We start from the raw sequence: 56,004 nt of genomic DNA on the forward strand, positions 1-56,004 counted from the left end.
TCTAAAATTTCCACACCTTTGTACTCACACAGCTTCCTTAGAATCACTCCTATATCCGCTTTTATTTTTCCATATATCACCTGTCTACGATATTTTGGTGCAAATACTATATGATATTTGCACCGCCATTTACTATTGTGCTAAACTCTTAGTATCATCCATTGGATGCGCCTCCTTTGTTTAGAGTTATGCGGTCGGCAAACCTGCATTTATTCTAACAAAAGAGGCTGTTTTTTTCGACGTATAGCTATAAGCTTTTTGGAACCACATGCATAGCATGTGGTATTCGCTTACGCAAAAAAACCACAAAGGACAATCTAAAAAAGATTGTCCTTTGCGTATTCGCTATTTTCCGTTGTTTACCGGCTACTGTTGGCGACCTTTCTGATCACATCATAGTACTCGTCTTTCGCTTCAATAAATCCAGTCAGCCCGCTGCGCTTCATAATCGCCCCCATTTCGCCCTGTGCCGTCATCGTCATCAGAGCCTGCTGTATCTGCCGGATAATTTCCGGTTCCAGGCCGGGACGTGCGGCAATGGCATCCTTGGGGATAGGTTCTGTCTTGGTGAGAATGCGCAGATTGTCCACCGGCCGGCCGGCAAGTCTGGCGGCATCAACCGCTTCCGAATAGGTCCCGCCGGCATCAACCGTTCCGTCCAGGACGGCTTCGATAACCCGGTTGTGGCTGCCAAGGAACACCGATTCACTAAAGAAGTGCTCCGGATCCTTCCCGGCCTGCAGCAGCATCGCCCGGGGATAAATATAGCCGGAAGCCGATTGCTTGTCTACAAAAGCAAACCGTTTATTGCGCAGGTGTTCCAGCGACTGAATATCACTGTCTTTGCGGGCAACAATGTATCCGACGTAGGATGCGTTGTTATTGACCACCGTGGTAACCAAGGGCGTCACATTGCCTTTCGATTTGGCTGAAACATAGGCAAAGGGAGAAAACCAGCCTAAATCGATGGTATTATGCAACAAAGACCGCCCCAGCGAATCGTAGTCGGAAACAATAATGACGCGAACCTGGAGACCCAGTTTCCGTCCCACCGCTTCCAGCAGCGGCGTATAGTTTTCTTTAATATTTTTGGGGTTAGTAAAAGGATTAAAGCCGAACACCAATTCATTCGCTTTTTTAAAATGAACAGCCACTTCCTGAATTTTATCCACCGTAGCCGTCATCTGCTTGGCATGAAGCAGAATTTCTTCCATACTTTTTTCCTGCTGGGCGATGCTCTGCAGCGCTTCCTGCGTGCCGCCAGCGATTTCCACAGTGGCCGAGCCGATACTTTCTACAGCAGTGGCCATTTGACCGGTGGTTCTTTGCTGATCGGTAGAAAGCTGGCACAGCTTGGCTACCGTTTCCTCAATCTGCTGAACCCGTTCCACCACTACCTGCATCCCTTCGGCCGAAGCTTTGGCCATCTGCCCGATTCCTTCAATTTTCGTCTTACCGCTTTGCATACTGGCTGTCGCGGCCTGCGTCTTGGCGGTAATATCTTTTACCGTTTCCTCAATTTCCCGGCTTACCGCTTCACTTTCCCCGGATAATTTCCGGACCTCTTCGGCGACTACCGCAAAGCCGCGCCCGGCTTCGCCGGCTCTGGCCGCCTCAATGGCCGCATTCAAAGCCAATAAATTGGTCTGGCTGGCAATGCCCTGAATTTTACCGACAAATTCACCGATTTTTTGTGATGCTGCAATTAATTCATCCATGGCCACTACCGAATCCTGCACCACCTCTGCCACCTCCAGCATACTATTGCTGGATTTGACAATTTCCCGCTGATTATGTACCGTCAAGCTACAGGATTCTTGACATTGCTCCAATGCCGCCTGAGAGGCATTGGCAACTACAGCCGAATTGGCGGCGATTTCCTCTACCCCCGCTGAAGTTTCCTCGGCACTGCTGGCGGTGGTTTCACTTTCCCGGGCAATGTCATGGGACATGTTCGTCATCTTTTTTAGGGCTGTGCTGCTTTGGCTGACGACCCAGGCCAATTGTTGAGAAATAAAAGACAATGATTCCGCAATTCCATACATATCAATCGTTTCATCCGGAGGCACAACAGCCTCCTTGCGTTCTGGCGTTACAGGAATTTCTCTGGCTTTTTCAGGCGAAAACTGAGACAAGATGACCCCCGACACGGTTGCCAGACAAATGACAACGCCAACAGACCAAAAAAAACCCGCTTGTTGCGCTATAACGGCAGCCAACATTCCCGTAACAATTAAAACCGTAACAAAACAGCCGATCAATTTCGTCTGCAATGCAACCTCTCCTCTACTCCTGGTATACTTTATACATGCTTTTGCATGCGATGGCTGAAAGACTTCTGTCGCCCGGCTTCGCCTCTGTCCGGTTACCGCACTCTCACTCCTTCCCCGTCGTTTGCTGCAGCCCCCATCTCCACATGTATAACAGACTTATTTATATAGACAAAACCCCCTTGTACTCGTTGCCACGAACACAAGGGGATTCTCTAGTTATCCATCCTGTTTATTTATGCAATTGTACCTATGTATTTTTATGTCGAATCGCGAACCGCTATTCTGTTTTTACATTTGCAACCATCTACAGTTTACAGAATTTTTTATTTTTTGTCAATAAAGCGATTTGTGTGAAATATTAGAAAAACCCTTATTTGCCGCCGGAAAATCCCTTTTCCCCGGCCAGCCATACCAGCTTATACCCTGCCAGTCCTTCCCGTTAATTTCCGTAACTCATCTAGTTTTGCTTTAATCAAATTCAGCAACGGCCCTTCCTTGCCCAGACCGCTGTAGTGTAGCAAAGTTTGCTCCAGACCATTGTCCCTCAAATAGATTTGCAATTGTTCCGCTTCTTCATCCTGCTCCGCATCATACAGCAAAGCAGCCGCAATTCCCATACTTACATACTCGGCCGGCAGATTTCTGGCTAGCAGTTGCCTGGCCGGAGCGACAAGGCGCTCATTCATGCCCAGCTTGCGAAGGGGTGAGCGAGCCACTCTTGCTATCTGGTCAGCTAATAAGGGATTGGCAAACCGCCGCAGCAGCGTTTGAATATACGTTTGTAACTCTACCGGGGAAAATCCGTGTTTCACCTGTAACAGGCAAGCGGTCTCCGTCAACGCCCGGTTTACAACGGTTAGAATTTCCGGCTGCGCCAACGCCTGCTGGATGGTTGCGCAACGGTACAAATAACCCATATACGCTGTTATGGCATGGGCGGCATTGACTAAAAACAGCTTTCTTTCAATGTATGGCTCCAGCTCCCGCACATAGCTGACATTCTGCAGCGGTTTTATACCGTCAATCAACTGACTTTCATTAACGGTCATTTCATAAAACCGTTCCACATAAGCTGTCGTTATCTCTCCTTGCTGCCTGTTTATCGCCTGCCGGTCAATGGCTACATTAGGAAAGCCGCTTACGACTTCAGCCGCCTGTTGTTCCGCCGGGGTAAGCTGCCGGTAAACCGCCGCTTTTAAAACCGAACTGGCGTTAACCGCGTTTTCACAGGCCATAATATGCAAGGGCTTTTGATTTTTCTTCATTCTTTCCCGCAAGCCCTTGGCAATGACACCGGCAATATGGTCCAGCATGGTCACAAATACTGCCGTGGTAATCAAATCAGCCTCGACAATGGCCTCAATAACCGCCTGTTCCTCACCGGCATCAAGAGCCGAAACACCGGCAATAACTTCCCTGCCGTCCTGTTCGTCAATGAATACTACTTCATAGCTTTTTTTCTCACGCAAAGCCTGCACCAAGGTTTTGTTAACATCAACAAAAGTAACCGCATAGCCCGAATGGTGCAGCAGGCTGCCGATAAAGCCGCGTCCAATATTGCCTGCACCGAAATGCACCGCTCTCATCAAAGCATCCATCTCCCTGCCGCTATTCTAAATTGGCATGAAACTGCCACAAAGTTTTAAGCTCAATTTGTTCTTTTTCCACAATCATTTTGGCAATGGTATCGCCCAAAAGCAGCAGCGTTTGTTCAAACAAACTCGACATAGGCTGCTGGGACTGGATTTCATCAGCTAAATACAGCTTGGTCTGGACGGGAATTCTCACCATTAAATCGGTAATCGGTGCCAATGAACTTTGTGGATTAGATCCCAGGTGAACGACTTTGCCACCGATTTGTTTTGCCTTACGGGCAATAGCCACCGGAACCAGTGATTCACCGCTGCCTGATGCCACCACCAGCATATCCTTATCGGTCATCGCCGGTTCAGTAATCTGACCGACAATGTAAGTAGCAATACCCAAATGAGCCAGCCGCTTGGCAAAGGCCTCTACCGCCAGCTTCACCCGGCCGACACCAATGAAAAAGACCTTCTCCGACTCTAGCAGCAGCTCAATAAATTGCTTCACATCGTCTTCCTTCACTTTTCCCAGTGCCGTTTCGCATTCCTCCAGAATCGTTTGATACGTCTCCCGGTAACTCATAGTCACCCATCCTTTCACGAAAAATTCCTCGCCGCCAGCCCCTGGGTAATTTTGTCCTTCATTTGACGGTAGTTTTCAGCCAGCGTCCGTTCCCGGCTGAATAAGCTGGTGCTTCCGGCCACCAGGCAGTCGGCCCCGGCAGCAACCACCGCCGGAATAGCCTCCAGCGAAACCCGTCCATCCACCATAATTCTCGTCGTCCGGCCGCTGCGCCGGATATATTGCCGGCATTCCTCAATCTTGCGCAGGGCGTAGGGCACCATAGCTTCGCCCTGGTTTCCGGCATAGCCCGGACTAATCAGCATCAGCAATACATAATCACAGTGTTCAAGCACATAATCCAGCACCGACAAGGGAGTCGCCGGATTCAGGGCAATTCCTGCCTGGCAGCCGGCTGCCTTAATCATTTGCAGCAGCCGTTCCACATGAAAAGCCGCCTCATAATGGAACGTAATACTTTGCACTCCGATAGCCAGCAATTCCTTAATAAAAAACTCATTATCGGTGGCCATAACATGTACATCAAAATCCATTCGGCACCGTTTACGCAGTTGTGCCACTGTAGCCAGCCCCAACGGCATGCTGGGACTGAAGTGGCCGTCAATTAAATCGACATGCAGCGAACGAATGCCGAGCGCTTCCATTTGCTGTACTTCCTCAGCCACATTGCACAGGTCCGTACAAATCAGCGAAGGAGAAATTTCTACCAATTCCTGCTTTATCATTTCTGCCTCTCCCACATGCTCTCCTCACTTTCTCAGACTTCATTAAGTTTTAATAAAGTTTCATATATTTCAGCAGCCTGCTCGGTCTGTACCAAACGGTTGACCGTAGCCATGTCTTGAATAGTTAGAGCGATTCGGGACAGAATCGCCAGATGATCGTCGCCGGCACCGGCTATGCCGATGACTAAATAGGCCTTATCTCCGTTATAGTCAATTCCTTCTTTATACTGCAGCACAACAATCCCGGACCGGAGAATTTCCTGTTTAGCTCCATGAGTTCCGTGAGGAATGGCAACGCCATTGCCGATATACGTATTACAAACTGTTTCCCGTTCCAGCATGCCCTGTATATAGGATTTGCGCACATAACCCCTATCTACCAGCATGTTCCCTGCCGCTATAATCGCTGCTTCCTTTGATGTGGTTGCCAGGTTGATTGCAATATTTTCCGGCAATAAAATAGTTTGTTCCATATCCATTTCCCCCAGACTTATGATATAAAGTTAAACAGAATGCGGCTGATGCTTTCTACCGCTATTTCCTTATTCCCGTCACAAACCTCATATAAGAATGTTTTATCAACGATCAAGGCTTTACTGATCTGGCTGACCATTTCTACGATCCGGTCATCATCTTCCTGTGGCAGAACAACAATAAAGGCTGTGCGGATCTTCGCCGGCGGATCGTTAGTCAAATCGTCAACCGGAACAGCCAGTCTGGCAATCCCCACCCGCAGGCAATCACCGGCCCGGCAGTGCAATAAGACCAGGCCTTTCTCATCAATGACCGTACTGCCATACTCCTCTCGCTTAAGCAGATTTCTTAAAATTGTTGCCTGCAGGGCCTCGGCATCAACAATGGTCCTCGCGATGTGGCCAATCAATTCTTGTTTTGTTTTCACAACAAGCTGGTCCTGATAGTAAAAATGCTCCAGCAGCCGATGAATGAGCGCCAGATAATATCCCGTATCCTTGCCGCCACTCTCGGGCTGCTTGGTTTGAACTGCCTTATCGGTAACTCTTTTCGTAATGGAAACAATGTTTTTCCGTTCTTCAATTTCATTGATTTTCCGGTTCAACCGCAGCTTGTCTTCCTCCCTGAGCAGCGGATTGACCACGACTACGGGAAGGATAAAGGTTTCGATCTTCACGGAAGAAATAATTAAATCAATCCCCTGTTCCGACAGTTCAATTTCATTGATCGCATGACTGGATATGGTCGCCACAATATTCACCGGCTTGACTTCCTGTTTGATTTTTTCCACCAGTATCTTGGAAGTGCCAATGCCGCTCATGCAGATCACGATAGCCCGGATTGATTTTGCATTGTTTTCCAGGGCAACCAGCGATGCGGCAAAATGAATGGTAATATAGCCTACTTCCTCGTCGCTGACCGGCTTACCGATAACCTCTTCCAAAAAGGCAATGTGTTTTTTTACTACGTCAAAAATGTGACGGTAATCGGACTTAATCGGTTCCAGGAAATTGTTTGTCACCTTCACTTCCATACTGGCCCGGATCATTAGCAGCTTAAGATGGTCAAGCAGCCGCTTCAACAAATCTTTGTCATAGTCAAGCTTGACCTGCAGTTCCTGTTGAATATTGTTGATAATCTTGTAGGCAAGCTCCGCCAACTGGCTGTCAGGCTGTGACTGTTCTACTGCCAGGCCCTGCCGCCGGCGCGCCGCCACAAAATGAATCAGGATATTGTACACGTCGCAGTCCTGCAGCGTCAGATTGTAATATTTTTCAATAACCCGCAGCAGTTTTATGATATAATCGTATTGGGCAAAGCTTTTAACCGTCTGTACGCTTTCCCGGTCCAGGACAAGTTTTTTCTCCTGTCTTTGGACCATCAGGCCCAATAGCAAAATTAGCTTAAAGTAGGATTCGTCCACAAGTGATTCTTTGATATTCTTATCATAGTTATCTACTATTTTCTTGATATTTTCGAGCAGGTGGCCATCCATCAATCCGGCCAGCTTGATTTTGGTATAGCGCGACAGTTCCTTCTTAAAGAAATCAGGACCCATAAACTCAATATAGCTGTAATGAATATTCCTCGTATCAATATGGCTGATCAGCAAATTAACGATGGCATCCCGAAAAGCTTTCTCAGCGCCTGTCACAAAGAGACCGTTGCCACGACAGCGGACAAGAACCAGCCCTTGCTGGGAAAACCATGGCTCTATTTCCTCCAGGTCCCGGCCAACCGTACCGAGTGATATTTTTAAAGCCGATGAAAAGTAATACGATTTCGCCGGTTCCTGCAGGCCTAGCAGTTCACAAATCAGGACGATCTTACGTTCAACAGCCGGTAAACCGCTGCTGTCATTCTTATTGACCAGTTTTTTCAGCTTCGTTCGTTCTTCGTCAGGGAGAATTAACCGGATTCCCTCGCCGCGTCTGGTGTCAACTTGGATACGGTGATTATGAAAATACCCTTCCAGACTCTTGATATGCCGGGCAACCGTCCGGACACTGATATCCAATCTGTCCGAAATATAACTATACGTGATGTATTCATATTCACTGAGTAATAATTCTAAAATAGCCATTACTTGCTTATCCATAACACCATTCCTTCCGCGTTAAACCGGAAACCCTCTAGTTGTTGTTATCTGAACAGCGGCCTTTATGGTAGCGGGAAACTATACATCAAAAACCGCTGTTCAGTAGCCAGGCAATGCAACCAACGGGACTCCACTCCCGAGTCGTTGTATTTGCCTTTTTTTATTTTAATGAGAAAGCCGTTTTACCAGGTCATCATATTGCGGTGCCGCAACGTAGTTTTTGATTGTAATAAATTCCACATGTGCGGCGGCCCGTCTTGCTCGTTCCAAAAGGCTTTCATGGCAAATCACCAAATCGGCGTCCTGTGGAATTTTTTCTACCGATGTGTTTATTACTTTTACATCCACACCGGACTTTTTCAGCTTTTCCTGCAATACGGAAGCGCCCATGGCACTTGATCCCATGCCGGCGTCACAGGCAAATACAATTAAGTTGATATCTTTCGCCACAGTCTGAGCCACCGCAACAGGGGTTGCCGTCTTTTTTCCTTTAAGCTGCTGCATAAGGTCCTTGGAGGACGCGAAGTCTTCTTCCGTTACTTCCTGCGTATCCAGTTTCAACAAGAAGGAAGATACTACAAATGATACGGCCGTGCCGACCGCCACACCGGCTAATGTTGCCAGATAACCGCCTTTGGGGGTCATTGCCAGGAAGGAAATAATACTTCCCGGTGAAGGGAAGGCAACCAACCCGGCGCCAAAAGCCTGGAAAGTCAGAATACCGCTCATGCCGCCCAGAATCATGGCCACAATCATTTTGGGCTTCATTAGAACGTAAGGGAAATATAATTCGTGAATACCGCCAAAGAAGTGGATGATGATAGCCGTAGGCGCTGATTCCTTACTGACCCCTTTGCCAAACATCCAGTAGGCCAATAATAAACCCAAGCCGGGCCCGGGGCTGGAGGCGACCATAAAGAAGATAGATTTGCCCTGCTCCAAGGCAGCCTGCACACCAAGCGGTGCATAAATTCCCTGGTCAATGGCGTTATTGAGGAATAAGACCTTGGCCGGTTCATTAAAGATCGACAGCAAAGGCAGCAAATTAGCCTGTACCAGTGCTTCAATTCCCACCCTGACAACCTCATTCACCGCTAAAATAGCCGGCCCGATAGTCTTATAGGCGGCAACCGCCAGAATCATGCCTAAAATACCGATGGAGAAATTGTTTACAATCATTTCAAAACCGGCCGGAATTTTGCCTTCCATTTTTTCGTCGAACTTTTTGATGACATACCCACCTAACGGGCCCAGGATCATCGCACCGATAAACATGGGTATACTGGAACCGACGATAACCCCCATGGTGGCAATCGTTCCCATGACACCGCCCCGGGTGCCGGCTATCGCCTTACCGCCGGTATAGCCAATGAGCATCGGCAGCAGGTACACAATCATCGGTCCTACCAGTTTGGCAATGTCGGCATTGGGAGCCCAGCCTGTTGGAATAAACAGCGCCGTAATCAGCCCCCAGGCAATAAAGGCCCCAATGTTAGGCAACACCATGCCTGTGAGAAATCCGCCAAATGCCTGAATGTTAGCTCTTGTGATCATTCATTTTCTAGCCCCTTCCTATTTTATGTATTTGTACACTTGCCATGTACAGCCTTATTATAGGGTGAGTTTACAGAGTTTTCAATCAAAAGAAACCACTATAATGTCAGGAAGGGCAAGTGTCAAAATTGAAAATTTAAATCCCTCTTTATATAACAAATGCTCCGGGCTTTAGGCTCCGGAGCATTTGTTATATAAGATTTATACTTTTATGATACTGCTTTAATTTAAACAAGGACTATTACCGTTTCCATTCCGCCCTAATTCTCCCCCGCATTTCAATCATTACATCAATCACCTTTTGCGCAAGTTCCTCTGTATAGCGATAAGCAGGAATAAACATACTGATACCAATCGTAGTATGATGAATACCGGCTAAGGCGATGGCAATACAATAACAGTCACAATTCGGTTTACGGTGAATATAGTACCCTTTCTTTTGAATTCCAAGCAATTTACTTTGCAGCAGGTCAAGTTCCACGCCGCTTTGTTCTGCTACTTCCTGCCACAAGGCTTCCGGCAAATTGGCCAATACGGCCATACCCATAGCCGACGTTTCATAGGCTTCCGTAGTACCCACAATGGAAGATAACCGCAACGGATGCTTGGACTCCACTTCATCAATATAAAGCAATTTTTTATCGCTGGGTATTGCCAGATAGATGGTTTCATCAAATTTAGCGGCCAGTTGCTCCAAATAAGGATGCAATATAGCTTGTACAGATAAATGGGATTCAAAAACCTTGCCTAACTCGAAAAGTTTCCCTCCCAGAGAATATTTATTGCCGTTTTTACTAACTACATTCCAAGCTTCCAATGTCGCTAAAAAACCATGGAGGGTAGGAAGTTTTAGTTCCAGGGCCGTACTAATATCGGTGAGTGTACAGGTATTGTTATGCTGAGCAATATACTCCAATATCAGCATCGCTCTGTCAATGGATTGAATGGTTTTCATACAACCTCCGCCATGATACCATTTTTATATCTGGCATTATACATGGCTTCTTGACAAAAAGCAATAGTTGGGATTATCATTAATTCACCATAGATAAATAAGCTTCGATAATATCAAAGCTTATTTTTTATATTCAAGGAGGTCAAAACATATGAAAGTTGTTGCATTTAACGGAAGTCCTAAAAAAGAAGGAAATACTTATACCGCGTTGCGCCTGGTAGCGCAGGAACTAGAGAAAGCAGGCATTGATGTGGACATTGTGCATGTCGGTAACTCAACTATACACGGCTGTATTGCCTGTAACGGCTGTGCCAGAAACCTAAATGAAAAATGTGTTATCGCTACCGATTCCGTAAACGAATGGATTCAAAAAATGAAACAGGCCGATGGCATTCTTCTCGGTTCTCCCGTCTATTTTTCCGGTATTGCCGGCACGATGAAATCCTTTCTGGACCGTGCTTTCTATGTCACCTCGGTAAACGGCGGTATGCTCCGTCACAAGGTGGGTGCCAGTGTTGTCGCCGTCAGACGTTCCGGCGGCCTTCCCACCTACCAGCAGCTTAACAATTTCATTAATTATGCCGAAATGCTGGTACCCACCTCGAACTATTGGAATGTCATTCACGGAACAGCACCTGGCGAGGCCAATCAGGATGAAGAAGGAAAACAGATTATGCGGGTATTGGGTAAAAATATGGCCTGGCTGCTAAAACTGGCTGAATCCGGGAAAGCAAATTTGCCTGAGCCGGCAGCCGAAGAAAAAGTATTTATGAACTTTATTCACTAGGGTTTATTTGTAAATTAACGGAATGACTCATGGCGAGTGATTTTTGCGCCAAGCAAGGCAATATTTTGCAGGAATAGTGGCCCCTATTTCAAAAAATGTTAACGAAGTATGGCACAAAAAACACCATCAGGAGACGTTTCGGATATTTTACAAACAAGCCCTAATCACTACATAAACCCAAAGCCCGGACTAAGTCCGGGCTTTATTGACGGCAAGGCTGAGGGTTGCCTGCCTGAAGCTATGTAGTTGTCAATGGGGAGATTAAAATTTCACATGTAAAGCGGCGCGGTAGTAGTGGTAGCTGCTGTTAGTGCTGGTTACTTTATCATCAATTTTATAGTAGTTCAATTCACCGCCAAAAGTTGGGCTGAAGGCATAATTATAGTCAAGTCCTAATCCTTTAAAATCATGACCGTTACCATTTCTAGTCAACGGATCGGGTCCAAAGAAGGCTGGCACAATAGAATTAGCACCTACATCATAATATTTCAGGGCTACATTTTGTTGGCCTTCTTTTTTCAATGCCTGATCACCATACAGAACCTTGGCATACCATGCATTATCACCGCCGGTTACGACAGTGCTTACCGGATCAGCGCTATTGGTAACGTATTCAGCAGCAACTGATAGTTTAGGATTTACCAGATAGCCCGCATTTACAGCCACCCATTTTTTCAGATCCAAATCGCTGGAGTAATTCTTCAATTGAGCATAGGTTATACCCCCGTTGAAGTTCTTATCAGCGTAATTAATGCCCAAGGAAGTAACGTCTATATTTTTATAGTTTTCATAATACGCTCCGGCTGCACTTATATCCACTTTCTTACTGTTTAAAAAAGTCACGCCACTGGCCAAACGGCCATAATTGGATGTAACAGTAACCTTTTTGTTAAGTTTTACTGCCGACTTAACACCGTCAAAACTATAGGCACCACTGTCCATTAACAAATCATTGGCATCGAGCTTTAATGCCTGACGACCAACAGTAAGGTCAGATATACCAAGCTTAGTAGTCAGAAAAGCACGGTCAATGCGGAAAGTAGAACTATCTTGATCATTATCCGGTTTGCCAAACGTCGTCCATGTGTTATTGCTAAAGTTCGAACCGTTCGGTGCATTGTTAACCAAGCGTACACCAAAAGAGGTTTTGCTGTCTACCTTCGCTTCGCCATTTAATCTTAACCGATATTCACCTTTAACATCACTCGCACCATCTTCAGTCTTTTTCGCCGTATAGCGGGTATCAAAAGTCCCGTTCATTTTGAAATTCGGTTGATTTTTTTCCAAAGTCGTTACGCGAACGCCGAGGTTTTGCAGTTCACCGGAAAACTCAGACTCCAGCTTGGTCAGTTCGCTTTTTAAACCGGCATCAGCTTTCTCTTCGTTGGACATGGCTTTGGCTACCAGACTGGCCATTTCATAACGGGTGATGGGTTTGTCGCCACGGAAATCACCGTCGCCGTATCCGTCAATCAGACCGGCTTTTACCAGTTTATTAACCGATTGATAGGCCCAGTGGTTGGTAGGAATGCTGCTAAACGGATTGTTTTCCGCAGCAAACACCGTTCCAGCCGTAGTGGTTACAAACATAAGTGCTAAGGCAACAGCTAACTTCTTTTTCATTCTCTTCGCTCCTTGAGAGTTTTTTCTTTTCCTGATACTCTAAAAACCGATTGAGTTTCCACGTTTCCTCGCGGTTTTCTTTGAGCCCTCCTTGTCCACCATGCTAAGTCGATCGAGAGATTCTGTTGCCCTCTGTTCCCGCATGATATTTGAGGTTGGAACGCCAGGAAATTCATTCCGGCTTCATAGTATCATACCAAAAAGCGGCAATCCAGCGAGTTAACTGTTTCTTAATAAACACTTAAAGTTGTCCAGTATTTGTTAAATATTATTAATACAACTAACCTTATTTCCCCACAAAAAAGACCGCACAACAAAAATTTGCGGCAGTCTTTCTTTATATCACTTATTCTGTTTCGGGTATATCCACTTCCCTGGCTTCTTTTACTCCGGGCAGGCAGGCAATTTTCATATGCCCTTTACTACCTATATTTTTTCTCCTATAATATCCCTTTATTTTCACCAATTTGTCGAATCCATTTGGCTCTTAGGAGTTTTTTTAGAACCAGTACGACAAACTATGACAAGAACGGTAGGTTATACTATTTTTCCCGCTATGGGGCAATCTTGTATACAGTTTTTTGCTCTTTACTTTACCAAAAAAGATGCTATATTTAGATAGGGGATTGATTTTCCCCGATTTTAGCTGTTAACCGGCCATAACCGGAGTTTAGCTAAGTGAAAGGAGCTATATCTAGCAAATGAAACAACCTATTTACAAATATCTTTATTTCCAAGTTCTATTCGCTATTGGAGTCGGGGTTCTTTTAGGACATTTCTATCCATCGCTGGCCGTACAAATGAAACCGTTTGGTGATGGCTTCATTAAATTAATCAAGATGATCATTACGCCGATTATTTTTTGTACCGTTGTGGTCGGCATCGCCGGTATGGGTTCTATGAAAAAGGTCGGCCGTGTCGGCGGCAAAGCCCTGCTGTATTTCGAACTGGTCTCCAGCGTAGCTTTGGTTATCGGCCTGATTATTGTCAATGTCGTTCAGCCCGGCGTCGGCATGAATGCCGATATCAGTTCGCTGGATGCCAATGCAGTCTCCTCCTATACGAAAGAGGCCGCAACGCACACAACGGTGGATTTCCTGATGAATATTATCCCCAATACCGTTGTTGACGCTTTTGCCAAGGGCGACATCCTGCAAGTATTGCTGTTTGCCATGTTATTCGGTTTCGGTCTGTCGGCCATGGGTGATAAAGGCAACCGCCTGCTGGGACTTATTGATGAAGTTTCCCATGTGCTGTTTGCCATCGTTAATCTGATTATGAAAGTTGCCCCGCTGGGAGCTTTTGGCGCTATGTCTTTCACCATCGGGAAATACGGACTGGCCTCGCTGCTGCCGCTGGCTAAACTAATGGGCAGCTTTTATCTGACCTGTTTACTGTTTATTTTTATCGTACTTGGCCTGATCGCCCGCTTTACCGGTTTTAATATTTTCCAGTTTATCAATTATATCAAGGAAGAACTGTTGATTGTCCTGGGCACATCTTCTTCCGAAAGCGCTTTACCGGGGATCATGCGTAAACTGGAAAATCTGGGCTGCTCCAAATCGGTGGTCGGCCTGGTTATCCCGACCGGTTATTCCTTTAACCTGGACGGCACTTCCATTTATTTGACCATGGCGGCTATCTTTGTGGCCCAAGCCACGAACACCGACCTTAACCTAACTCATCAATTGACCATTCTGGCCGTTCTCCTGCTAACCTCCAAGGGAGCTTCCGGCGTAACCGGCAGCGGTTTTGTTACACTGGCGGCTACCTTATCGGCCATTCCCGCCATCCCTGTCGCCGGCCTGGCCTTGATTCTGGGTATCGACCGGTTTATGTCCGAGGCCAGGGCCTTAACCAATTTGATTGGCAATGGTGTCGCTACCGTAGTGGTATCCAAATGGGAAAATGAACTGGACAAGGAAAAACTCCAGCGCGTATTAAAGGAATCATAAACTTATCGTGCATAACAAAGAGCTGTCTCACGGTATTTACCGTTGGACAGCCCTTTTCACTTATAGAATTATTCCTTTTTCCGCTTTAGAATCTAATTTGCGCCGCATGCTGCTTGGCCCACTCGTCAGCGGCAAGCAGGTCTTCCAGGCTGTACTGATAAATTACTGCATGGGCCTGCATGGTCCGCTCAATCACGGCGGCAATATCCAAGAAGCCGATTTCACCGGCCAGGAAGCGCTCTACCGCTACCTCATTGGCACCGTTTAATACGGCACACATCGTACCGCCTGTTTCGATAGCCTGGTAGGCCAGCTTTAGGCAACGAAAGGTTTCCATGTCCGGTTTTTCAAAGGTAAGGTTATTTCTAACCGTAAAATCCACTTTCGGATAGGGATTGACTACCCGCTCCGGATAAGTGAGAGCATATTGAATGGCCACACGCATATCATGCTCGCCAAGCTGCGCAATAATCGAATGATCTTCATATTCCACCGCTGAGTGAACAATGCTCTGCGGATGCACCAGCACCTCAATCTGGGAAAGCTCCACATCAAACAGCCATTTGGCCTCAATCACTTCCAGCCCCTTGTTCATCAAGGTAGCTGAATCAATACTGATCTTTTTACCCATACTCCAGTTTGGATGTTTTAAGGCATCCGCGGCAGTTACATGTTTTAACTCATTTTGGGTTCTGCCCCGGAACGGCCCCCCCGAAGCCGTCAATAGCAGCCGGCTGATCGGATTGCCGCTGTTACCCTGGAGACACTGAAATATGGCGGAATGCTCGCTGTCGACCGGATACATATTAACCTGATACTGTTTGACTGCATTGATCATTAATTCGCCGGCCGATACCAGAGTTTCCTTATTAGCCAAGGCGATGTCCTTGCCGGCCTGGATCGCCGCAAAGGTCGGCTTTAATCCCACATTGCCCACTACCGAAGTCACTACGGTGTCGATTTCCGTCATCGTCGCCACTTGCACAAGTCCTTCCAAACCGGCGAGCACTGTTACCTTTCTGCCGCTTAGCCTCATACTGAGTTCTTCCGCTTTTCGCTCATTCATAACGGCAACTAGAACAGGTTCAAACTCCACCACCTGCTTTTCCAGCAAATCTATATTTTCATGGGCCGTCAAACCCCAGACTTTCAGCCCCGGAACATGTCTTACCACATCCAGGGTCTGTGTCCCAATCGAGCCTGTCGATCCTAATATTGCTATGTTTTTTGCCAAAAAAGGCCACCTCATTCTTATTAGTATATTTCCTGATGATTAAATTCGGCCGACTCGACCCAATCCTGTACACGGTTTAACATTTCAATGATATTATCCATTAACTCCACATGCTTTTGTTCCTCTTCCCTTAGCTTTTGGCAAAGCGTCTTTTCCTCCGGATTTGCCGCCTTTTGACCCAGTTCCTGATACAGAGTTACGCTCTCTTTTTCCTTATCCAGCGCCGCCCGGTACAGATCAATAGACTCCGCTTTAAGCCTTGGGATAGTACACTCCTGATCAACCAGCTCAAACGTTTTGTCAGCAAAGACATTCGGCACGTCAGACAGCGCCGGCTGCTCCGGCACGGTCCCCCACTCCCCGCTTTGGGCTGCCTTGATAATATTATAATGGCGCCGTTCTTCCGCCGCCAGCCCCTCCAACACGGCTTTTAAGTCAGGATGTGAAGTCTTGGCGGCCAGTTCCTTATAATAGGCCTCCCCATCCAGTTCCATGGTCAAGGCAAAATCAAACAGGTTCATCTGTCAAACCTCCCCGCTTTGTTAGCTTCCATATATAGAAATATCAGTCACGAAAAGAACCCAGCTATTTTTTCATATATTCTCTACAGACCAAGGAAAATCCTTCCTGGGCCGATGCTGCCTCGCTTCCCGGCATTTACTGTAATCCGTGAAAAACCTCCTCCTTACTACACAACATATAGTTTGTCAATATATTGACAAACACAATATATGGTAATATGATGTATAAGAGACCAAATGCAGAGGAGGAAGGGCGGGTAGCGGCATACCGCGCCCCGATTGACGATGATTACAACTATAGTAAAACGTGACGGACGGGAAGTTCCCTTCAATCTGGAAAAAATCAGTACAGCTATTAACAAAGCCCTGCAGGCAGCAGGCAACGGTGACGAAAGACTGGCGATGACCTTAGCTGGGCAAGTTGCCCAGGAGGCATCACAGGTTAAAACGAATTCTCCTTCGGTGGAAGAAATTCAGGACATTGTTGAAAAAGTCCTGATCGACGCCGACCTGTCAAAAGCAGCCAAAGCGTATATTCTCTACCGGGCGGAACGGACCAGGGCCCGGGAAATGAACACTCGCCTGATGAAAACCTACGAGGAAATCACCCATAGCGATTCCCGGGAAAGCAACCTAAAACGGGATAATGCCAATATTGACGGCGACACGGCCATGGGTTCCATGCTGAAGTATGGCTCCGAAGGCGCTAAAATCTATAATGAAATGTATATGCTCAAACCGGAGCATGCCAAGGCTCACCGCGATGGTGATATTCATATTCACGATTTTGAGTTTTATACACTAACCACCACCTGTTGTCAAATTGATATCCAAAAATTATTTAAAGACGGCTTCTCCACCGGTCACGGCTACCTGCGTGAACCAAACGATATTGCCAGCTATTCGGCACTGGCCTGTATCGCCATCCAGTCCAACCAAAACGACCAGCATGGTGGACAAAGCATTCCCAATTTTGACTATGGTCTGTCCGATGGCGTCCGTAAAACCTTTGCCCGGAAATACCTGGATAGTCTAATCCAGATTCTTTCCTTCTCTGCCGGGAACAAACAGGAAGTTAAGGACCTGGTGGCCGCGGCCGCCAATGATATTGGCGAACGCCTTCACCTGACACCGGAAATTTCCAACACCAACGGCTATCTGACGGAAGAAGCGGCGCTCCTTTCCCGTACCATTGATGCCGCTCTGCTGCAAAAGGCCCAGGCCTTTGCTTTTGAGCAAGCCCTGGCCGAAACCGACCGGGCGACCTATCAAGCGATGGAAGCGCTTATTCACAACTTAAATACCATGCACAGCCGCGCCGGAGCGCAGGTTCCGTTCAGCTCGATCAATTACGGCACCGATACTTCACCGGAAGGACGGCTGGTCATCAAAAATGTTATGCTGGCGACCGAAGCTGGCCTGGGCTATGGAGAAACTCCGATTTTCCCAATCCAAATATTTAAAATCAAAGAGGGCGTTAACTATCACCCCACCGATCCTAACTACGACCTGTTCAAACTGGCCTGCCGGGTCAGCGCCAAACGGCTCTTCCCCAACTTCTCGTTTATTGATGCTCCGTTTAATTTCCAATATTACAAAGAAGGACAACCTGAAACCGAAATCGCCTATATGGGCTGCCGAACCCGCGTCATCGGCAATGTGAACGATCCCACCCGCGAGATCGTCTACAGCCGGGGCAACCTTAGCTTTACTTCCATCAATTTGCCGCGCCTTGGTATTGAAAGCAACACCATACCGGAATTTTATACCCGTCTGGATCATTTGATTGATTTATGCATTGATCAACTATTGGACCGGTTTGAAATACAGTGCCGCAAAAAAGTCCGTAATTTCCCCTTCCTGATGGGGGATGGCGTTTGGCTTGATTCGGAAAAGCTGGGTCCCGATGACGAAATACGGGAAGTGCTAAAGCATGGTACCTTGACGGTTGGTTTTATCGGATTGGCCGAATGCCTTAAAGCCCTAACGGGAAAACATCATGGCGAATCGGAAGAAATGCAACGGCTCGGCCTGGAAATCATCGCTCATATGCGCCGCCGCATGGACGATGCAGCGGCCAAATACCGGTTGAACTTCTCCTTAATCGCCACACCGGCGGAAGGTCTGTCAGGAAGATTTATTGAAATCGACCGTAAACGTTTCGGCAGCCTGCCAGGCATCACCGAGCGCGAATATTACACCAACTCCTTCCATATTCCCGTGTACTATCCGCTCAGCGCCTTTGAAAAAATCGGTCTGGAAGCCCCCTATCACAAGCTTACCAACGGCGGCCACATTACCTACATCGAGCTGGATGGCGACCCTTCCGATAACCTTGACGCCTTTGAATCGGTTATCCGCTGCATGAAGGAACAAGGTGTAGGCTACGGTTCGATCAACCATCCGGTCGATCGTGACCCCGTATGCGGCTATAAAGGAATCATCGGCGAAACCTGCCCCAAATGCGGCCGCAGTGAGACCGGCTCTGTACCGTTTGAACGGATTCGCCGCATCACCGGCTACCTTGTGGGTACGCTTGACCGGTTCAACAACGCCAAGCGGGCCGAAGTCAGAGATAGATACAAGCACTTTAATGTCAATAAAAATCACTGATTGAAAGACTCCAGCCCAATCCCTCCGGGGATTGGGCTGGAGTTTGCTTTTTCTCAACGCAGGGACGGTTCTTCCGATTTGAAAATTCATTGTGATTGCACAAATTAATTAGTGTGTGCAATTATACTATCATAGTGTGTAATCTCTCCTACTGCAGTTTACTGCCATCCGGGCGGTTTAGCTATGGTCTCTTTAGTTCTTAGTAAGAACATCTTAGGACTCTACTTTGCAGCCTCGCGGGCAAATAATTAATACTTCCCACAAGCCATGTTCTGGCATGAATTTTGCTTAAATTTATTATTGCCATATAAGTGTGATATTTTTAATAGAAAGGGATGGTTGCTAACACCGTGGTATACCTGTAAGCCAAGATTATATTCGAGGGAGGATTTGTCGTGAGAAAGTGGACAATTTTACTGTTAACTTTCGTAGTTTCCGTCTTTATTGCATTTCCGGTGGCTGCTCAAAATAGCAGCACCTCGCCGAGGGTGATCGCCTATCTGGCAGCCTGGACAAACTGGTCGGCCCAAAGTTTTGACGCTAACAAGCTGACCCATATTAATCTGTCCTTTGCCAGAATCGAAAATGGAAAAATCGCCAACACAGTCATTGACGGCAAGGCTGTGGGAGATGCTCACTATGCTGAACTACATAAAATGAAAGAAAAAAATCCCAATCTTAAAGTACTGATTGCCGTTGGCGGCTGGGGCGGCGATGGCTTCTCCGATGCGGCGGCGACACCGGAGGCCCGGGAAATCTTTGCCCAAAGTGCGGCAGATTATATCCAGCAGTATAACATCGACGGTATTGATATGGACTGGGAATATCCTGTTAACGGCGCCTGGGGAACTATTAAAAGCAGGCCGGAAGATAAACAAAACTTCACTTTGTTAATGCAGGCTCTTCGTGATAAACTGGACCTGCTGGGAACCAAAACCGGCAAACATTATCTTTTATCCTACGCCGCTAACATCAGCCCCTGGTATCTTGATAATACCGAACCGGCTAAGCTGGCAAGCATCGTAGATTATGTGAATCTGATGACCTATGATCTCCATGGCGGCTGGGAGGCACAAACAGGGCATCATACACCTCTGCTCAACAGCATTTATGATAAAAGCGGTATTGGCGGAAGTATGGACGGCGTACTGCGGTACTTACACAGCGGCTTTACTTCGGATAAGATCAATCTGGGAGTGGCCTTCTATGGACGTTTCTGGCCAGGCGTTGACAACAAGAATCATGGCCTATATCAAAAAGCCTCTCAACAAGGAGCCGGCGATATAAAATACTGTGACTTAGTAGAAAAATACAATGCCGCCAATGGTTTTATCCGTTATTGGGACGCCAGCGCGCAGGCACCTTATCTGTTTAACGCCAATAAAGGAATCTTTGTAACCTACGATGATCCCCAATCAATTAAAGCCAAGGCTGACTTCGTCAAAAAATATGAACTCGGCGGCATCTTTACCTGGGAACTCAGCAGTGATAAAGACGGCGTCCTTTTAACAAGCATGTATAGCGTCACAAAATAATAACGTGGAAAACTCCTGCCCATTCCTCGGGAATGGGCAGGAGTTTCTTTTAATCATTGTCGGATTTTCCAGCAGTCCGCAGCGCGCCTTAGCTTCGCCGGGCGAAACCGACAAATTTGAATTTATCCGGCCGGTGCCTTGATTCGGTGTACTGAAACAAAGTCATATCTTCCAAATAGGTATAGTTTTTCACTACCACGACCATGTTATAGTTTTCAAAATCCAGATATTTTTTATCCTCTTGCGTAGCTTGCTGCACAGTGACTTCTTTCTGGGCAAAGCCGATTTTGAGGCCCAACTTGGTTTCCAGATGCTCATAAATGGAATCCTCACAAATGGCCTGCGTCAGTTCAGGCACATAGCGGGCATCAAGAAAATCCTTATCCAGAATAATCTTTTTCCCGCCGATCTGCCGGACCCGGACCGTCTTCCAGACTTCAGCCTGCTCCGGCAATTTCAGTTGTTCCCTGGTAAACTCATCAGCCGGGATTTTTTCCAGTTCTTTTACCAGCGTGAGACATGGTTCCGTCATTTTTTGCGCCAGCTCTTTAAAACTGGTCAGACCCGATACGGGGAAACTGAGTTTATTGATGTCCAGGACAAAAGAACCCTTCCCCTGGATTCTTTGTATATACCCGTTCTGCTCCAGCAAATGAAGCGCTTTGCGGATAGTGTCCCGCGAAACGCCATATTCGCTAATCATTTCGGTTTCCGATGGCAGCTTGCTGCCGGCAGCCATTTCGCCATCTTCGATTTTTGCCAGTATTTCATGATAAATACTGATATATTTACTATCCATACATTAATCACCACGAATATTGTAACATCGTGCCAATTATTTCACAAGATGATAGACTATGGACTCGTAGGGCCGCAAAACTACACTTTTACAATCCCTGGCGGCATCGCCGTAATTGGCTATCAATATGTTGCTCTTGTACTGACTGATCTTTATATCCTCAGGCAAAGTGAACACCGTTTCCCGGCCATAGAAATTATTGATAACCAGCAGTTTTTCATTCTTATATTCCCGCAGATAAGCAAATATCTGATCATGCTCTGCGAGGATAGGCTTATATTCCCCATAGGCAATAATATCGTATTCTTTTCTTAATTTGATCAACTGCCGGTAGTAGTGAAAGACCGATCCCTTTGCCTGTAAATCATTTTTCACATTGATTTCGGTATAGTTTTGATTGACATTAATCCACGGTGTGTTGCTGGTAAAGCCGGCCTGGGCGCTATCATCCCATTGCATGGGCGTGCGCGAATTATCCCTTGATTTTGCCTGCAGCACGCGGAGGATATCCTGCTCCTGCCAGCCCTCTTGCTTAAGCAGGGCATAGCGGTTGACGGACTCCACATCCCGGTACATTTCAATAGCGTCAAAATAAGGATTGGTCATGCCAATTTCCTCGCCCTGAAAAATATACGGCGTACCCCGCATGAAATGAATAGTGGTAGCCAGCATCTTGGCCGACTCTTTGCGATACAGCCGGTCATCGCCAAACCGGGATACGATACGGGGCTGATCATGATTGCACCAGAACAGGGCATTCCAGCCGTTTTCCTCCTGCATGGTAACCTGCCACAGATTTAGGATTTGTTTTAATTGCTTAAAATCAAAATCCATGAGCGCCCACTTTTCCCCGTCTTTGTAATCAACCTTCAGATGGTGGAAACTAAAAACCATGGATAGCTCTTTTTCTTCGGGATTGGAGTAGCGGATACAATTATCCAGTGAGGTGGAGGACATTTCTCCCACCGTTATGACATCTTCATACCGGCCAAAGGTCTCCCGGTTTAACTCCTTCAAATATTCATGTATCTGCTGTCCGTCGGCATAAAAACGTCTGCCGTCACCCTCGTTGTCATCCTGGTACACATCGGGTTTGGAAATCAAATTAATCACATCGAGCCGGAAGCCTTTGACGCCCTTTGCCAGCCAAAAACGAACAATTTCATAAATTTCTTGTCTGACCGCTTCATTCTTCCAGTTCAAATCGGCCTGGGTTATGTCAAACAGATGGAGATAATAGGCATTGTGCTCTTTTACATATTGCCAGGCTGAACCGCCAAATTTAGATTGCCAGTTCGTCGGCTCGTTTCCCTCCTTCGGCTCCAGGAAGATATAGTAATTCTTATAACGTTCATCTCCGGCCAGGGCCTGTTTAAACCAGCAGTGTTCGGTAGAAGTGTGGTTAAACACCATATCCAGCATAATTTCAATATCCAGCTTCTTCGCCGTGCGGACCAATTCTTCAAAGTCAGCCATGGTGCCAAAGGTCTTATCAATAGCGCAGTAATCGGCCACATCATAGCCGTTGTCTTTTTGCGGCGATACATAAAAGGGATTTAGCCAGATATAGTCCACGCCTAATTGCTTCAGATAATCCAGTTTCGCCGTTACGCCCGGCAAATCACCGATACCGTCGCCGTTCGAATCCTTGAAGGATTTGGGATAAATTTGGTACACAATACTTTTTTTAAAATCTTTCATATTGCCATAACTCCTCTCACCTCAGCAAGTGTTACAACAGGAGGGTTATTAAGAACCCTCCCGTGTTAGCTAACTGATAAGCCGCCTCTTAATTCCGGCTACTTTACCGCTATTCCATCAGTATTCTGCAGTTTTGCCGAATACCGGGTTTTTCCCAGGGCAACTGTCAAAAGGAACGGTACAACCACTGCGACTACCATGGCCAGAGAAAAAATGAACATAAACTGGGGTTTGATTGATAGTATGCCTGGCAAGCCGCCAACCCCGATGGAATTGGCCATAACACCGGAGCCCACGGAAATCACGGCGGCAAAAGCCGAACCGGTCATGGCGCAGAGGAACGGAAAGATATATTTTAAATTGATACCGAACATGGCTGGCTCGGTTACGCCCAGATAGCACGACACGGCCGCCGGAATAGATACCTGCTTTTCCTCTTCATTATGTCTGTTCAAATAGATCATTCCCACAACAGCCGAACCTTGAGCAATATTGGACAGGGCGATCATGGGCCATAAATTGGTTCCGCCAAACTGGGCCATGAGTTGCAAGTCAATGGCGTTGGTCATATGATGCAGTCCGGTAATGACCAGCGGCGCATAGGTAAAACCAAAAATCGCGGCAAACAGCCAGCCAAAGGAAGACGTGAGTCCGGCGTATACTACGCTGGAGATGGCTTTGCCAATGGCCCAGCCAATCGGTCCTAACACGGTATGAGCCACCAGAACGGTAGGTACGAGTGCCAGAAAGGGAACCACGATCATCGATACATATTCGGGCACTACCCGCCGGACATTCTTTTCCAGTATGGCTAATAAAAAGCCTGCTAAAATAGCCGGGATGACCTGGGCCTGATAACCGATCATTTGTACCTTGGCAAAACCAAAATTCCAAAAGGGAATTTTATCAGCCGGAGTACCGACGACGGCATAGGCATTCAATAGCTGGGGAGATACCAAAGTAAGACCTAAGATAATGCCAAGTATTTGTGTTGTCCCCATCTTTTTCGAAATAGACCAGGTAATACCGACAGGCAAAAACATAAAAATAGCTTCCCCGATCAGCCATAAGAAGGAATGAACACCCGCCCAAAACTGGGATTGCTCCACAATGGTTTTGGTTCCGTCCTCCAGCAGCTTTATATCGCCAATGACATTGCGAAAGCCCAGGATCAAACCGCCTACTACCAGGGCCGGGATAAGCGGCGAAAAAATCTCCGCCAAATTGGCCAGCAGACGCTGCATCACATTCATATTATGTTTGGCTGCACTTTTTGCCGCTTCTTTGCTAACACCATCGACACCGGCAACTTTTACAAATTCATTATAAAAAGACAAGACATCATTTCCTATAATTACTTGAAACTGTCCGGCCTGAGTAAAGGTTCCCTTTACGGAGGCCAGTTTGCCAATCTTATCTACGTCCGCCTGCTGCGGATCTTGCAGGACAAATCGCAGCCGTGTCGCACAATGAGTCACTGCCGCGATATTTTCTTTCCCGCCGATTAGTTCCAGCAATTGTTTTGCGTCGGAATTTTTACTCACTCCAATTCCCCCTATGTAGTTTTTTCCTAAAGCCTACTCTACCCACCCTGTTCAGCCTGCAAGCTTTGCTGATTAAAACTTGTACGTATAAGTTTCTTGTTTTTATTGTAACTTGTACGTATAAGTAAGTCAACGCTTTTTATTAAGAATTTAGCCACTAGTCAGAAAATTTTTCTTATCTCTGCTACATAGATGTTCTGAACCGGAAATATTCTGCTATTCCTTTTAAAACAAGCCCGTTTTTTGCACTTCGCGCAAAACTGCATAGATACAAGCAGCCTGGATCGTTGCAACGATCCAGGCTGCTCATTCTAAAGCTTGCTAAGTTGATTTACGACCACTGAATATGCTCGGCCACCTGAGCCTCGGGATTTAAAACAACATCCTTTAATGCCCATTTTTTAAATTCCTGATAGCCGGTCCGGTCTACAATATACCCGACATGTTCTTTACCGCCGGGAGCGTCTTTGTCGATATATTCATCAATATAAGCATAGGTATTTTTAAGAATCTTCATTATGCTGGCTTCATCGACCCAGCGGATGAATGGTCTGGCAAGCCGGGGATCCCGTTTGCCGGTGCGTCCCATAATAACCAGTTGAAACAGCTTGACAGCACTTCGGGCCCAGGCACCGGAAGGACATTTACCGACGCATTCTCCGCAGCCAATACATCGTTCCTTATCCCTGACTACTTTGTAGTTTTCAAAGGTCAGCACGCCGGCCGACCGTTTCTTGCAATTTTTCACACACGACTGGCAGCCAATACACCGGTACGTATCGTATTGCGGCTCATTCATGCCGATAATTCCGAAATCATGCATTCTGGCTTTAATACAGTCATTAGGGCAACCGGTAAGGGCAATCTTCACATGATAATCGTTAGGAAAAACAACCTGTTCAATCCGCTTGGCAAACGCGGTCGTATCGTATTGGGCGAACGGACATACCCGGCTGCCGATACAGGCTGCAATATTTCTGGTGCCTGCCGCCGGATAACCGGCCAGGGGACTATCCTGGTTGATCTCCAAGCCCTCAATCAGTTCCTGAATGGCCTGATTGACTTGCGGCATGTGTTCCATGGCTATGCCCGGAATCTCAAAACCCTGCCTGGTCGTAATATGCACCGTACCATCGCCATAGGTTTCGGCAATTTCCCGGATGGTAGTCAGATAATGAGCATCCAGATGTCCGCCCGGCACTCTGAGGCGCACGGCAGTTTTATAGCGTTCTTTCGTAACCCGGAAAGCATTTTTCTTTAGCTCTTTGGTTTTAATATCCATGCTTAGTCCGCCCTCCCTTAATCGATCAGAGTTTTGGCCTTGGTATAGTTAAACACCGGGCCTTCCAGGCAAATATACGTATCATCCATTTTGCAATGGCCACATTTCCCCACGCCGCAGCACATCTTCCGTTCATAGGACACCCAAAGATTTTCCTCCCTGATTCCCTGCCGCAAAAACTCAGCTACAGTAAACTTAATCATAATCGGAGGACCCACCACAATGACCTGGGCCGCTTCTTTATTTAAAAATTTGATCTCTTTTATATATTGCGTAATCAGGCCTGTCTGTCCCTGATAGGTTTCATCCTCCGCCTTATCTACCGTCAAAGTCACCTGGAGCTTCTGTTCCCATTTTTTGAAATCCTCGCGAAACAGGATATCCTTAGGCGACTTGAAACCGGCAAGCAACGTAAACGACGGTGTTTCATCACTGTGAGCAGCAAAATAATCCACAATTGCTTTTACCGGTGCCAGCCCTGTTCCACCGGCGGCAACGACTATTTCACGCCCCTGATATTGCTCTATCGCAAAGCCGTTCCCGTAAGGACCGCGCAAAAACAGCGTATCCCCCTCCTGCAATGCATAGATGGTATTGGTCACCGCTCCCACCCGTCGGATGGTCATCCCAATATAATTCTCGCCAATATCACTCACGGAAATAGGAGCCTCCCCATACTTGGGCAAAGAAACTTCGAAAAACTGGCCTGGCTTTACCGGGCCGGCATATTCCATATGAAAGGTAAAGTCAATGTCGGTATGGGGGATGATCTTAATGATCCGCGACTTGAAGGGCAAATAAGGATTGGTCATCATTCCGGCACCTCCTCAAGCTTGCTTAGCTTATTCAGGCAATGGGCAAAGGAAATATACTCGGGGCAGGCATCGTCACAACGGCCACAGCCCACGCACATAGGCTGGCCAAAACGTTTTTTGTAATCATATACCTTATGCAGGACTCTAAATCGCATACGTTCACCCTGGGTTTTCCGAAAGGCGTGTCCGCCGGCCATGTCGGTATAGCCGTCAACCATACAGGACGCCCACACCCGGCGCCGTTCGCCGGCATTGCGGTTCTCCTTGTAAAAAATATCCTGCATGGAAAAACAACTGCAAGTCGGACAGACAAAATTACAGCGGCCACAGCCAATACATCGGGACGAGTACTCCTGCCACACCGGCGAGGAGAATATCTGCTGATCCAGTGCAGCAGGCAACGTCACTGCCTTCTTGTTTTCCATGACAAAATCCGGCTCCAACTCCAGCGTCTCGGCACCGGCAAAACCGTCCAGCGCCGGATTTTTCACGCCTACATACACATTACCACCCTCAGGCCGCACAAACAGATCATACCCGGCAGCAGCATTTGTTCCCATACTCACGCAAAAACAGTTGTCAAAGCCTTGCTCCTCGCATTCCATCAGGCAGAAGTGCACCTTTTCCCGCAGGGCCCGGTAGTAAGGATCGGCCGGACCATTTTGAAGGTACATGGCATCAAGACGTTTCATTGCGTGAATGTCACAGCTTCTCACAAACAGCAGTATCTTTTTATCGCTGATTTGCGGTTCATTCCAATGGTCTTCGGTAAAATAAAACAGCGTCTGCGTAATCGGCAGCACCACTTCTTTGGCTGAGAAGCTGGCCTTTCGCTCAAAGCAAACCTCGGATAACCTGCTTATCTCCTGATATCGTATGGAATCGGTATCCGTATATGTCCCTTTTCCGGCCAACAAGACCGGCGCAAAAATCAGATACTCCTTCTTTAGCTCCTGCAAATATTGATCAAACGCCGCCAAGGATACTTTGTACGCCACAACCATTTCCCCCTGTCTTTAATTTTTTCTGGCAATATACCAGTAGGAATAGCCGATAACCAACGCTCCGCCTATCACATTGCCCAGCGTAACCCAAACTATATTGTAGATAAATCCGCCGATCGACACACCGGCAGCCCCCGGGGCCAACAGAGCCGCAGTCAGCAAGGTCATATTAGCCACGCTATGTTCAAAACCGCTGGTAATAAAGGCAAACAGACACCAGAATACCATAATGAGTTTGCCTGTCTCCTCTTTCATACGAAAGGAGCACCAAATTGCCAGGCAAACCAGCGCATTGCACAAAATTCCCCGGATAAACAGTTGCAGCCAGGGCAGCGACATTTTTGCCTGAGCGGTCTTGACAATAAAAGCCTCGGTACTGCCGCTGAGCAGCCCGGAATAAGCAAACAACCCGGCCAAAACCACCGATCCCAGCAAATTGCCGGCAAAACTGAATAGATAAATGCCCCAGACCTCACGGGCAGTTACTCTTTTTTCCAGGCGGCCGATTGTCATGACCAGGTTGTTCCCGGTAAAAAGCTCCGAACCGGCCATGATGACCAGGCTTAAGGCAATGCCAAAAGAAAGCCCCATAACCAGTTTGACCGACGCCGCTTGGGCCTGGCTAAGCAGACCGCCAATCGTAAAAATAAGTAAAATCCCAAATCCCACATACATACCGGCTAAGGCCGACGAAAGGATATAGCGCCCTTTGGCCGCTTTTAATAAAGCTGCTTTCGCCTCAGCAGCCCCTGAAATTTTGGCAATCTCTTCATAGTACATAACCTATCCCCCGTTATCACCAAATTGTCTGAATTAATAGATTTCATTGTACTACAAAAAAAGAAACCGGGCTGTGACGTGTATCACAACCCGGCCTATATGCCGTACAGATTATTATTTAGAAAGCTTCATTACTTAGATGGCATCCACCGCTATTTTCACAACCACCTTGCGCACCCGGCCGGTCTTCTCACCAAGGCTACAGTTAGGACGGTGCACATCCCAGGGAAAGAAAACGGCAAACATTCCTGGCAGCAGAGTCAGGTCTGTCTCGCCCGGAACATGGCGGTAAAAGATTACATCCCGTTCTGCCAGACAATCCTCAGCCACTTCCCCGGCCTGTTTCAGAGGAGCTACGCCGATCATTTCTTCACCGGAGCAGACGTATTGTATATCTATATATTTTTTATGAGCTTCCGGCCGGCGCTGTTCTTTCGGTTCAGTTTCATACTCGGCAATGGACGCATAAATCCGGTCTTGTTCAATTTCATGACGTCCCAAAGCCAGGTTTGCCAGATCGGCTTCCCGGAGAAAGTTCAACCCGGTTTGCAGTGCCGCCGGATACAGCGGCATTTCTTGTTTGATATTGGATATATAGCCAAAAAACATGCTGTTGCCCCCCGCCTCTATTGAGTACTTTACTCCATTACCGATGTGTAGATGTCCTCTACCAGCTTGTCCAGTTCCGCTTCCTGTGATTCCTTTAGCGAGGACTTAATTTCAAAGGGCGAGCCGATCAGCTCTACATTCTTCATGTCTTCAATGATTTTAAGCATCACTTTGCCGGCCATACTGGCCCAGGTATGGTTGCTGACTACGGCCACTTTCCGGTTTTGCAATTGCAGTCCGGCCATTTCATGGAGCAGCGATTCCATCACGTAGTATAGCCCCATATTGTAGGTTGGCGAGCCGATAACCAGATGGCTGTACTTCCAGACATCAGCAATAATATAGGAAGGATGGGTCTTCGACACATCATACATGCGCATATCAGAGACGCCTTTTTGCGCCAGCTTGTTGGCGATAATATTCATTACGTTTTCCGTATTGCCGTACATCGAAGCGTAGACAAGCACCACGCCCCTTTTCTCAGGCTCATATTTACTCCAATGCTCGTATTTATCCAGTATATACGGCAAGTCTTTACGCCAGATCGGGCCATGAAGCGGACAAATCATGCGCAGGTCCAAAGCGGCCGCTTTTTTCAGCACCGCCTGTACCTGGGCGCCATACTTGCCGACAATATTGGCATAGTAGCGCCGGCTTTCGGCCAAATAGGCCGAGTCAAAATCAGTCTGGTCGCTGAAAATATTGCCGGACAGCGCACCGAACGAGCCAAACGCGTCGGCGGAAAATAAAATGCCTTCACTTTCCTCATAGGTAAACATAACCTCTGGCCAATGCACCATCGGTGCAAAAATAAACCTCAGCGTATGCTTGCCCAACTTGATCGTATCGCCTTCCTTGACCTCCAGATAGTTTTCCCTTTTGTCAAAGCTATAAAACTGCTCCATAAACTGAAAGGTTTTTTTGTTGCCTACGATTTTCACATCAGGATAGCGACGGGTAAGCTCGCCGATATTGGCGCAGTGATCCGGCTCCATATGATTGATAACCAGATAATCCAAATTGCGACCTTGCAGCACATGCTCGATATTCTCCAAATACAAGGCGCTGATGGCCGAGTCCACCGTATCCAGCAGTGCCGTTTTTTCATCCAAAATCACATAGGAATTATAGACCACCCCGTTAGGCAACGGGAACATGTTTTCAAACCGTTCCAGCCTCCGGTCATTACCGCCCACCCACACAATCTGCGGTGTAACCTGTTGTACACAATGCATGATCCTGCCTCCTCTTCCAACTCAGGTAACCAAATGTTTTTCAGCAACTTTTTCCTTATTGTATCATATCAATATAGTTTATTCAAAAATAAACCTTGGGCCAGTCAAAGCAACCAGCCATTCACTCGCCTTCCAGAATACGCTGATGAATGGTCATGATTTTTTGCCCGTAAGTCGTTCCGGGTACGGCCCAGCGACCATTTAAATCGGTCCAGCTTACCGCCTGGGCAAAATTGGCCGAACGGCGCACCAGCTCATAGCGGGGGTCCACAATGTCGGTAACCGGCCGGCGAGTTGCCGTATAGGCAACTAAATGCTGGATTTGCGCCCGCACGCCGATTTGCGCTGTTTCAAACCAGGCTCCCTTGACTCCGCCGCCTGTCGTCCCCAAGCCGCAATAGTTATTCTGGAGCGGCACCACATCGCCGCCATAACGGAAATTGCCGGTTTCATGCAAGGCCTGGGCAAAGGCCACGTCCGGCCGGATTCCTTCGCGTGTCGCTTCTTCATAGTAATAGGCCACCAGTTGCCGTGGCGACACCGTCAGCAAGGGCAGCGGATTACGCCGCAACAGATATTGCACACACTGTTCCTCCGTCGCCATAGGCGGCCCCATAATGGACAGAGCCAGCGGCATTGTCCGCAGTCTGACTGACAGTGACGGCAATTCATAGTTAAACGTGCCGCCGGCCGCTTCGGCCATCGGCACTGTCAGCAACATAGCCAGCAGGATAAACACCAGTTTCTTTACCATAAACCCTCCTTAGACAGTATCATCATCGCTTGTACTGATGTTTCGACATAAAAAGAGCTAACTCCTGTCTGAACAGAAGTTAGCTCTTGATTCACTGTCTTACGATTCGACGGCTGTACTTAATACCTGTGCCCGTTTGGCACTGCGGCTTTTGCAATAACCGATGACCGACGAAATCACAATAACAGCCAGTACCGAATACAGTCCCCGCAATAGCCCGGCGGCATAAACACCGGACAGCACCACAATACTATCAAAAACGCAATTGGTATAGCCGGGATTCCAATTAAACTTTTTCTCTAAATACAAGGCCAGGATATTAGCGCCGCCCAGGGAAGAACGATTCTCAAACAAAATTGCCAACCCTAAACCAGCCAACCCGCCGCCCAGTGTAGCTCCGATCCAGGGAGCTACGGCAAAACCGTTAAACAGCCAATGCTCCAGTCCTCCGGTAATGCCAGACAGAAGCGTAACAGCAGCAAAGGTTGCCAGCGTAAAATTCCAGCCCATTCTTAGTACCGCGAAGGTATAGAAAGGAATATTAATCACAAAAAATGCGGGAGAAAAGGGAATTCCCAGCAAGTACGACAAGCTCAAGGAAAGCCCTGCCGTACCGCCAATGACCAGATGTGCATGGGCTAACAACAAGGTTCCGATTCCGGTAAGCAAACAACCCAATATAATATTAATTACTCGATTCACTATTTCAGTCCCCTTATTCGCAGTCAAACCGCTTTATCAGTTATGAAATACATGATAGAATAATATTGTCTGTTTTAACATACTAAAGTGAAAGAAATAAACCTTTCCGGTTATCACTTTGCATAAAAATAAATAATATTTTATCCATTTTAGAAAGGATGTCTTTATGGATGTTTTAGATGTTCGTCTGTTGAAACTTTTGCAGGTGGATGGGCGCATGACGGTCAGTCAATTGTCACAGGAGCTGGCCTTGAGCCGCCCCAGCGTCTCAGAGCGGCTGCACCGCCTGCAGGAACAGGGCGTCATCGCCGGCTTTACCGCCCGGGTTACTCCGGCTGCCGTAGGGCGTACCATTCTTTTGTTTATTCAGGTCAGCCAGCTCCGCATGAATCCCCACGAATTTGAGAAATTCATTGAAGACCAGCCCTACATCCTGGAATGCCACCGGGTAACCGGCACCGTCAGTTATTTCATCAAGGCGGCCGTAGCTAACATGAACAGCCTGCAGCAATTGGTCGACCGCCTGATTGCCCTAGGCACCGTTAACACTTCCATTGTACTGTCGTCACCTATTTCTCACCGCATTGTCCTGCCGGAAGGCAATTAGAGATTCCCCATATTATAAAGAAACTCTGACCGGCTGCCATACGGTATGGTCAATCATCAGCCCCAGAATGTCCCGGGTAATAACCTGCAGCAGGAAGAAGTCAGGCAACGGCTGCCGGTCAGTATAGGTTAAGCGAACTACCACATCATTGGGAAAACGCAGGATATCGCCCTCTGCCAAATCAGATTCGGCTGTGCTGAAACTAAACGCCTTACGCTGCCGCCATACTCCCTGTCGCTCCCGTCCGAACGTAATAAGCGAAACCTGATAAGTATGCTGCCTTTCCGAATAATCGGGAATATGAAACCGTAGCCAAAGGCGGTTTCCCTGCACCAAGCCACCGACGGCGGCTATTTTTGCTCTGCCTTCGATCGCGCCAAGCCAATTAACACCGCGGGAAGCAATTAAAAAGGACGGCTTGTTAAGCCAGGTATTCAAACTGGTGGCATCCAGTACCGGCTCACTATTGATTTCCGGTATGCTGCTGCGGCCAAACAATTCATTAGAACGGATAAAACTCAAAAGCAAGCTCGACATAACCGGCACCTGAAGCTGGCTTGTATACGCCTTGACCGCCTGTTCCTTAACCGTCATCGCTTGTGTCGACAAAGCCTGCACTTGCCATTCTGTTTCCCGATTTTCATAAAGTGGCCGTGGTGGCAACAAGGCTGCCCCCGGACGATAGCCGTGGGGAATAGGAAAATCACCCCGGTGAACCAGATAAGTGTCCAGTCTGGCGGCTGACGAAAGCTCCCCGCTGCCTTGTAAATGCATAAAGGCTGTGGCCGCAAACGCCCAAACCGCAGCGTGATCGGCATGTTCGTCAGCGGGATGTGGTGCCATAATTAACGTAGGTTTAAAAGAACGCATCAGTTGTTCCAGGCCAGACAGTACATTTTCACCGGCATAGGCCACCTTTTGCTGATAGCTATTGTCATACGGAGTGTACTCCGTATCGGTATAGCGGGAATGATATGGCCGGTTGCTATCCCAATAATCCAGCCACAGGGCATTCAAGCCTCTGTCGGGATAACCAAAAAAAGTGATCTGTTCCGGCTGCAGCCCCAGGTAAGCTAATGCGTGTACTGTTTCTTTCTGCCGGACATAGCCGGACTCAACATAGTCATCGGCCTTGAGGAACAACCGGTGAAACTGCCTTTCCACGGCAAACGTAAAGCCATCACCGTTGGTGACCACCACCACCTGGACCGCACCGCCGGCCTGCAGTACAGCCTGAATTAAACCGGCACAGCCCAGTGTCTCATCATCACAATGGGGCGCAATGACCAATAGCCTGGTCTGCTTCTGAACAGCCGGAAAAGAAGATAATTGTAAAGAAGGCTCCGGTTTTTCCTGATAATAAAAATATCCGTAGCCAGTACCCGCTATAAGAAACGCAAGTACCAGCCCAATCATTAATAACTTTGCTATATAGGCCCGCCGCATAAACCGCTCCTGCCTCTGGTACCTCCCTGCACTAAAAACTCTGCTATTTTTGCGGTCATTTTCCACTGCTTCGTTGTCGTCACCTTACAGATTCTCGATCTGCACGGCTCTTTCACCTTGCATTATAAAAATATCCACAAAAATCAACAATAACTATAACGCAGATGAGATACTCGTTAAGATATTCCTGTCAGTACACAGACCCACAGGACCCGTTTCTAGTATGACCCACTGCAGCGGCAATCTTGCATGCTTTGATTAATCCGTACATTTTATATAGAGGATAAAACGCCAAGGCCTGACTTACCATAATAAGACTAATTATTGCAAAAATGCACCATAAAATACAATAAAAGGAGTTACGTTGTTTTTGTAGAATATGTAAAATGTTTGCCATTAATTAGGAGTAGGAGAAATCATGGATAATGTACAGTTATCGGCAATTGGCTCTTTGATTGGAACCACTTCCATCGTACTGATTTATATTTATTTATATATATTGTACCACGAACGTTACATGGGTATCTGGGCAGCAAGCTGGATTGTCCTTCTTTCAAGATATATATTATTCGACTCCGGATTATTACCTTGGAAAGACTACTCATATGGCATTATTGCTTATCAAATGTTAATTCTGCTCAGTGTTATAATGTTCGTTTGGGGAACATATAATTTTTTGGACAAACCTTTAAAGCCTGTATGGATTTATGGCTTCACTATAACATCTATTGTGAGCGTCAGCATTAGTTTAATATCTAGTTCTTTAATGCTCAAGTTATTATTTCCTATATATATTTGCTGCTTTATTGGAATATGGATTGGTATAACTTATATACGTCAATTAAATTTACAAGGTATTGGACATTATATTATTGGTTATGCTTATATTTTATGGAGCCTCTTGAATTTCGGTATGCCTCTAGCCATAAACATATCATGGATTTCTCCTTGGGGTTACTTATCCGGAGGAATATTACGACTCATTATCGCAATGGGAACATTACTTGTCTATTTTGAAAAAAATAGAAGTGATCTTATAAAAAAAGAAACTCAATACCGCTTATTAGCAGAACAAGCCATTGATATTATCTATTCTTATCAACTATCCCCGGAACCTAAAATTGAATATGTAAGCCCTTCTGTTATGACAACCGGCTATACACCCGAGCAATATTATGCAAACAGTAATATCATCCATGATTTAATACATCCCGATGATTATGCAATATTTCAAGCATATATTAGCGACTTCCCAGATTCTATTTCTGTGCCGCTTACCTTACGCTTAATTCATAAAAACGGAACCACTCTCTGGATTGAAGGAAAATGTGTACCTATCTATGATAAGAAAGGACAACTTATTGCTCTACAGGGAATTATTCGTGACATCAGTCTAAGAAAAGAATTAGAAAAAATGTCATCAACATTTGATCGCATGAATATGGTTGGGAGTATGGCTGCAACTGTTGCCCATGAAATCAGAAATCCCCTGACCACTGTCCGTGGGTATTTGCAAGTTCTTGGAAGAAAAGAAAAATACCAGGCCGATAAAGAAAAATTTATATTAATGACAGAAGAAATAGATCGGGCAAACTCTATCATTAAAGAATATTTATCCTTATGCAAAGAAAAACTGGTCAATTTAAAACAGTATTCATTAAATCTGATTATCGAAGCACTTTTTCCGCTTATACAGGCTGACGCGATCTCAAGTAAGGTTAACGCTATACTAAACCTCAATCCTATACCTAACATACTAGTAGATGAAAACGAGATTCGGCAATTATTGTTAAACCTGATTCGAAACAGTATTGAGGCCATGCCAAGAGGTGGTCAATTGATCATTCAAACACAATACAAAGATGACAAGGTTATCCTTTCTGTCAGTGATCAAGGTTCTGGAATTCCTGACCATGTATTAGAAAATATCGGAACTCCATTTATCACAACGAAAGATTCTGGAACAGGGTTAGGATTACCGATCTGCTACCAGATTGCTCACAGGCATAATGCAAATATTAAAATCGATACTGATGGTAGCGGTACTACAATATCTATTTTTTTCACAATACATAATTGATTTAGATTTAATCCTTTTCGACATTATGTGGAAAAGGATTTTTTATGCCTAAAAAACATTCTACAAATTTCTTCCTATTTTTACATAATTTTCGAGGATTTATACCCTTTCTCTCCGTATCCCTAATTAGGGAGGTGATGTTTATGATTGTGTGAGGTTACTTAACTTTGCATTATTATAACATTTACAAAGGAGAGGAACGTATGAGTTTAGAACAAAAGATCCAAAAAACATCGGAAGTAATGAACACAATACAAATAGGTATTGCCAATTCATCCGAGGAAAAAGAATCAATCTATCATTTTCGTTTTCAAACTTATGTAGAGGAAATGTCCAAAAATCCAAAAGACATAGATTATAATAATAAACTTCTTTATGACGACCTAGATGATCAAGCTATACTTCTCTATGCAACATCCAATTCAACAATGATTGGAACAGCCCGAATCAATATTGGAAAACTAATAAACTTCTCAGATAATCTAATAAATTGTTTAGCATTAGATGAATTTCCTAATGACTGCTCCCCAGTAGGCGAACATCAATTTGCACTTCTTACCAAATTAATGGTCGCCCCCGCTTATCGAAGCACTCCTGCACTCTATCTTCTTATAGCTAAATGCTACGAAATTTGCTCACTCAACCAAGTACAATACGGGTTTGGTGCATGCAATTTCCATTTGTTACGTCTTTACGAACAAATGGGCTTCCGGCGTTATAAAAGTAACTTTACTGACCCCGGTTATGGATTATTATCGCCAATAGTAATGTTAGCCGATGATGTCCAACACTTTAAAGCTGTCCGCTCACCGCTTTTTAGAATGGCGCGTAAAAAAAGCAACTTAAATATAGCGTCGGTAGAATGGTTCCATGAGAAATATGTCAAACCTGGCACCATCATTAACAGTCAGTTAATTACAGAAGAAGAGCTTTGGTCCATCATATGTGCTCATTTGCCGAATTCTCCCACTGAAACCTTTACCCTTTTAAAAGGGCTTTCAGAAGAAGAGGCAAAAACCTTCCTCCATTCCTGCAGCAGCTATATTCACTGCGAAACCGGTGAGTTAATTACACCGCAAGGCGATGTCAGCTACTCCCACAATCTACTGCTATCCGGCAAGTTAAAATCCTTGACCCTCCAGCGCCCTGCTAAGGAGTATGCCCGACCGGGTCAGCATTTTGGTGCCAATGGCTTAACAGAACATACTAAGCACACCGAAGACATTATCGTCACCAGTCCGGCCGAGATTCTGGTATTGTCCGGTATGGCCTTCCAGCGCTTCTTTCACTCATACCCGGAAATAGCCCATAAAATTGTCTACAATACCACTAGACTGGCCCGTGAAAGGCTTCACAGCCTCCGTTCTAAAAGCAGTCACCTATAGAAGATAGTAAAAAACCACCTGTCCGGTTCATTCCGGCAGGTGGTTTCCTATTCACAATCTTAATTAAGGCTTAACAGTAGCCCGATAGGTTTGCTTGCCATCTTTCATTTCAATAATAACAGCACTTTTCACTGCATCATGAGTCGCATTGAAGGTTGTTGACCCCGTTATTGCCGGGTAGTCCTTGGTAGCCGCCAGGGCTTCACGGATTTTGGCAGGTTCTTCGCTATTCGCGCGGCTGATGGCATCAATTAGAACATTGGCTGCGTCATAGCCAAGAACTGCCATAGCATCAGGAGCCTGGCCGTATTCTTTTTTATAGGCTTCAACAAAAGCTTGCGAAACCGGACTGGTGTCTTCCACCGAATAATGGTTGGTAAAATAGGTGTTATTGAGCGCCGGCGCTGTTGCCACTTCCACTAGCTTAGGAGAATCCCAGCCGTCGCCGCCGACAATCGGTATATTCATGCCAAGTTCACGAGCCTGTTTGACAATCTTGCCCACTTCTTCATAATAACCGGGAACATAAATGATTTCGGGATTTAATGCTTTTATTTTAGTCAGAATGGTCTTAAAATCCTGGTCTTTCTGTAAATAGGCTTCTTCGGCCAAGATACTGCCGCCACCCTTGGTAAAGGCATCTTTAAAGAAAGCGGACAGGCCCTTGCTGTAGTCACTGCTGCTGTCAACCAGAATGGCCGCCTTTTGCAGCTTTAAGGTATTCAGCACAAAGTTGGCGCCAACTGTCCCCTGGAACGGGTCAATGAAGCAAACACGGAAAGTATAGTCTTTCACTTTACCGGACTCGGCATCCACCGTTACTTTCGGGTTGGTCGCCCCAACCGCCAGAAAAGGTACCTGGCTGGATTCTGCCACACTGGAGGCGGCAATAGCGTTCGAGCTGGAAAACACGCCGGTTACCGCTACCACTTTATCCTGGGTCGTCAGTTTGGTCATGGCGTTAGCCGACTCGGAAGGTTCGCTTTTATTATCGGCAACAACTGTCTGAATCTGCTTTCCTAACACGCCGCCTTTGGCATTCGCTTCTTTTATAGCCATCTTAGCCCCATTGGCCGCGGAAGTTCCCATCGTAGCATTGCCGCCGGTCAACTCGTCCAATACCCCAATTTTAATCTCATTCGATGACGAACTGCCGCATCCGGTCAGTGCACCGGCCAACAACAAGACTGCCGCTGCTGCCGCGAACAATTTACATCCTTTTTTTTGCATCAGTTATTCCCCTCTCTTTTTATCGGAATATTTAATACCCTTCTGCTTACCAATGATTTGCCCGATCATAATGAGCCGGAGAAAAACGAAAAGAGCCAAATCACAAGATTTGACTCCGAAGAACGACAAATAGGTACATCACCGGATAACGGCCGACGAACCAGTACGCTCTGTCCTTTTGCCTGAGAGTTTCATTGATTCTCTTACGAATCAACTTGCCCCTTCGGCGCCCTGCTCACAGGGGCTCTCCAGAGTTCCATCCGCCTGCGATACTTGCCCCTTCTTTTCCGGCAAGGTCTCGCAAACTTCATACGGACACAAGTATTAAATTTCCAGTACACTAATATATAATAATACCTATAAAGAACCTTGTCAATGGAAATGTCAATATGAAACTTACAAAATACTTATGACTCCGCTTCCAAATATAACGTATCTGACAAAAATAACCCACATAAAATGATAGCGACACTGCAAAGCAAAGGTAAATCAATCTGAATATCAAATAGAATACCCGCCAGTATAGGCCCTGTAATCAACCCCAGGCTGGTATATGCATCGTTCAGGCCAAAGGCAAGTCCCTGCTGCTTCCCCGCCAGCTTGGACAGACGGGAATGAATGGCGGGCCGGAACGTAGCAATGGAGGAAAAAAAGAAAAGATTGACCACAAACATCTGCCAGAAGCAATCTGAAAACACCATCAACAGCAAGAATAAACTGGCCGACAACAAACATCGCCGGATAAGTGAAATTTCACCAAAGCGTTTCAGCAGTTTGCCCATAACCGCATATTGCACCACCACACCGGCCAAGGCTCCACCGATAATCAAAAGGGAAATAGCCTTTGGTGTAAATCCATATTTAACATTGACGTACAAGCCGAAAATGGCCTCAACAATCGCCAGTCCAAAGGTCAATACATAAACAAAAAACAGCAGTGAAAAATATGGCGCTTTAAAGGAGTTAACCAGCAAAGCCACCATACCGGCAGCCGTCATAGTGTCCCGGCACTTTTCTGACTTGGTTGTTTTACGCTCCGGCTCCCGCAGCAAGACCAAAGAAGCCACCATAGCCAGGATTGCCGCGCCGCCGGCCGCATAGAAAGGAATTCGCAAGCCATAGTCTGCCAACAGTCCGCCAATCCCCGGGCCAATAACAATACCTAGCAGCATCGCCGCGCTCAACTTCCCCATCCCGCCGGGACGTTCCGCCTCGGATGTAATATCGGCCACATAAGCTGTCACAGCCGGATTGACCAGTGAGATGCCGATTCCATTGATCAATCGCGAGACAAACAGCCACGTCAGCGTATGAGCGATACAAAAAATCCCCTGCGCAATGGCAAACACAGTAAGGCCCAGAACAATCGCCGCCTTTCTCCCATACCGGTCAGAGAACTGTCCGGCTGCCGGCGAAAACAAAAACTGAGTAATCCCCATGGCGGATACCAAACCGCCAAGAGCCAGACCACTGGCCCCCAGCGATTGCATATAGGCAGGCATTACGGGAATAATCAAGCCAAACCCTAATTGTGAAATAAACATATTCAGCATTAAAATTCCCAGAGCAGCCACGTTGTTCTTTCGTTTCATCCTCCAGCTTGACCTTTCCACTCTCATTTTTCACAAAACAACATAATGATAACAGGAATCAATTCCACTGTACAGGTAAAATTTACAACCAGCGCTGCCCTAATTCGTGAGCAACTTAGCATAAATTAGAATAAACAACAAGTACTAAGCTGCCGGGCGATACAAGAATATGTTCCAAAATGCTATTGACGAAACTAATCTTACCGTCTATAATTACAATTGTTTTATTAATGATAATGATAATCAATAGCATATTTGTTGTTATATCTCGTGGAAATCGTAGTTTTATTTAATTACATAATCTTCAGGGCCTTTTTTACACATCGACCGACTTAAGTCAGTCGTCAGAAAAGTGCGTGAATCATTGTATTTTTGCGACAAGCCAGCTCGCGACGCTTTGGTTATTTTTTCAGGGGATTTCAACCATTCCCGCTATAAGCGGAACTACCAGGAACGGTTCCGTCTTTGCCTTTAATGCCAAAATAGCAGGCACCCGCTGCCTTATTCAATCAGCATAACGCATCCTTATGGAGATGGATTCTTAATCCATCTCCTTGACCACTTCTCAGTACACAATTACAGGAGGTATCTATATCCATGGAATTTTTATCCCAATGCTTCACGTTATTTCATAAAGGCGGTCCGGTCATGTACCTTATGCTGCTTTGTTCCTTCCTCGTCGTCACCATCACTGTAGAACGGTTTATCTATTACCGGAATGCAGCGACCGACACGTCCGCCTTTATCCGCAAGTTGCAGCCGCTCCTTGAAAGGCAGCGAATTGGTGAAGCCATTCAGCTTTGCGAGCAACTGCCGAAAACCGTCTCACAGGTTGCCCTGCAAGGCTTGCTGGCCTACCAACGGGGCAGTCAAATAGAAAATGCCCTCGAAAGCTCAGCTACGCTCACGGCTGCCAAACTGCGGCAATATCTCAATTATCTAAGCGCCATCGTTACCCTTTCCCCCCTATTGGGTTTGTTGGGTACTGTCGTCGGCATGATCACAACCTTCAGCGTCCTCAACATGAAGGCCGGTCAGCCTATGGCCATCACCGGCGGGGTTGGCGAGGCACTGATTGCCACAGCCACCGGCCTGACTGTAGCGGTACTGTCGTTTGTGGTCCATGTCTATTTTTCGCACCGCGTGGACTCGCTTATTACCGATATGGAATCGGTCTGCGCCATGGTCATTAACTTTTTGCCGGCCAAAAAAGCTGCCCGGAGGGACAGTCATGAAATTGCATAATCTCCGGGCGAGTAACCAGCCGGAATTCATGATTATTCCGATGATTGATATCATCTTTTTCTTACTGGTTTTTTTCATGATGAGCACTCTCTATATGGTAGATCAGCACACACTTCCGGTCAATTTGCCAAAAACAGCCGCTGCACAGCAGGATATCGCCGTCAATATTGCTATCACTGTCCTGGAAAATGGCACCGTACTGTATGATCAGGAAGAGCTACCGCTGGCGCTACTTGCCAAAAGGGTTCATGCGGAGCTGGCAGGGCAGCCGGAAGCTGCATTTATTCTACGGGCCGATAAAGGAACCGATTATGAAAAGGTCATCTCGGTTCTGGATGAAATCAAACTGGCCGGCGCCCAGAAAATTTCTCTGGCCGGCGAACCCAAAGCGAGGTAATGGTATGGCAGCACTTCATAAACGTTGGCAAAAAGCGCTGACCAGTTCGTTTTGTATCCACCTGCTCCTTTTGATCGCCTGCGGCTTTATGGCCGACCGCCTGTTTGCCCTGCCCGCACAGCAGGAGACAGTCATTGAACTGGAAATAGGCAGTGATGACAGTCCGGCCGCGGCAGATGGATTACCGGACGAAGCAGCGGCAGAACCGGAAACCGTCGATGAGACGATAGCACCCGATGAAGCAGTAAATCCTGTCCCCGCTACAGAGCAAGCTGTCCCGGCAGCAAAGGCTCCGGTCAAAAAGGGCCATACCGCAGTCGCAACGTCAGCCGGCACCGGCCAAACCACCGGACAGCCTGCCGCCGGGACAGCCGCCAGTCCGGGAACCGGCAGTACTGGCCAAGGCGGAACCAATAGCCGCCGGGAAATCATTCCGCCCTTGATCCTGTCCGATCCGTCGCCGGTCTACCCGCCGGCGGAAAAAAAAGCTGGCGTACAGGGAACGACTACCCTCCGGATTGAAGTGCAGGAAAACGGCCTTCCCGGTTCGATTTCCGTGGCAAAATCATCCGGTTCGGCAGCCCTGGATGAGGCCGCTGTCGCCGCCGTTCAACAATGGCGCTTTGTTCCGGCCAAAAACCGGCAAACAGGAAACGCTATTTCCTGCTTTATCAACCGCCCTATTGCCTTCCGGCTTCAGTCGTAGTACTTTATCACCTACATACATTGATAAGCTTGCAGTCTTTTTTTGCTCCTCTTCTTTGTCATCGCCTTACCTATGGCCGACATGTGCGCCTGCTCCGCATTGCGGAACAAAAAAATCCTTTCTAGCTTATCCTATCTGTTTAAAATTAAGCTACTAGCAGGGAGACCTTTAATGATAAAACTATTTGTACGTTCCGGCAAGCAATCAGGGCCAATCTGCAGCCAGGGGTCTACACTCCCCCTGATCGTATGGCTCGGCAGCGCTCTTATTCTATCCATGATAACCGCCGTTTGTTTCGGAGCGGTTACCATTTCACCGCTCCATTCCTTTCAAATTATTCTATATAAGTTGTCCAGCCTGGAACCTGGTCAGCTTACAACAACATTGCCGGCAACTTATTTCGATATCATTTGGGACTTGCGCCTGCCCCGGATTCTGCTGGCCGCCATTGCCGGTGCCGGATTATCGGTGTGTGGTGCTGTCATGCAGGCCTCGGTGCAGAACCCCTTAGCCGACCCCTATATCCTGGGAGTTTCCGCCGGCGCGTCACTGGGCGCCACCTTTGCCATCCTGCTCGGCGGCACCAGCCTGTTCGGCAGCTTCGGGATCATTTTTTGCGCGTTTATCGGCGCTTTGGCCGCTGCCGCCTTGGTCATGAGCCTCTCTTCCCTAGGCAGCTCAGCCTCAACAGTAAAGATTGTACTATCGGGTACGATAGCCAACGCCTTTTTTCTCAGCCTGGCAAACTTCATTATCTATTTCTCCAACAATACCCAGGGAATTAGCAATGTCACCTTTTGGAATATGGGTTCTCTGGCGGCAGCCAGTTGGCAAACCCTGCTGCCGCCGGCCATAACGGTACTGCTGGGCAGCCTGTATCTGCTGAGCCAGACCCGGATACTCAACACGCTGATGCTGGGAGAGGAGACGGCTCTTACTTTAGGCATCAATGCCCCCCGGATACGTTATCGTTATATGCTGTTGACGGCACTGTTGACGGCAGTTATTGTATCGGCTTGCGGCACCTTTGCCTTCGTAGGGTTAATCATCCCCCACATTGTCCGGGGCTTTGTCGGTGCCGACCACCGGCGGCTTATCCCCGGTACCTTACTGGGTGGTGCGGTCTTTTTAATCTGGGCCGATACCCTGTCCAGGACCATCTTGACCAATGGCGAACTACCCATCGGCATTATCACTTCGCTGATCGGTGCTCCCTTTTTCCTGTATATATTGATAAAACGCACCTTTTCTTAGGAGGGAAGCCATGGAACTGACAATCAATGCTCTGGCGGTAGCCATACAAAATAAAACCCTTGTGAAGGATGTTTCCCTTACCGTACGTCCCGGCAGCTTTGTTGGCATTCTTGGCCCGAACGGCAGCGGTAAATCGACCCTGCTGCGCACCATCTATCGCGCTCTGGCCCCGCAAAGCGGCGCCATATTGTTAAACCGCGAGCCATTGCAGAATATAAAAATAGCCGACACAGCCAAACAGATCGGCGTGGTCGGGCAGTTTCACTCGTTAAGCTACAATATAACCGTACTGGAAATGGTCCTGCTGGGCCGCACACCGCATAAAAGACGGCTGGCCGGCAATAACCGGGAAGATTATGAAATTGCCAGACAGTCTCTGCAACAGGTCGGAATGGAACATTTTGCCGACCGTAACTTCGCCACCCTGTCGGGCGGTGAAAAGCAGCGCATCATCTTAGCCAGGGCATTGGCCCAACAGCCGCGTCTGCTGCTGTTAGATGAACCGACCAACCATTTGGATATTAAATACCAGCTTGAATTGCTGGCCATCGTAAAGTCGTTAGACATCAGTGTTCTGGCCGTACTACACGATCTTAACCTGGCAGCCATGTACTGTGATGATCTCTACATACTGAAAGAAGGGCAGCTAATCGCCGGCGGCACACCAGACGATGTGCTTACCTCCCGCCTGATCCGCCAGGTCTACGAAATAGACTGTCATGTTATGAAGCATCCCCGTACCGGCTGTCTTTCCATCAGCTATTGCCCTGCCGGGCAAGAAAGAATCACCGGATAAGGAGCTATGATGAAGAAACCACATAAATACCTACTTCTGGCAACCTGCAGTCTGCTGTTGCTGGCAGCAGGCTGTCAAGTCCCGCCACCGGCCACTGGTCCTGCTGCTCCGGCACAGACAACGTCTGGCTACCCGGTAACAATCCAAAACTATGACGCCGGCGGCCATCCGATTTCGACCACCTATACTCAGCCTCCCAGCCGGGTAGTCGTAACCCATCCGGGAGCCACCGAGCTATTACTGGAACTGGGCCTTGAGAACCACATTCTCGCCTCCGTAGCTCCTTATGGACCGCCTTTAAAGCGCCTGGCCGGCAAATACGCCAATCTGCCGCTCACCAAAGCTCTGTACGCCCCTTCCCAGGAAGAGCTGGTGCTGATGCAGCCCGATCTGATTATCGGCTGGTCACACCATTTTGATGTCGGCGGCTTCGGCGATGTTACGGCCTGGAAAAAACGCAACGTAGCCACGTATATCGTGCCCAGTACGCTTCCCTCCGCTACGCCGACTGTCGAGGGAACCGTTTATCCTTTTATTGACGACATGGGAAAACTATTTGGCATTGCCGATCAAACCACCGACTATATCCATCATTTGCAGCAGCGAATGGCTTGGGTTAAGGACCGGGCCGCGAAGGTAAGACAAAAAAAGACGGTAATCATTCTGCAAAGTCACGGCAACGGCCGTTTTACACTGTACGGTAACAACTATCTGATCAGCCAACTGGTTGCCGATGCAGGCGGTATCAACCTCTGCACCAGCTCCGCTTCACTGGTCGGCGCCGAAACGGTATTATCTTATCAGCCGGATATTATTATCTTTATCCCGGTCAATCTTTCCCTGACCGAAGAGTTACGTGACGAGGCAGCCATAGCTCAGCTCACAGCGATTTATGAGCTTAGACATATGAACGCCATAGAGCAGAGAAGCATTATTCCTCTTTCCTTTTTCACGGTGAACAATGCAGGAATACGCACGGTGGACACGGTGGAATACCTGAATCATACGCTATATCCGTAATTTCTTTGCGCTGCGCGTCCGGATGGATTTTTTTCACCACACCGGCGGATTCATTAAACCGGCGATTCCCTGGGCAATAAATTGCCCGGTCACCAAAAACTCTTATTTCTTACTATCCATCAAAAAAAGAATTCCTGAATATGGTATAATAAGTCTGACATTTTTTTATTTTTCGCCCTTGGGCAGATAAAAAAGCGAGGTGCTCTTTATTTCCAGAATAAGCAAAGATCCATTAGTGAGGCAGGCCGAATTAATTGATGCAGCCGAAGAGTTATTTTTAGCTGCCGGATATCAAAATACCATGATCCAGGATATCGTGAAAAAAGTCGGTGTGGCCCAGGGAACCTTTTATTATTACTTTGCTTCCAAAGACGCTGTCCTGGAAGCGATTTTTACCAAGCATTTTCAAAACATGCTGGCTGAAATCAAATCGTACCACCAGAATCATATCCCGGCCCTTGAGCAGCTTAATTTATTTATTAATCTGTTCTATAAGCTCTCATATTCCGGGAAACCAGGTCTTTTGGCTAAAATATTATATAAAGAAAAACAGGGCCTGCTGATTAATCAGCTTTGGCGCAAAACCCAGATGATTTCGATTCCTTCGCTCATCCCTATCCTGGAACGATGTAATCAGGAAGGTGTCACCCATGTGCAGCATATGGAGGAAACGCTTGCCTTTTTTCTTGGCATTATAGCTTCCCTGTTGGAAGCATCTTCCCCGCTGATCCATGGTCACGAATCCAATCCGGAAGTTGTGTCCAGGAAGATCGGCATTGCGGAAAAAATGCTGGATACCTTATTTTCCGCTCCCAACGGCAGCATTCGCTTCCAGGCGGTCGACCTTCCTTTCCCCGCAGAGGAGGAATGCTCCGGTATGGAAAAAAACGATCAGCAAACTATCTAATTCAGAAAAAGCCTTGTTTCAAGGCAGTTCCTACAATATGTACCTGAACATGGACCTCATGATCCACGGTAGGAAACACTTCCTCCCAGTTATCGGCTACCGTTCGCCAGATGTCTGGCTCTTTTTGCTTTAACGCACTGGCAAAACCTACGACATCACAGGCAAATTCATTCTGTGTTTTTAAAATAGTCCGACTGATGCTATCGCCGATTGCCTGTTCAGCATCTTCCCGTACTCCACCCAAATAGTCCAGCATGGCTTTGGGTGCGAGTATCTTTTTTTTGCCCTGCTGCTCCACCAGAGTTAGCTCTGTTTCCACCTGAATGACAAAACACAGTTTACCCGCCCGATATTCCGGCTTTATGCTTGTCTTGCTGCTCTCAATTTCCAGGGAAATAAGCTTCCCCGGTTCCAGGCGGGAGGGTAATGTCACAATGCCATTCGGCAACTCCTTCACCAGCCAGTTAAGTCCCTGGGTTTCCGTCTCATCCAGATAGCCTGCCAGCCTGTCTTTCTTAAACACCGCAGCCCCGCTGGATTTTACTTGTTCCTTAGGTGTTTTTTGTTTAACTCCTGAATTTTCTTCCTCTCTGGGTGCAACTTCCACGACACCAAGGACCGAGCAGTTGCCCTCCTTGAGAAAATCACGGTAATAGTCAACTACACTACTGACCACTGCTTTATTGTTGTATTTTGTGTTTTTGATAGTGTCCCGCAAATAGATGGCCGGAATCACATCGACTCCTGTTTTGACATTCAAAATATCCTTAGCCTGACCCTGCTTGGCAATGCACAGCAGGGTATAGCCCCTTAACTGCCTGCCTCTTACAAAGAAATCGAGCAAAGGCGTAAGTCCTTCTTTAGCCAACGTCTCATCAACGATAATAACTTTGGTATGGGCATAAAAATTAATTCTGTCCAAAACCTGGGTCGTATTCCGTACCGCCTCAAAAATAGTGCTGCCCTTCCCGGTAACAATATCCACAACCTCCTGATCTCTTGCCCCTTTTTTATCAAGCGCCGCCGGCCGGATGACTTCGGAGGTAACCAATATATCGCCGCTGGCAGGGTCCCTATCCAGGGCAACAGCCACAACAATCCCGATATTATTCAATTCTTCCGGCATTTTACAGCCTGTCGACGGCAGCAAACAAAGTAAGAGGCAAACAACCAGTATAAACCGCACCATCTTACTCTCCTCTCCGGCGGGAATGTTTCCATTGGATATAGGAAGGTCTTTGTTTCATGAGCCATAGGGAACTCCTGATTAAGGTATCCTTTAGGCCGCTCCGGTTCACCGGGGCAAGCGGTGACAGATAGGGAGCACCAAATGAGCGTAAGGAACAGATATGGGCCAAAATAAAGAAAAAGCCAATCAGAATACCGTATAATCCCAGCACTGCCGCCAGAGCCAATAGAAAAATACGCAAAAATACGGTCGTTGTGGTCAGTGAGGGATTTACAAAATCCGTAATGGCGGTAATGGCTACAACGATAACCATCGGACTACTGACTACCCCCGCATTGACCGCCGTTTCGCCGAGCACCAGCGCTCCTACAATACTGATCGCCTGCCCAACCGGCCGTGGCATCCGGATACCGGCTTCGCGGATAATCTCAAAGGCAATGCCCATGATGAACGCTTCCAAAAAAGGCGGAAAAGGGATACCCTCCCGGGTGGCCGCCATCGTAATGAGCAAAATGGTCGGCACCATTTCGTAATGATACATGGATACGGTTACATATAAAGCAGGCAGCGCAATGGTCATGAGCAGCGAGAAAACCCGAATCAGCCGCATAAACGAGGCGGCAATAGGCCGCAAATAATAGTCTTCACTGCTCTGCAAGCTTTCAATAAACAAAAAGGGAACCGTCAAGACAAAGGGGGTTCCGTCACAAAAAACCGCCACCCGCCCCTCCAACAGCTTACCGGCAACCACATCGGGTTTTTCAGTGGAGCCCACCGTTGAAAAAATGCTGTATTTCTGGTCTTCAATATACTGCTCCACGTATCCCGAGTCCAATACGGCATCAATTTTAATCTGCTGTATTCTTTTTTTTACTTCCGCTACCAGTTCGGGATTTGCCAGATTTTCAAGATAAGCAATCACTAAGTTGGTGTTTGTTTGTTCTCCAAGCTGCATTTTCTCTACAACGAGGTCGGTATTTCTTACGCGCCGGCGCAGCATGGTGATATTGACAGTTATATTTTCGGTAAAGCCTTCCCTTGATCCCCGGACCACCGTCTCCGTGCCAGGTTCTTCGATGGCGCGGTAGCTAAAACCTTCGGTATGGACAATCAGCACCTGCGGTGATCGGTCAATAAAGACAGCCGTATTGCCGGCAAGCAACTGCCGGGCTACTTCCTGAAATACATTGGTTTCGGTAATGCCGGCCGATCCCAGCAAGTCCTTTTTCACGCGCTGCAGACAGTTTCCCCGGTACCGGCTTCGTCTTACCTGTCCTTTTACCGGCTTTTGCATGAGCGGCTGAAGAATATATTGATCAATCCGTTCCACATCTGCCATTCCATTGATAAAACACAAAAAGGCTTCCCGATGCAAATGCGGAATGGCAAAATCCCGAAATATAATATCCTGGCTTTTATCAAAGACTTCCCTTAACTGTTTTTGATTAGCCCGGATATCCGGGCTTACCTGGCACGCTGATTCCTGGGCAGCCCCGGAATCAGCTTTTTGTTCCGGCCCGGTATTGGCAGACTGTGTAAACTGCAGAACCATCACTTACTTTCTCCCAACTTGTTTGATCAATTCAACGGGTAACCCAGCGCACCAGACAAAGTAACGCATAATAAACGCAAAGGAGGGCAAGCACTCCGGCGTATAGCCAGCCGCCAACAATCAATATGGCCGGAACAAACCCGACTTCCAGCAGTAGTTGCGGCGTAAGGGTATCCATGGGATCAACTTCCCTCCTGTTGACAATTGTTTGTTTTTCTAATCCGTCGTTGCAGGTCCTTCAAATAAATCGCGATGAGCAATAACACCGGGCAGACCAGTTCAAATACGGTAAAGCCACTGTAGAAATAAGAAATGGAGACCTTCAGCCCGGCCCAGCGGTGAAAAATCAGGTTGGGATAATAGGTAATGGAAAACCAGGTCCAAAAGGTGCCAAAAAATACAATCAACCATTTTTCATGCTTTCGCGGCACTTTGAGCAATGTTTTGTATACCAGAATTCCGCCGTAAAAATGAATGGCCATCTTAAAGAAACCGCCAATAAACATAACCACCGTAGCAATTGAGTCAAGGTTAGTAATAATGTCCATAATATTAATGAGTTTAATTACTTCATAGATCGGGATTGTAGATATTTTAACCAATGGCACTCCTAACACGGCTACCATAAGCGCCAGCACACTGGACAGCAGCACGCCAATGGTGGCAGTGACAAACATGGAGGTCTTTCTCACCAGTTTTTTCTCTCTCGCAAAGGGCCAATACATAAAAAAGACCACCATTTCGCCAAAAGGAAAGTTTAATACCGCCGGTATCGCAGCTTTTAGTACTGGTCCTACCCCATTGCCCAGTACCGGTTGCAGACGGTGCAAACTGACCTCTCCGGACGCGCTGATTAAAAAGATAGTGGCTATAATAAAGAATACCACGATGGGGAACATAATTTCTCCCATCCGGGCCAACACCTCGCAGCCTAAAAAAAGCACATACACAACGGTAAGCATAAAAATGATGAGAATTATCGATAAGGGAATATTAGGCAGCAATATCATTGAAATCAGCTCGCCAAATTCCCGGAAATTCAGCGTCGCAATCCAGAAAAACTCCAGACCGTACAGCATAGCCAACGGAATGGCCAGCCAATTGCCAAAAGTCTGCTGGATAATCTCCACCAAATTCCGCTCGGGATACCGGCGATGAATTTCCGTATATACCCAAAGGAGCAAAAAGCCAAAAAACATCGCCGTTAGAATGGCAAGCCAGGCATCTTCATTGGCATCAATCCCCAGCCCAAAGACTGTCGTACTCCCGATTTCAAACAGCATCATGAGGCAATATAACTGCCAGGTGCTTATCTGTATCATCCGCTTGCCCCGTCTTTCCGGCAGGAACTGCCAGTTTAACATATATTGTTTCACATTTTTTCCCACGCTATACACCTGGGAACCACCGATTTATCAACGGTTACCCGGCCTTTTAAGACCACAAACAAAAAAGACCTCCCTAATAATTAGGAAAGTCAGCAATCGAACCAGAATGTGTTTTCAAGCTGTTCAGCATACTGCCTGACGGCGCTTTTTATGTCATCCTTCATTAAGCCTTTTTAAAAACACGCACTACACTTCACAATAAGTTTTCAGCAATGGTTTCATAATTTAACAAATGACTGTTGATGGTATCAAAAACATACACTACCCCATCAGCTTCCTGACTCAGCCGGTCCAGATAATCCTGATAGGGACGCAAGCCGATGGCAATAAGCCGGTAACCCTGTTTTTTTATTTGACGGGCAACGAGCAGGGCGTCATCCACCGACTGCTGCGTTGTGCAATCGGGACCGTCCGGCAACCCATCGGTAATTAAAATCAATACACCCTTGTCCGCCTTTGCTTTGCGCAGGTGTTGAAAGCCCGCTTGCAATCCCAAGGCCAGCGGCGTCCTGCCGGAGGTCTGAATAGCCTGCAAACCTTTTGTAAGCTGCTGATAATTTCTGGTTAAGGGTACCCGCACCTCGGCAGCACTGTTTTGAAAAGTAACAATTCCAATCCGGCCGCGAATCCTCGTCAGCAACTGTCCGGCAAACATTTTAGCCGCCTGAATCCGTTTGCCCCCCATGCTGGAGCTGGCGTCAATCACAAGACAAATATCATTGCCGTTGCGCCGGCAACGAATATAGTGACGCAAATCGTTTTTGGTAATAGAAAAACTGATATTAGCCTCCGTCATTTTACGGCAGGCCGCCGCATGAACCGTCTCAGAAATATTAAGGGAGGTTATTTCTTCGCCAGGCTTTTCCACCAGCTTTTTACTGACTTCCCAGCGGGAATAAAGAAGTGTTGACCGGTTGTATTGTCCCAACCGGTTGGATTGCTTACCATTTCGTTGAATTTTCTTCAGATACGCCGCCATTTTGTCCGGATTCTTACAGACCAGAGCATGCACCAGGCAGTTGGCCACCTCCTCATCAGGCGGTTTTACCAGATGCAGCGCGGCAGGCTTTTCCTCCGCTATGCCGACCAGCTTCTGCTCATTGCACTCTTGGGGCTGCGCCGTGTGTCCCATCGGCCTGTCGGAATTGCCGTGCCGGGCATCAGGCGGAGGTTCTCCGGCTTCCTCATCGCCGCCGTATGGCTGCACTGACCTGTCTTCAGCCTCAGCCTGATCCAGCTCATCACCCTTATCTTCTTCCGGCGCTGACTGATCACCGGCAAGCAGCGAATCGTTATCGGTAGCATAATCCGACATATCCAGCTTGGTATTGGCAGGATTATCGACCTGAATAATTTTTTCATTCCGTCGTAATTCCAGTTGATTGGCCAAAATCACCTGCTCCACCGCATGGATCATATAAAACAGACCGCTTAAAGCCTCCCGTGAAAGCATAACTGCCATATGGACATGATTTTCATGGGCTTTACACAGCGAGTCTTTCCTGCCATACACTAGTTTCCCTGTAATTCGCCCACCGCCTTCGCCGGTTTGTAAATCAACCGCATCAGGGTTAATTCGTCCGTTAAATATATCACTGGCATTATATTGGGCAATGGCATCCCGTAAGGCCTGGGCTACAGGTTCCGGCCGCAGACGGCCGCACTCATGAAAGATATCCACGTGCAAAATCCTGCCGCGATCCCGGCGATGATAAAAAGTCTGTCCGGCATCAGAATTCTGCAGAATCTGAATTACTTCCGGTTTTTGCGGATCGTAAGTATGAACCTGCCGGCTTACCACAGCACATTCACCAATGCGTGCTCCTTTTCTCTCTTCCAGCACAACCGCCAATCGCCTGGCAGCCGTTTCCACGCTATCGGCGGGTAGCCTTTTTTCGTCAAACAGTACCATCGCGCTTTCCTCCCGGCTCATGGTTCTGAATCAACCGATACCAATTGATCAGAAGGCAACTGCTCCAACGGAATCGCCTGCTTTGGTGGAGCAACCATCTCAGCCGCAGCAGGACGGGTTGATGGTCCTTCCAGCCCTTGTCCCTCACCTTGCTCCCTGTTTTTACCGGAACTGGCCGGACTGCCATTACCGTTGGAAAACTTTTTGCAAGCACTTTGCCATAGCCGTTTCAACCAGGAGTTTTTTTCCTTACCTCGCTCGGCCGCCACCGGGTTGCCCAGGCTGTCGGTATTATCGGCTTCCCAGCCGTTTTGCAGCGCCAGCCTTTTTACATATTGTTGAATGCGCTCGATCGTGACCGGGTCCAGACGATGCCCAAAAACCAGAGGCACCACCTCCGCTACGTCATCTAAAATGACTGTTTTTCTGCCATTGCGCATGGCAAGCAGGGTGGCTGACAATTCCAGAGCTTCCACCGCCCGGATGCTCTCAATTTCAAAATCAATATAGATAGCAGCCAGCACATCCAGGATATCGCTCGGAAAGACCACCTTCTTCATGTCTGAAACTGCCAGTTCCCGGCTCTTTGTCCTTAAGATATCCTCCTGCCTGGGCTGCATGAGAATACGCCGTACTGTCTGTGACTGCAACGGCCGTTCCATCTGTACCCGTAAATCAAATCGGTCGGATAACTGCTTGCGGATTTGCTGCAGTGGACCGGGATCTTCATCCGGATTAGAAGCCGCCCAGATGCTGACCGTGACAGGAAGTTCAACTGTCGGCAAACCGGTTTCCTCGATTTGCACCCGGCCCGGCTTGGTTCCCATCATATCCAGCAGTACATCCACCAGTTCCGGTGAAGTATCAGCCAGACGGTTTATTTCATCAATGAAGATAATACCTCGGTGAGCCCGTGGCACTGTCCCCGGCAATAACGCCGCTACGGAATGCCGGGAATCGATGATTTTACCCAAATCAATGCTGCCAACCACTGTGCCAATTTTGGCAGAATGGGATATTTCCAGAAAAGGACGCGGCACCAATTCGGTCCCCAACCTGATAATATCCTCCGGTGACATCCCCTTATGCTCCGGACAATGGGGTGCTTCCGGCCGGCAGTTATAGCAGCAGTTTTTAATCCGGAGGATGGGCGGCAAAATATGTCTGGCAGCCCGTATAACCGTTGTCTTGCCCGTCCCTCGCAATCCTTCTACATGAAAATGGAGGGGAATCCGGTTGACCTGCGAGGCAATGGACAGCTCAATGGCCGTGAACAAGGACCGGTTGCCCTCATGGCTGATTAAATCATAATAGGAACGCATACTTACCTTTCCTCCCGTTATTCAATGTCGGTTACCGCTTTCCACTACAGAAGGTGATACCAACCCTTAATGTAAGTATGCATGATTTTCCTTTGTAAAATTCCCTTTTTCAGGCTACCACATCTTTCCTGGGCTGACGGGTTTCATTGGCACCGGTCAGTTCTTTACTCACCCAATAAAGCGGACGTTGTTTGACTTCTTCAAAAACCCGCCCCACATATTCCCCGATGATACCCAACCCTACGAGCTGTAAGCCGCCCAGCAGTAAAACACTGGCTGCAATGGTTGCCCAGCCGGGGACAGCTTCGGCGGTAAACAGCTTCGTATAAACTACATCCAAAGTCACCAGAAAACTCAGCAAACCGGACAGCAGTCCCAAATAAAAAGCCATCCGCAGCGGAAGCCGGGAATAGGCCGTAATTCCATCCAGACCAAAGTTAAGCATTTTTTTTAGCGAAAATTTCGAGGTCCCCGCAAAGCGTTGGGGAGCAACAAATTCAATCTCAGTTTGCCGATAGCCCAGATTACCAACAATACCGCGGATAAACCTGGCCTTTTCTTTAAAGTTCTTTAGCGTTTCCACAGCCTTTCTGTCCAGCAGTCTAAAATCTGAACCGCCTTCCGCCACCCGGATATTGGACATGCCATTCATAATGCGGTAAAACATAGCGGAAGTAAACCGCTTAAATTGAGATACGCCTTCCGTATCCTTCCGTATAGTTTGCACCACTTCATAGCCTTCCTGCCATCTGCATAAAAGCAGAGGCAGCATATCAGGCGGATGCTGCATATCGCCGTCCATGGTAATGACCGCATCGCCCTTTGCATAATCCAAACCGCAGGTCAAGGCAACCTGATGACCGAAATTGCGGGCAAGCAAAATAGCCCGCACCCTTTTGTCAACCTGTGCCAGCTTGTCCAAAAGCAATGCCGTCTTATCGCTGGAGCCGTCATCAACAAACAGAAGTTCGAACGAATGGTCCGTTTGTTCCATATGCCGAACTACTTCCTGATAAAATACCCTTATATTATCCTGTTCGTTAAATACAGGAACAACAATAGAAATAAACGACATACCTATCTCCCCTTTCTATCCCTGTATAATCACGTGGCAAACATAAACGTTCGCTCCCTTCGGATTGCCAGGGTTACCGCTTCTAATTCCGGTAGTATAGCAGGCTAATCTGAAAAACCGATGAAAACCTGTCTTTTACGGCTTTCGATAAAAAAACCGGCCGGCCGTAAAAAACGGCCGGCCGGTTAATATTTTTAGTTGTTTCTCAAATCAGTTAGAAAAGAGAAGGTTATTAACTTAACCGGGCTACAGACCATACAATGCCAGGAGCAGAGCCCAAATTAATTGATATGGTTAAACCGTTTGCTTCATAGAAAAGTCCAATGACATCACCGGCATTTAACTGAACTTCTCCGGCCAAAGTCACTGTGCCGCTCCCCAGAATGGCTCTTAACGTTAATACTAAGGCAACATTTACATTTAATATCGGAAATAAGCCGGTAATTAAATCCGTAGTTGTCGGACTGGTTCTTCTGACTACAAAAGAAGGATTAATCCCTGAACCAAGTGAAATGCTTATGGCCGCCGTAGTGGAATAATTAATAGTTGCCTGAATTGAGTAGATTCCTGTAGCCGGGACAGTATAATTTCCTGTCGTTTCATTAAAATCCGCACTGTCAAAATAAGGTGCCGTCACAGTCCAACCGGTTAACTGAGTACTTGCAGCAGTCGAAAAACTAGGAAGAAAACCTGAGAAACTATCCGCAGCTATAAAGCTACCTGTAACACCGGTAGCTCCAGTCGCACCGGTTGTTCCCACATCGCCGGTGGCTCCTGTGGCTCCGGTAGCACCTGTATCGCCTGTGCTACCTGTTGCCCCCGTTGCTCCTGTGGCTCCGGTCGCACCCACATCACCGGTTGCTCCGGTAGCACCTGTATCACCTGTGGTACCTGTAACACCGGTCGCTCCTGTGGCTCCGGTAGCACCTGTATCACCTGTAGTACCTGTCGCTCCTGTGGCACCGGTCGCACCCGTTGCTCCTGTGGCACCGGTCGCTCCCACATCGCCGGTTGCTCCTGTTATACCGGTGACGCCGGTGGCTCCTGTTGCTCCTGTATCGCCTGTGCTACCTGTTGCCCCCGTTGCTCCTGTGGCGCCGGTCGCTCCTGTGGCTCCGGTAGCACCTATATCGCCTGGGGTACCTGTTACCCCCGTTGCTCCT

The 56,004-nt window shown here is 47.3% G+C and carries 47 protein-coding genes, 1 pseudogene and 1 riboswitch; of the genes and pseudogenes, 14 read left to right on the forward strand and 34 right to left on the reverse strand.

The annotated features are described in order from the left end of the window. The 9 genes and pseudogenes from F3H20_RS13620 to F3H20_RS13660 all read right to left on the reverse strand — a co-directional run. Positions 1 to 162 (reverse strand): annotated as a pseudogene (locus F3H20_RS13620) (transposase); the annotation flags it as partial. Between the two features lie 197 nt (positions 163 to 359). Beyond that, positions 360 to 2,273, reverse strand: a complete 1,914-nt coding sequence (gene phnD, locus F3H20_RS13625) for a phosphate/phosphite/phosphonate ABC transporter substrate-binding protein (RefSeq protein ID WP_149735462.1) — start codon at positions 2,271 to 2,273, stop codon at positions 360 to 362. 416 nt (positions 2,274 to 2,689) lie between these two features. Beyond that, on the reverse strand, positions 2,690 to 3,859 hold the full coding sequence (locus tag F3H20_RS13630; protein ID WP_223191773.1) for a mannitol-1-phosphate 5-dehydrogenase: 1,170 nt from the start codon (positions 3,857 to 3,859) through the stop codon (positions 2,690 to 2,692). A gap of 22 nt (positions 3,860 to 3,881) precedes the next feature. Further along, a complete protein-coding gene (gene hxlB, locus F3H20_RS13635; RefSeq protein WP_223191768.1) occupies positions 3,882 to 4,457 on the reverse strand; it encodes a 6-phospho-3-hexuloisomerase in 576 nt (191 codons plus the stop codon). Next, positions 4,454 to 5,164: a ribulose-phosphate 3-epimerase gene (locus F3H20_RS13640; protein WP_149735464.1), complete on the reverse strand. Its 711-nt coding sequence runs from the start codon at positions 5,162 to 5,164 to the stop codon at positions 4,454 to 4,456. Before F3H20_RS13640 ends, hxlB begins: the two co-directional genes overlap by 4 nt. A 32-nt stretch (positions 5,165 to 5,196) precedes the next feature. Continuing rightward, the gene (locus F3H20_RS13645; protein WP_091747591.1) at positions 5,197 to 5,637 is read right to left on the reverse strand and encodes a PTS sugar transporter subunit IIA; all 441 of its coding nucleotides are present in this window, start codon (positions 5,635 to 5,637) and stop codon (positions 5,197 to 5,199) included. A 17-nt stretch (positions 5,638 to 5,654) separates the two neighbouring features. Next, positions 5,655 to 7,736, reverse strand: a complete 2,082-nt coding sequence (locus F3H20_RS13650) for a BglG family transcription antiterminator (RefSeq protein WP_149735465.1) — start codon at positions 7,734 to 7,736, stop codon at positions 5,655 to 5,657. 165 nt (positions 7,737 to 7,901) lie between these two features. Further along, complete coding sequence (locus F3H20_RS13655; RefSeq protein ID WP_149735466.1) at positions 7,902 to 9,290, reverse strand: PTS mannitol transporter subunit IICB; 1,389 nt, start codon at positions 9,288 to 9,290, stop codon at positions 7,902 to 7,904. Between the two features lie 241 nt (positions 9,291 to 9,531). After that, positions 9,532 to 10,245 carry an IclR family transcriptional regulator gene (locus F3H20_RS13660; protein ID WP_149735467.1) on the reverse strand — a complete coding sequence of 238 codons (714 nt, stop codon included), beginning with the start codon at positions 10,243 to 10,245 and terminating at the stop codon, positions 9,532 to 9,534. A gap of 151 nt (positions 10,246 to 10,396) precedes the next feature. On the opposite strand from F3H20_RS13660, the gene F3H20_RS13665 reads away from it, so the two are divergent. After that, positions 10,397 to 11,032 carry a flavodoxin family protein gene (locus tag F3H20_RS13665; protein WP_149735468.1) on the forward strand — a complete coding sequence of 212 codons (636 nt, stop codon included), beginning with the start codon at positions 10,397 to 10,399 and terminating at the stop codon, positions 11,030 to 11,032. 261 nt (positions 11,033 to 11,293) lie between these two features. Here F3H20_RS13665 and F3H20_RS13670 read toward each other — a convergent pair whose 3' ends face one another. Further along, on the reverse strand, positions 11,294 to 12,655 hold the full coding sequence (locus tag F3H20_RS13670) for an S-layer homology domain-containing protein (protein WP_149735469.1): 1,362 nt from the start codon (positions 12,653 to 12,655) through the stop codon (positions 11,294 to 11,296). Positions 12,656 to 13,356: 701 nt separating this feature from the next. On the opposite strand from F3H20_RS13670, the gene F3H20_RS13675 reads away from it, so the two are divergent. Continuing rightward, positions 13,357 to 14,610, forward strand: a complete 1,254-nt coding sequence (locus tag F3H20_RS13675; RefSeq protein WP_149735470.1) for a dicarboxylate/amino acid:cation symporter — start codon at positions 13,357 to 13,359, stop codon at positions 14,608 to 14,610. 85 nt (positions 14,611 to 14,695) lie between these two features. Here F3H20_RS13675 and F3H20_RS13680 read toward each other — a convergent pair whose 3' ends face one another. Together F3H20_RS13680 and F3H20_RS13685 are read right to left on the reverse strand one after the other, a co-directional pair. Continuing rightward, positions 14,696 to 15,844 carry a 1-deoxy-D-xylulose-5-phosphate reductoisomerase gene (locus tag F3H20_RS13680; RefSeq protein WP_188128335.1) on the reverse strand — a complete coding sequence of 383 codons (1,149 nt, stop codon included), beginning with the start codon at positions 15,842 to 15,844 and terminating at the stop codon, positions 14,696 to 14,698. A 20-nt stretch (positions 15,845 to 15,864) separates the two neighbouring features. After that, positions 15,865 to 16,365: a ferritin-like domain-containing protein gene (locus F3H20_RS13685; RefSeq protein ID WP_149735472.1), complete on the reverse strand. Its 501-nt coding sequence runs from the start codon at positions 16,363 to 16,365 to the stop codon at positions 15,865 to 15,867. 285 nt (positions 16,366 to 16,650) lie between these two features. On the opposite strand from F3H20_RS13685, the gene F3H20_RS13690 reads away from it, so the two are divergent. Both F3H20_RS13690 and F3H20_RS13695 read left to right on the forward strand, forming a co-directional pair. Further along, a complete protein-coding gene (locus F3H20_RS13690) occupies positions 16,651 to 18,978 on the forward strand; it encodes an anaerobic ribonucleoside triphosphate reductase (RefSeq protein ID WP_149735473.1) in 2,328 nt (775 codons plus the stop codon). A 395-nt stretch (positions 18,979 to 19,373) separates the two neighbouring features. Next, positions 19,374 to 20,513 (forward strand): glycoside hydrolase family 18 protein, encoded by a 1,140-nt coding sequence (locus tag F3H20_RS13695; protein WP_188128336.1) that lies wholly within the window; start codon positions 19,374 to 19,376, stop codon positions 20,511 to 20,513. An 88-nt stretch (positions 20,514 to 20,601) separates the two neighbouring features. Here the strand turns inward: F3H20_RS13695 and treR are convergent, their stop codons facing one another. The 11 genes from treR to F3H20_RS13750 form a co-directional block, all read right to left on the reverse strand. Continuing rightward, positions 20,602 to 21,312 carry a trehalose operon repressor gene (gene treR, locus F3H20_RS13700; RefSeq protein WP_149735475.1) on the reverse strand — a complete coding sequence of 237 codons (711 nt, stop codon included), beginning with the start codon at positions 21,310 to 21,312 and terminating at the stop codon, positions 20,602 to 20,604. 36 nt (positions 21,313 to 21,348) lie between these two features. Beyond that, entirely contained in the window at positions 21,349 to 23,013 is a 1,665-nt protein-coding gene (treC, locus tag F3H20_RS13705; protein WP_149735476.1) for an alpha,alpha-phosphotrehalase, read from the reverse strand. Positions 23,014 to 23,111: 98 nt separating this feature from the next. Continuing rightward, positions 23,112 to 24,557 carry a PTS system trehalose-specific EIIBC component gene (gene treP / locus F3H20_RS13710; RefSeq protein ID WP_149735477.1) on the reverse strand — a complete coding sequence of 482 codons (1,446 nt, stop codon included), beginning with the start codon at positions 24,555 to 24,557 and terminating at the stop codon, positions 23,112 to 23,114. A 331-nt stretch (positions 24,558 to 24,888) separates the two neighbouring features. Beyond that, entirely contained in the window at positions 24,889 to 25,839 is a 951-nt protein-coding gene (gene asrC, locus F3H20_RS13715; protein ID WP_149735478.1) for a sulfite reductase subunit C, read from the reverse strand. A 17-nt stretch (positions 25,840 to 25,856) separates the two neighbouring features. Continuing rightward, complete coding sequence (gene asrB / locus F3H20_RS13720; protein ID WP_223191769.1) at positions 25,857 to 26,654, reverse strand: anaerobic sulfite reductase subunit AsrB; 798 nt, start codon at positions 26,652 to 26,654, stop codon at positions 25,857 to 25,859. Beyond that, positions 26,651 to 27,652 (reverse strand): anaerobic sulfite reductase subunit AsrA, encoded by a 1,002-nt coding sequence (gene asrA, locus F3H20_RS13725; protein WP_188128337.1) that lies wholly within the window; start codon positions 27,650 to 27,652, stop codon positions 26,651 to 26,653. Before asrA ends, asrB begins: the two co-directional genes overlap by 4 nt. A gap of 18 nt (positions 27,653 to 27,670) precedes the next feature. Then, complete coding sequence (locus F3H20_RS13730; protein WP_149735480.1) at positions 27,671 to 28,438, reverse strand: formate/nitrite transporter family protein; 768 nt, start codon at positions 28,436 to 28,438, stop codon at positions 27,671 to 27,673. Between the two features lie 135 nt (positions 28,439 to 28,573). Beyond that, positions 28,574 to 29,047 carry a YhcH/YjgK/YiaL family protein gene (locus tag F3H20_RS13735; protein WP_149735481.1) on the reverse strand — a complete coding sequence of 158 codons (474 nt, stop codon included), beginning with the start codon at positions 29,045 to 29,047 and terminating at the stop codon, positions 28,574 to 28,576. Between the two features lie 29 nt (positions 29,048 to 29,076). After that, a complete protein-coding gene (locus F3H20_RS13740; RefSeq protein WP_149735482.1) occupies positions 29,077 to 30,282 on the reverse strand; it encodes an FprA family A-type flavoprotein in 1,206 nt (401 codons plus the stop codon). Between the two features lie 121 nt (positions 30,283 to 30,403). Then, positions 30,404 to 31,036 carry a glucosaminidase domain-containing protein gene (locus F3H20_RS13745; RefSeq protein ID WP_149735483.1) on the reverse strand — a complete coding sequence of 211 codons (633 nt, stop codon included), beginning with the start codon at positions 31,034 to 31,036 and terminating at the stop codon, positions 30,404 to 30,406. A 99-nt stretch (positions 31,037 to 31,135) separates the two neighbouring features. Then, positions 31,136 to 31,738: a YitT family protein gene (locus F3H20_RS13750; RefSeq protein ID WP_188128338.1), complete on the reverse strand. Its 603-nt coding sequence runs from the start codon at positions 31,736 to 31,738 to the stop codon at positions 31,136 to 31,138. 166 nt (positions 31,739 to 31,904) lie between these two features. On the opposite strand from F3H20_RS13750, the gene F3H20_RS13755 reads away from it, so the two are divergent. After that, a complete protein-coding gene (locus tag F3H20_RS13755) occupies positions 31,905 to 32,345 on the forward strand; it encodes an Lrp/AsnC family transcriptional regulator (RefSeq protein ID WP_149735485.1) in 441 nt (146 codons plus the stop codon). 12 nt (positions 32,346 to 32,357) lie between these two features. Here the strand turns inward: F3H20_RS13755 and F3H20_RS13760 are convergent, their stop codons facing one another. Then, entirely contained in the window at positions 32,358 to 33,791 is a 1,434-nt protein-coding gene (locus F3H20_RS13760; protein WP_149735486.1) for a PIG-L deacetylase family protein, read from the reverse strand. A gap of 418 nt (positions 33,792 to 34,209) precedes the next feature. On the opposite strand from F3H20_RS13760, the gene F3H20_RS13765 reads away from it, so the two are divergent. Together F3H20_RS13765 and F3H20_RS13770 are read left to right on the forward strand one after the other, a co-directional pair. Then, the gene (locus tag F3H20_RS13765; protein WP_149735487.1) at positions 34,210 to 35,871 is read left to right on the forward strand and encodes a PAS domain-containing sensor histidine kinase; all 1,662 of its coding nucleotides are present in this window, start codon (positions 34,210 to 34,212) and stop codon (positions 35,869 to 35,871) included. Positions 35,872 to 36,074: 203 nt separating this feature from the next. After that, positions 36,075 to 37,256: an N-acyl amino acid synthase FeeM domain-containing protein gene (locus tag F3H20_RS13770; RefSeq protein WP_149735488.1), complete on the forward strand. Its 1,182-nt coding sequence runs from the start codon at positions 36,075 to 36,077 to the stop codon at positions 37,254 to 37,256. A 63-nt stretch (positions 37,257 to 37,319) separates the two neighbouring features. On the opposite strand, the gene F3H20_RS13775 is transcribed toward F3H20_RS13770, so the two are convergent. Together F3H20_RS13775 and F3H20_RS13780 are read right to left on the reverse strand one after the other, a co-directional pair. After that, complete coding sequence (locus tag F3H20_RS13775) at positions 37,320 to 38,486, reverse strand: ABC transporter substrate-binding protein (protein ID WP_149735489.1); 1,167 nt, start codon at positions 38,484 to 38,486, stop codon at positions 37,320 to 37,322. Between the two features lie 160 nt (positions 38,487 to 38,646). Beyond that, positions 38,647 to 38,748: riboswitch (glycine riboswitch) on the reverse strand. A 145-nt stretch (positions 38,749 to 38,893) separates the two neighbouring features. Then, entirely contained in the window at positions 38,894 to 40,078 is a 1,185-nt protein-coding gene (locus F3H20_RS13780) for an MFS transporter (protein ID WP_149735490.1), read from the reverse strand. 597 nt (positions 40,079 to 40,675) lie between these two features. Between F3H20_RS13780 and F3H20_RS13785 the strand changes: the two genes are divergently transcribed. The 7 genes from F3H20_RS13785 to F3H20_RS13815 all read left to right on the forward strand — a co-directional run bounded on the left by F3H20_RS13785 (position 40,676) and on the right by F3H20_RS13815 (position 46,403). Further along, positions 40,676 to 41,323 carry a MotA/TolQ/ExbB proton channel family protein gene (locus F3H20_RS13785; protein WP_149735491.1) on the forward strand — a complete coding sequence of 216 codons (648 nt, stop codon included), beginning with the start codon at positions 40,676 to 40,678 and terminating at the stop codon, positions 41,321 to 41,323. Then, entirely contained in the window at positions 41,310 to 41,720 is a 411-nt protein-coding gene (locus tag F3H20_RS13790) for an ExbD/TolR family protein (protein ID WP_149735492.1), read from the forward strand. The genes F3H20_RS13785 and F3H20_RS13790 overlap by 14 nt, the downstream gene beginning before the upstream one ends. 4 nt (positions 41,721 to 41,724) lie before the next feature. Then, complete coding sequence (locus tag F3H20_RS13795; RefSeq protein ID WP_188128339.1) at positions 41,725 to 42,426, forward strand: energy transducer TonB; 702 nt, start codon at positions 41,725 to 41,727, stop codon at positions 42,424 to 42,426. Positions 42,427 to 42,597: 171 nt separating this feature from the next. Next, positions 42,598 to 43,680: a FecCD family ABC transporter permease gene (locus F3H20_RS13800; protein WP_149735494.1), complete on the forward strand. Its 1,083-nt coding sequence runs from the start codon at positions 42,598 to 42,600 to the stop codon at positions 43,678 to 43,680. A 10-nt stretch (positions 43,681 to 43,690) separates the two neighbouring features. Next, complete coding sequence (locus F3H20_RS13805) at positions 43,691 to 44,476, forward strand: ABC transporter ATP-binding protein (RefSeq protein ID WP_149735495.1); 786 nt, start codon at positions 43,691 to 43,693, stop codon at positions 44,474 to 44,476. A 6-nt stretch (positions 44,477 to 44,482) separates the two neighbouring features. Next, positions 44,483 to 45,496: an ABC transporter substrate-binding protein gene (locus F3H20_RS13810; protein WP_223191770.1), complete on the forward strand. Its 1,014-nt coding sequence runs from the start codon at positions 44,483 to 44,485 to the stop codon at positions 45,494 to 45,496. 235 nt (positions 45,497 to 45,731) lie between these two features. Beyond that, on the forward strand, positions 45,732 to 46,403 hold the full coding sequence (locus tag F3H20_RS13815; protein ID WP_223191771.1) for a TetR/AcrR family transcriptional regulator: 672 nt from the start codon (positions 45,732 to 45,734) through the stop codon (positions 46,401 to 46,403). 1 nt (position 46,404) lies between these two features. Here the strand turns inward: F3H20_RS13815 and F3H20_RS13820 are convergent, their stop codons facing one another. The 8 genes from F3H20_RS13820 to F3H20_RS13850 all read right to left on the reverse strand — a co-directional run. Beyond that, positions 46,405 to 47,592, reverse strand: a complete 1,188-nt coding sequence (locus tag F3H20_RS13820) for a Ger(x)C family spore germination protein (protein ID WP_149735496.1) — start codon at positions 47,590 to 47,592, stop codon at positions 46,405 to 46,407. A 1-nt stretch (position 47,593) separates the two neighbouring features. Next, positions 47,594 to 49,144, reverse strand: coding sequence for a spore germination protein (locus F3H20_RS13825; RefSeq protein ID WP_149735497.1), 1,551 nt, complete (start codon positions 49,142 to 49,144; stop codon positions 47,594 to 47,596). Between the two features lie 31 nt (positions 49,145 to 49,175). Beyond that, a complete protein-coding gene (locus tag F3H20_RS19980) occupies positions 49,176 to 49,322 on the reverse strand; it encodes a hypothetical protein (RefSeq protein ID WP_188128340.1) in 147 nt (48 codons plus the stop codon). Positions 49,323 to 49,326: 4 nt separating this feature from the next. After that, positions 49,327 to 50,532, reverse strand: a complete 1,206-nt coding sequence (locus F3H20_RS13830; protein ID WP_149735498.1) for a GerAB/ArcD/ProY family transporter — start codon at positions 50,530 to 50,532, stop codon at positions 49,327 to 49,329. A 193-nt stretch (positions 50,533 to 50,725) separates the two neighbouring features. Beyond that, positions 50,726 to 52,444, reverse strand: coding sequence for a vWA domain-containing protein (locus tag F3H20_RS13835; protein WP_188128341.1), 1,719 nt, complete (start codon positions 52,442 to 52,444; stop codon positions 50,726 to 50,728). Positions 52,445 to 52,461: 17 nt separating this feature from the next. Continuing rightward, positions 52,462 to 53,766: an ATP-binding protein gene (locus F3H20_RS13840; RefSeq protein WP_149735500.1), complete on the reverse strand. Its 1,305-nt coding sequence runs from the start codon at positions 53,764 to 53,766 to the stop codon at positions 52,462 to 52,464. A 109-nt stretch (positions 53,767 to 53,875) separates the two neighbouring features. Continuing rightward, the gene (locus F3H20_RS13845; protein ID WP_149735501.1) at positions 53,876 to 54,841 is read right to left on the reverse strand and encodes a glycosyltransferase family 2 protein; all 966 of its coding nucleotides are present in this window, start codon (positions 54,839 to 54,841) and stop codon (positions 53,876 to 53,878) included. Between the two features lie 232 nt (positions 54,842 to 55,073). Then, positions 55,074 to 56,004 (reverse strand): hypothetical protein (locus tag F3H20_RS13850; protein ID WP_223191772.1); only part of this gene is annotated, 931 nt, incomplete at its 5' end.

Source organism: Propionispora hippei DSM 15287 (genome assembly GCF_900141835.1).
Classification (GTDB): domain Bacteria; phylum Bacillota; class Negativicutes; order Propionisporales; family Propionisporaceae; genus Propionispora; species Propionispora hippei.

Coding starts and splice junctions, on each gene's coding strand:
- F3H20_RS13630 (WP_223191773.1), bottom strand. CDS start 3,859: ATGAGAGCGGTGCATTTCGGTGCAGGCAATATTGGACGCGGCTTTATC.
- F3H20_RS13640 (WP_149735464.1), bottom strand. CDS start 5,164: ATGATAAAGCAGGAATTGGTAGAAATTTCTCCTTCGCTGATTTGTACG.
- F3H20_RS13645 (WP_091747591.1), bottom strand. CDS start 5,637: ATGGAACAAACTATTTTATTGCCGGAAAATATTGCAATCAACCTGGCA.
- F3H20_RS13650 (WP_149735465.1), bottom strand. CDS start 7,736: ATGGATAAGCAAGTAATGGCTATTTTAGAATTATTACTCAGTGAATAT.
- F3H20_RS13655 (WP_149735466.1), bottom strand. CDS start 9,290: ATGATCACAAGAGCTAACATTCAGGCATTTGGCGGATTTCTCACAGGC.
- F3H20_RS13660 (WP_149735467.1), bottom strand. CDS start 10,245: ATGAAAACCATTCAATCCATTGACAGAGCGATGCTGATATTGGAGTAT.
- F3H20_RS13665 (WP_149735468.1), top strand. CDS start 10,397: ATGAAAGTTGTTGCATTTAACGGAAGTCCTAAAAAAGAAGGAAATACT.
- F3H20_RS13670 (WP_149735469.1), bottom strand. CDS start 12,655: ATGAAAAAGAAGTTAGCTGTTGCCTTAGCACTTATGTTTGTAACCACT.
- F3H20_RS13675 (WP_149735470.1), top strand. CDS start 13,357: ATGAAACAACCTATTTACAAATATCTTTATTTCCAAGTTCTATTCGCT.
- F3H20_RS13685 (WP_149735472.1), bottom strand. CDS start 16,365: ATGAACCTGTTTGATTTTGCCTTGACCATGGAACTGGATGGGGAGGCC.
- F3H20_RS13690 (WP_149735473.1), top strand. CDS start 16,651: ATGATTACAACTATAGTAAAACGTGACGGACGGGAAGTTCCCTTCAAT.
- treR (WP_149735475.1), bottom strand. CDS start 21,312: ATGGATAGTAAATATATCAGTATTTATCATGAAATACTGGCAAAAATC.
- treC (WP_149735476.1), bottom strand. CDS start 23,013: ATGAAAGATTTTAAAAAAAGTATTGTGTACCAAATTTATCCCAAATCC.
- asrC (WP_149735478.1), bottom strand. CDS start 25,839: ATGGATATTAAAACCAAAGAGCTAAAGAAAAATGCTTTCCGGGTTACG.
- asrB (WP_223191769.1), bottom strand. CDS start 26,654: ATGATGACCAATCCTTATTTGCCCTTCAAGTCGCGGATCATTAAGATC.
- F3H20_RS13730 (WP_149735480.1), bottom strand. CDS start 28,438: ATGTACTATGAAGAGATTGCCAAAATTTCAGGGGCTGCTGAGGCGAAA.
- F3H20_RS13735 (WP_149735481.1), bottom strand. CDS start 29,047: ATGTTTTTTGGCTATATATCCAATATCAAACAAGAAATGCCGCTGTAT.
- F3H20_RS13740 (WP_149735482.1), bottom strand. CDS start 30,282: ATGCATTGTGTACAACAGGTTACACCGCAGATTGTGTGGGTGGGCGGT.
- F3H20_RS13745 (WP_149735483.1), bottom strand. CDS start 31,036: ATGGTAAAGAAACTGGTGTTTATCCTGCTGGCTATGTTGCTGACAGTG.
- F3H20_RS13755 (WP_149735485.1), top strand. CDS start 31,905: ATGGATGTTTTAGATGTTCGTCTGTTGAAACTTTTGCAGGTGGATGGG.
- F3H20_RS13760 (WP_149735486.1), bottom strand. CDS start 33,791: ATGCGGCGGGCCTATATAGCAAAGTTATTAATGATTGGGCTGGTACTT.
- F3H20_RS13765 (WP_149735487.1), top strand. CDS start 34,210: ATGGATAATGTACAGTTATCGGCAATTGGCTCTTTGATTGGAACCACT.
- F3H20_RS13770 (WP_149735488.1), top strand. CDS start 36,075: ATGAGTTTAGAACAAAAGATCCAAAAAACATCGGAAGTAATGAACACA.
- F3H20_RS13775 (WP_149735489.1), bottom strand. CDS start 38,486: ATGCAAAAAAAAGGATGTAAATTGTTCGCGGCAGCAGCGGCAGTCTTG.
- F3H20_RS13780 (WP_149735490.1), bottom strand. CDS start 40,078: ATGAAACGAAAGAACAACGTGGCTGCTCTGGGAATTTTAATGCTGAAT.
- F3H20_RS13785 (WP_149735491.1), top strand. CDS start 40,676: ATGGAATTTTTATCCCAATGCTTCACGTTATTTCATAAAGGCGGTCCG.
- F3H20_RS13790 (WP_149735492.1), top strand. CDS start 41,310: ATGAAATTGCATAATCTCCGGGCGAGTAACCAGCCGGAATTCATGATT.
- F3H20_RS13795 (WP_188128339.1), top strand. CDS start 41,725: ATGGCAGCACTTCATAAACGTTGGCAAAAAGCGCTGACCAGTTCGTTT.
- F3H20_RS13800 (WP_149735494.1), top strand. CDS start 42,598: ATGATAAAACTATTTGTACGTTCCGGCAAGCAATCAGGGCCAATCTGC.
- F3H20_RS13805 (WP_149735495.1), top strand. CDS start 43,691: ATGGAACTGACAATCAATGCTCTGGCGGTAGCCATACAAAATAAAACC.
- F3H20_RS13810 (WP_223191770.1), top strand. CDS start 44,483: ATGATGAAGAAACCACATAAATACCTACTTCTGGCAACCTGCAGTCTG.
- F3H20_RS13820 (WP_149735496.1), bottom strand. CDS start 47,592: ATGGTGCGGTTTATACTGGTTGTTTGCCTCTTACTTTGTTTGCTGCCG.
- F3H20_RS13825 (WP_149735497.1), bottom strand. CDS start 49,144: ATGGTTCTGCAGTTTACACAGTCTGCCAATACCGGGCCGGAACAAAAA.
- F3H20_RS19980 (WP_188128340.1), bottom strand. CDS start 49,322: ATGGATACCCTTACGCCGCAACTACTGCTGGAAGTCGGGTTTGTTCCG.
- F3H20_RS13835 (WP_188128341.1), bottom strand. CDS start 52,444: ATGGTACTGTTTGACGAAAAAAGGCTACCCGCCGATAGCGTGGAAACG.
- F3H20_RS13840 (WP_149735500.1), bottom strand. CDS start 53,766: ATGCGTTCCTATTATGATTTAATCAGCCATGAGGGCAACCGGTCCTTG.
- F3H20_RS13845 (WP_149735501.1), bottom strand. CDS start 54,841: ATGTCGTTTATTTCTATTGTTGTTCCTGTATTTAACGAACAGGATAAT.